Source organism: Streptomyces sp. NPDC037271, assembly GCF_055603605.1.
The window spans coordinates 320,875-378,545 of the sequence record NZ_JBVJVN010000005.1 but is presented as its reverse complement, the minus strand read 5'-3'; the positions used below and the strand labels follow the sequence as shown (position 1 = coordinate 378,545).

Annotated in this window: 46 protein-coding genes and 1 pseudogene (2 of these 47 only partly in view); 30 read left to right on the top strand and 17 right to left on the bottom strand. The window is 71.7% G+C overall.

Features of this window, described 5'->3' with window-relative positions; genetic code table 11:
• Positions 1–823 carry the 3' portion of a recombination regulator RecX gene (gene recX, locus ACZ7G3_RS13300; protein WP_470925389.1) on the top strand. 65 nt of this gene lie to the left of the window's left edge, so only the last 823 of its 888 coding nucleotides appear in the window; its start codon lies beyond the left edge, outside the window; the stop codon is at positions 821–823.
• A gap of 368 nt (positions 824–1,191) precedes the next feature.
• On the opposite strand, the gene ACZ7G3_RS13295 is transcribed toward recX, so the two are convergent.
• From ACZ7G3_RS13295 to ACZ7G3_RS13275, 5 genes are all read right to left on the bottom strand, one after another.
• Positions 1,192–2,832 carry an FAD-dependent monooxygenase gene (locus ACZ7G3_RS13295; protein ID WP_470925387.1) on the bottom strand — a complete coding sequence of 547 codons (1,641 nt, stop codon included), beginning with the start codon at positions 2,830–2,832 and terminating at the stop codon, positions 1,192–1,194.
• Positions 2,833–3,008: 176 nt separating this feature from the next.
• Complete coding sequence (locus ACZ7G3_RS13290) at positions 3,009–3,908, bottom strand: amino acid ABC transporter permease (RefSeq protein WP_470925385.1); 900 nt, start codon at positions 3,906–3,908, stop codon at positions 3,009–3,011.
• Entirely contained in the window at positions 3,905–4,573 is a 669-nt protein-coding gene (locus ACZ7G3_RS13285) for an amino acid ABC transporter permease (protein ID WP_470925384.1), read from the bottom strand. The genes ACZ7G3_RS13290 and ACZ7G3_RS13285 overlap by 4 nt, the downstream gene beginning before the upstream one ends.
• Before the next feature lie 84 nt (positions 4,574–4,657).
• Positions 4,658–5,497: a glutamate ABC transporter substrate-binding protein gene (locus ACZ7G3_RS13280; RefSeq protein ID WP_470925382.1), complete on the bottom strand. Its 840-nt coding sequence runs from the start codon at positions 5,495–5,497 to the stop codon at positions 4,658–4,660.
• Positions 5,498–5,635: 138 nt separating this feature from the next.
• Positions 5,636–6,412: an amino acid ABC transporter ATP-binding protein gene (locus ACZ7G3_RS13275; protein ID WP_426521782.1), complete on the bottom strand. Its 777-nt coding sequence runs from the start codon at positions 6,410–6,412 to the stop codon at positions 5,636–5,638.
• Between the two features lie 288 nt (positions 6,413–6,700).
• Between ACZ7G3_RS13275 and ACZ7G3_RS13270 the strand changes: the two genes are divergently transcribed.
• The gene (locus tag ACZ7G3_RS13270; protein WP_470925380.1) at positions 6,701–7,387 is read left to right on the top strand and encodes a response regulator transcription factor; all 687 of its coding nucleotides are present in this window, start codon (positions 6,701–6,703) and stop codon (positions 7,385–7,387) included.
• 9 nt (positions 7,388–7,396) lie between these two features.
• Positions 7,397–8,899: a HAMP domain-containing sensor histidine kinase gene (locus ACZ7G3_RS13265; protein WP_470925378.1), complete on the top strand. Its 1,503-nt coding sequence runs from the start codon at positions 7,397–7,399 to the stop codon at positions 8,897–8,899.
• Here ACZ7G3_RS13265 and ACZ7G3_RS13260 read toward each other — a convergent pair.
• A complete protein-coding gene (locus ACZ7G3_RS13260) occupies positions 8,878–9,873 on the bottom strand; it encodes a TAXI family TRAP transporter solute-binding subunit (protein WP_426597830.1) in 996 nt (331 codons plus the stop codon). The two genes, ACZ7G3_RS13265 and ACZ7G3_RS13260, sit on opposite strands and share 22 nt — an antisense overlap.
• 108 nt (positions 9,874–9,981) lie before the next feature.
• On the opposite strand from ACZ7G3_RS13260, the gene ACZ7G3_RS13255 reads away from it, so the two are divergent.
• Positions 9,982–10,410, top strand: a complete 429-nt coding sequence (locus ACZ7G3_RS13255) for a pyrophosphohydrolase domain-containing protein (protein WP_470925376.1) — start codon at positions 9,982–9,984, stop codon at positions 10,408–10,410.
• A 260-nt stretch (positions 10,411–10,670) separates the two neighbouring features.
• On the opposite strand, the gene ACZ7G3_RS13250 is transcribed toward ACZ7G3_RS13255, so the two are convergent.
• Positions 10,671–11,921: a cation:proton antiporter gene (locus tag ACZ7G3_RS13250; RefSeq protein ID WP_426597832.1), complete on the bottom strand. Its 1,251-nt coding sequence runs from the start codon at positions 11,919–11,921 to the stop codon at positions 10,671–10,673.
• 4 nt (positions 11,922–11,925) lie between these two features.
• Entirely contained in the window at positions 11,926–12,411 is a 486-nt protein-coding gene (locus ACZ7G3_RS13245; RefSeq protein WP_426521788.1) for a cation:proton antiporter regulatory subunit, read from the bottom strand.
• 102 nt (positions 12,412–12,513) lie between these two features.
• Between ACZ7G3_RS13245 and ACZ7G3_RS13240 the strand changes: the two are divergent.
• The 4 genes and pseudogenes from ACZ7G3_RS13240 to ACZ7G3_RS13225 form a co-directional block, all read left to right on the top strand.
• Positions 12,514–13,557 (top strand): annotated as a pseudogene (locus ACZ7G3_RS13240) (sensor histidine kinase); the annotation flags it as partial.
• A gap of 314 nt (positions 13,558–13,871) precedes the next feature.
• Positions 13,872–14,531 carry a response regulator gene (locus ACZ7G3_RS13235; protein WP_426597833.1) on the top strand — a complete coding sequence of 220 codons (660 nt, stop codon included), beginning with the start codon at positions 13,872–13,874 and terminating at the stop codon, positions 14,529–14,531.
• A gap of 103 nt (positions 14,532–14,634) precedes the next feature.
• Positions 14,635–16,152: a tRNA (N6-isopentenyl adenosine(37)-C2)-methylthiotransferase MiaB gene (gene miaB, locus ACZ7G3_RS13230; RefSeq protein WP_470925373.1), complete on the top strand. Its 1,518-nt coding sequence runs from the start codon at positions 14,635–14,637 to the stop codon at positions 16,150–16,152.
• Between the two features lie 49 nt (positions 16,153–16,201).
• Positions 16,202–16,927: a class III extradiol dioxygenase subunit B-like domain-containing protein gene (locus ACZ7G3_RS13225; protein ID WP_470925371.1), complete on the top strand. Its 726-nt coding sequence runs from the start codon at positions 16,202–16,204 to the stop codon at positions 16,925–16,927.
• 246 nt (positions 16,928–17,173) lie between these two features.
• On the opposite strand, the gene ACZ7G3_RS13220 is transcribed toward ACZ7G3_RS13225, so the two are convergent.
• Together ACZ7G3_RS13220 and ACZ7G3_RS13215 are read right to left on the bottom strand one after the other, a co-directional pair.
• The gene (locus tag ACZ7G3_RS13220) at positions 17,174–17,455 is read right to left on the bottom strand and encodes an antitoxin (protein WP_426597836.1); all 282 of its coding nucleotides are present in this window, start codon (positions 17,453–17,455) and stop codon (positions 17,174–17,176) included.
• 24 nt (positions 17,456–17,479) lie between these two features.
• The gene (locus ACZ7G3_RS13215) at positions 17,480–17,767 is read right to left on the bottom strand and encodes a hypothetical protein (protein WP_470925369.1); all 288 of its coding nucleotides are present in this window, start codon (positions 17,765–17,767) and stop codon (positions 17,480–17,482) included.
• A gap of 186 nt (positions 17,768–17,953) precedes the next feature.
• Here ACZ7G3_RS13215 and miaA point away from each other — a divergent pair, with 186 nt between their 5' ends.
• The 6 genes from miaA (at position 17,954) to hflX (ending at position 26,420) form a co-directional block, all read left to right on the top strand.
• Positions 17,954–18,892, top strand: coding sequence for a tRNA (adenosine(37)-N6)-dimethylallyltransferase MiaA (miaA, locus tag ACZ7G3_RS13210; RefSeq protein ID WP_470925367.1), 939 nt, complete (start codon positions 17,954–17,956; stop codon positions 18,890–18,892).
• 107 nt (positions 18,893–18,999) lie between these two features.
• The gene (locus tag ACZ7G3_RS13205; RefSeq protein WP_470925434.1) at positions 19,000–19,500 is read left to right on the top strand and encodes a hypothetical protein; all 501 of its coding nucleotides are present in this window, start codon (positions 19,000–19,002) and stop codon (positions 19,498–19,500) included.
• Between the two features lie 263 nt (positions 19,501–19,763).
• Positions 19,764–20,657, top strand: a complete 894-nt coding sequence (gene dapF, locus ACZ7G3_RS13200) for a diaminopimelate epimerase (RefSeq protein ID WP_470925365.1) — start codon at positions 19,764–19,766, stop codon at positions 20,655–20,657.
• Between the two features lie 244 nt (positions 20,658–20,901).
• Positions 20,902–23,070, top strand: a complete 2,169-nt coding sequence (locus tag ACZ7G3_RS13195; protein WP_470925363.1) for a RelA/SpoT family protein — start codon at positions 20,902–20,904, stop codon at positions 23,068–23,070.
• Positions 23,071–23,239: 169 nt separating this feature from the next.
• On the top strand, positions 23,240–24,766 hold the full coding sequence (locus ACZ7G3_RS13190; RefSeq protein WP_470925362.1) for a M1 family metallopeptidase: 1,527 nt from the start codon (positions 23,240–23,242) through the stop codon (positions 24,764–24,766).
• Between the two features lie 148 nt (positions 24,767–24,914).
• Positions 24,915–26,420, top strand: a complete 1,506-nt coding sequence (gene hflX / locus ACZ7G3_RS13185) for a GTPase HflX (RefSeq protein ID WP_470925360.1) — start codon at positions 24,915–24,917, stop codon at positions 26,418–26,420.
• A gap of 132 nt (positions 26,421–26,552) precedes the next feature.
• Here the strand turns inward: hflX and ACZ7G3_RS13180 are convergent, their stop codons facing one another.
• Complete coding sequence (locus ACZ7G3_RS13180) at positions 26,553–27,797, bottom strand: trypsin-like serine peptidase (protein WP_470925359.1); 1,245 nt, start codon at positions 27,795–27,797, stop codon at positions 26,553–26,555.
• Between the two features lie 127 nt (positions 27,798–27,924).
• Entirely contained in the window at positions 27,925–29,154 is a 1,230-nt protein-coding gene (locus tag ACZ7G3_RS13175; RefSeq protein ID WP_470925357.1) for a trypsin-like serine peptidase, read from the bottom strand.
• A 672-nt stretch (positions 29,155–29,826) separates the two neighbouring features.
• On the opposite strand from ACZ7G3_RS13175, the gene ACZ7G3_RS13170 reads away from it, so the two are divergent.
• The 4 genes from ACZ7G3_RS13170 (at position 29,827) to ACZ7G3_RS13155 (ending at position 36,274) form a co-directional block, all read left to right on the top strand.
• Entirely contained in the window at positions 29,827–31,251 is a 1,425-nt protein-coding gene (locus ACZ7G3_RS13170) for an aminotransferase class III-fold pyridoxal phosphate-dependent enzyme (RefSeq protein ID WP_470925432.1), read from the top strand.
• A gap of 177 nt (positions 31,252–31,428) precedes the next feature.
• Positions 31,429–33,210: an IucA/IucC family protein gene (locus ACZ7G3_RS13165; RefSeq protein ID WP_470925355.1), complete on the top strand. Its 1,782-nt coding sequence runs from the start codon at positions 31,429–31,431 to the stop codon at positions 33,208–33,210.
• A gap of 62 nt (positions 33,211–33,272) precedes the next feature.
• Positions 33,273–33,965 carry a GNAT family N-acetyltransferase gene (locus ACZ7G3_RS13160; protein WP_470925353.1) on the top strand — a complete coding sequence of 231 codons (693 nt, stop codon included), beginning with the start codon at positions 33,273–33,275 and terminating at the stop codon, positions 33,963–33,965.
• 314 nt (positions 33,966–34,279) lie between these two features.
• Complete coding sequence (locus ACZ7G3_RS13155; protein WP_470925351.1) at positions 34,280–36,274, top strand: ATP-dependent DNA helicase; 1,995 nt, start codon at positions 34,280–34,282, stop codon at positions 36,272–36,274.
• Positions 36,275–36,407: 133 nt separating this feature from the next.
• Here ACZ7G3_RS13155 and lexA read toward each other — a convergent pair whose 3' ends face one another.
• Positions 36,408–37,187, bottom strand: coding sequence for a transcriptional repressor LexA (gene lexA / locus ACZ7G3_RS13150; RefSeq protein WP_426597849.1), 780 nt, complete (start codon positions 37,185–37,187; stop codon positions 36,408–36,410).
• 643 nt (positions 37,188–37,830) lie between these two features.
• On the opposite strand from lexA, the gene nrdR reads away from it, so the two are divergent.
• Together nrdR and ACZ7G3_RS13140 are read left to right on the top strand one after the other, a co-directional pair.
• The gene (gene nrdR, locus ACZ7G3_RS13145) at positions 37,831–38,382 is read left to right on the top strand and encodes a transcriptional regulator NrdR (protein WP_426597850.1); all 552 of its coding nucleotides are present in this window, start codon (positions 37,831–37,833) and stop codon (positions 38,380–38,382) included.
• A gap of 167 nt (positions 38,383–38,549) precedes the next feature.
• Positions 38,550–41,447 (top strand): vitamin B12-dependent ribonucleotide reductase, encoded by a 2,898-nt coding sequence (locus tag ACZ7G3_RS13140; protein ID WP_426597851.1) that lies wholly within the window; start codon positions 38,550–38,552, stop codon positions 41,445–41,447.
• A gap of 96 nt (positions 41,448–41,543) precedes the next feature.
• On the opposite strand, the gene ACZ7G3_RS13135 is transcribed toward ACZ7G3_RS13140, so the two are convergent.
• Complete coding sequence (locus ACZ7G3_RS13135) at positions 41,544–42,077, bottom strand: TerD family protein (RefSeq protein WP_470925348.1); 534 nt, start codon at positions 42,075–42,077, stop codon at positions 41,544–41,546.
• A gap of 158 nt (positions 42,078–42,235) precedes the next feature.
• Between ACZ7G3_RS13135 and ACZ7G3_RS13130 the strand changes: the two genes are divergently transcribed.
• The 3 genes from ACZ7G3_RS13130 (at position 42,236) to ACZ7G3_RS13120 (ending at position 44,545) form a co-directional block, all read left to right on the top strand.
• Positions 42,236–42,853 (top strand): YdbC family protein, encoded by a 618-nt coding sequence (locus tag ACZ7G3_RS13130; RefSeq protein ID WP_470925347.1) that lies wholly within the window; start codon positions 42,236–42,238, stop codon positions 42,851–42,853.
• Positions 42,854–42,967: 114 nt separating this feature from the next.
• The gene (locus ACZ7G3_RS13125; protein ID WP_470925346.1) at positions 42,968–43,627 is read left to right on the top strand and encodes a histidine phosphatase family protein; all 660 of its coding nucleotides are present in this window, start codon (positions 42,968–42,970) and stop codon (positions 43,625–43,627) included.
• Positions 43,628–43,639: 12 nt separating this feature from the next.
• Positions 43,640–44,545 (top strand): ADP-ribosylglycohydrolase family protein, encoded by a 906-nt coding sequence (locus ACZ7G3_RS13120; RefSeq protein ID WP_426597855.1) that lies wholly within the window; start codon positions 43,640–43,642, stop codon positions 44,543–44,545.
• Positions 44,546–44,810: 265 nt separating this feature from the next.
• Here ACZ7G3_RS13120 and ACZ7G3_RS13115 read toward each other — a convergent pair whose 3' ends face one another.
• On the bottom strand, positions 44,811–46,358 hold the full coding sequence (locus ACZ7G3_RS13115) for an MFS transporter (RefSeq protein ID WP_426597856.1): 1,548 nt from the start codon (positions 46,356–46,358) through the stop codon (positions 44,811–44,813).
• A gap of 187 nt (positions 46,359–46,545) precedes the next feature.
• Between ACZ7G3_RS13115 and ACZ7G3_RS13110 the strand changes: the two genes are divergently transcribed.
• From ACZ7G3_RS13110 to ACZ7G3_RS13100, 3 genes are all read left to right on the top strand, one after another.
• Positions 46,546–47,166 (top strand): TetR/AcrR family transcriptional regulator, encoded by a 621-nt coding sequence (locus ACZ7G3_RS13110; protein WP_470925345.1) that lies wholly within the window; start codon positions 46,546–46,548, stop codon positions 47,164–47,166.
• Positions 47,167–47,247: 81 nt separating this feature from the next.
• On the top strand, positions 47,248–47,949 hold the full coding sequence (locus ACZ7G3_RS13105; RefSeq protein ID WP_426597858.1) for a ribonuclease HII: 702 nt from the start codon (positions 47,248–47,250) through the stop codon (positions 47,947–47,949).
• Between the two features lie 68 nt (positions 47,950–48,017).
• Positions 48,018–48,650 (top strand): hypothetical protein, encoded by a 633-nt coding sequence (locus ACZ7G3_RS13100; RefSeq protein ID WP_426597859.1) that lies wholly within the window; start codon positions 48,018–48,020, stop codon positions 48,648–48,650.
• 181 nt (positions 48,651–48,831) lie between these two features.
• Here ACZ7G3_RS13100 and ACZ7G3_RS13095 read toward each other — a convergent pair whose 3' ends face one another.
• Together ACZ7G3_RS13095 and ACZ7G3_RS13090 are read right to left on the bottom strand one after the other, a co-directional pair.
• Positions 48,832–49,446 (bottom strand): hypothetical protein, encoded by a 615-nt coding sequence (locus tag ACZ7G3_RS13095; protein ID WP_426597860.1) that lies wholly within the window; start codon positions 49,444–49,446, stop codon positions 48,832–48,834.
• 280 nt (positions 49,447–49,726) lie between these two features.
• Complete coding sequence (locus ACZ7G3_RS13090) at positions 49,727–51,892, bottom strand: RecQ family ATP-dependent DNA helicase (RefSeq protein WP_470925343.1); 2,166 nt, start codon at positions 51,890–51,892, stop codon at positions 49,727–49,729.
• Positions 51,893–52,068: 176 nt separating this feature from the next.
• On the opposite strand from ACZ7G3_RS13090, the gene ACZ7G3_RS13085 reads away from it, so the two are divergent.
• From ACZ7G3_RS13085 to ACZ7G3_RS13070, 4 genes are all read left to right on the top strand, one after another.
• Positions 52,069–53,640, top strand: a complete 1,572-nt coding sequence (locus ACZ7G3_RS13085) for a DUF4192 domain-containing protein (protein WP_470925342.1) — start codon at positions 52,069–52,071, stop codon at positions 53,638–53,640.
• A gap of 680 nt (positions 53,641–54,320) precedes the next feature.
• Positions 54,321–56,240: a glycogen debranching N-terminal domain-containing protein gene (locus ACZ7G3_RS13080; protein WP_470925340.1), complete on the top strand. Its 1,920-nt coding sequence runs from the start codon at positions 54,321–54,323 to the stop codon at positions 56,238–56,240.
• 131 nt (positions 56,241–56,371) lie between these two features.
• On the top strand, positions 56,372–57,130 hold the full coding sequence (locus tag ACZ7G3_RS13075) for an NUDIX hydrolase (protein ID WP_426521820.1): 759 nt from the start codon (positions 56,372–56,374) through the stop codon (positions 57,128–57,130).
• Between the two features lie 123 nt (positions 57,131–57,253).
• Positions 57,254–57,671: the 5' portion of an ABC transporter ATP-binding protein gene (locus ACZ7G3_RS13070; RefSeq protein WP_470925338.1), read on the top strand. The gene runs 1,820 nt beyond the window's last position; the window shows 418 of its 2,238 coding nt (coding positions 1–418); it begins with the start codon at positions 57,254–57,256; its stop codon lies beyond the right edge, outside the window.

The window sequence follows — 57,671 nt, the reverse complement described above, 5'->3', positions numbered from 1 at the left end:
GGGGAGACCGGGTGACGAAGGCTCCGCCGGCACGGACGACGGCGCGTACGGGGTGGCGGCGGCCCCGTACGAGACGGGCCTGCTCGCCGTCGCGTACGGAACCGCGGACCCCTTCGCGCCGGACGGCGCCGAGGACCCGTACGACGCGGGTCCGCCCGGTGACGGTGGGGCGCGCCACGGTGACGGCGGGGCGCGTCGAGCGGGTGGACGGGACCGTGGAACGGGCGGCGGGCGGGGACGCCCGCGGCGCGGGCGTGCGGAGTCGTCCGCCGAGGACGGAGGTGCCACTTCCTCGTCGAGGGCCGAGAAGGGGGAGCCTCCGCGGGACCCGGTCGAGCAGGCACGGGCGGTCTGCCTGCGCCTGCTCACCGGGACCCCGCGCACCCGCAAGCAACTCGCCGACGCCCTGCGCAAGCGGGAGATCCCCGACGAGGCCGCCGAGGAGGTGCTGTCCAGGTTCGAAGAGGTCGGTCTGATCAACGACAGCGCCTTCGCGGAGGCCTGGGTGGAGTCCAGGCACCACGGCCGCGGGCTGGCCCGACGAGCCCTCGCCAGGGAGCTGCGGACCAAGGGCGTCGACGCCACGCTCATCGACGAGGCGGTCTCGCAGCTGGACTCCGAGCAGGAGGAGGAGACCGCGCGCGAGCTGGTCGTCCGCAAGCTGCGCGCCACCCGTGGTCTCGACCGTGACAAGAGGCTGCGCCGCCTCGCGGGCATGCTGGCCCGCAAGGGCTACCCCGAGGGCATGGCCCTGCGGGTGGTCCGTCAGGCGTTGGAGGAGGAGGGCGAGGACACCGAGTTCCTCGGCGACGAGGGATTCTGACCCCGGCGCCAGGAAGGGAACGCGCACCGTTACCCTTCGCGCTCCCGGAGGGTGAACACCTTCTGTACGGCCGTACCGCCTGCGCTGCGCCGTCGCGCGGCTGTCCGAGCCGCGGTCACCGCGCGCGTACACCGCCCCTGGGACTCGGGCCGGTGGACGGACCCGCACGGTCCCGGACGGACCCGCACGGGCCTTCCGGAATGTCCGGAAGGGCGGCCCCGCCATGCCTCTGACCGCGCGCAACGAAGGACGACGCACGTGCGCGCCTCGGCGCGTGCGCGGGCCTGTTCCCGAGCGGCTGCGGTCGCTACGCGGCCGACTCCGGGTCCACGGACGACGGTCCGCCCACCCACGGGTTCGTCGGCCGGTCAGCGGGACCCGGCCGCGGCCCCCGCCCCTGCCCCCGCCTCCTTCTCCGTGGCCGTAGTGCCTTGCGTGGCCGCCACCGCCCCGCCCACCGCCACCTCCGCAGCCGCGTACAGGTCGGCCGGGCGCACCCCGTTCAGCGCCGTGACCAGGTGACCGTCGGGCCGTACCAGCAGCACCGTGTGGGCGGCGGCCCCCGGATAGGCCTCGGCGACCAGCAGCTCGGCGTGGTGGGGCAGCGCCGTCACCGCCGCCGCCAGCCGGGGCATGATCCCGGCGGTCACCCAGTGCTTGCGGTCCCAGACACCCGTACCCGGCGCGATCAGCAGCACCAGCAGTGCCCCGCGCCCGAGCCGGTCGCGCAGCCGTACGAACGTGCCGTCCTCCGCCGTGACCCGCACGTCGGTGACGGGCGCCCCGGGCGGTGTGCCGACGGGCACCTCCCCGGCGAGCTGCCCGGGCGCGAGCGGCGAGTCGGCGTACGCCCCGGGCGCACCCAGCGCTCCACGCCCCAGGTGACCGTCCGCGAGCAGCGCGTCGTTGCCGCGGGACGAGCCGGGAACGTAGGAACGCAGGCCCCCGCCGCCCCGCAGCAGCGGCAGTACCTGGTCGGCGGCGCGCAACCGTGCGGCGATCGCCGTGCGCCGCTCCTGCTCGTAGCTGTCGAGCAGGGCCTCGCGCGGCCCGTGATGCCAGGCCAGGGCGAGTTTCCAGGCGAGGTTGTCGGCGTCCAGCAGCCCCTCCTCGAGCCCCTGCGTGCCCAGCGCGCCCAGCAGATGGGCCGCGTCCCCGGCGAGGAGCACGCGGCCCACCCGCCAGCGGCGGGCCAGCCGGTGGTGGACGGTGTGGACTCCGGTGTCGAGGAGTTCGTACGACGGGGTCGACCCGCCGGCCCAGCCGGTGAGGGTCTCGCGGACCCGGTTGACCAGCAGTTCGGGCGTGACCAGGTCCTTGCCGGGGGGCAGCAGCCAGTCCAGGCGCCACACGCCGTCCGGCAGGGGGTGGCCGACGATCTCGCCCGCCGACGGGCCCGACGTACGCCACGGCGGCATCCGGTGGAGCAACGCCTCGTCGGTCCACGGGAGTTCCGTGCGCAGTGCGGCAACGGCGTATCGTTCCACCGCCGTACGGCCGGGGAAGCGGATGTCCTGGAGCTTGCGGACGGTCGAGCGGGGGCCGTCGCAGCCGACCAGGTAACTGCCGCGCCACCAGGTGCCGCTGGGGCCGCGGGTGTGGGCCGTGACGCCGGAGGTCTCCTGTTCGATGCCGTCCAGGCGGCTGCCGGCCGCGATCCTGACGAGCGGCTCGTGGGAGAGCGCCGTGCGCAGGACGCCGGTCAGCTCGTGCTGGGCGATGTGCAGCGGCGCCGGGTCGGTCTCGCCGAAACCGACCTCGCGCGTCACCTGCTTGCGCCGCATCGACCGCCATCCGGCCCAACGGACACCCGGTCCCGTCAGCGGTGTGCCGGTCAGCCGCTCGACGAGGGCGACGGCGTCCTCGCGCAGGACGACGGTGCGTGCCGGACGCGGTTCGTCCTTGCCGGGCCCCTCGTCGAGGACGACACAGGGCACCTCCTGCCGCGCCAGCGCCAGGGCGAGCGTGAGCCCGACGGGCCCCGCTCCGGCGATGATCACCGGATCCACGGTGCGGTGCCCCCTGCCCGTGGCGGTGTCCCGGGGGACGCAGGTGAACAGGACGTTGGAGCAGGGTGCACGGTCACAGAACGTATGCAACCTATTGCCGCCGCCTGCGTCAAGCGACGGAGGCAGTGGCGATCACGCCGCTGCCTCCGTCGATGGTCGTACGAGGTGACCGAGTGTCAGGCGAGGCCCCCGCCGCCACCCGCGACCGCTCCGGCGTTCGGCTGGTTGTCGTCCGCCCCCAGCACCGCACCGGTCGACTTCTTGGCCCGCCGCAGCCGGCGCTCCAGCCAGCTCGCGAAGCTCGTGAGGCCGAAGTTGAGAGCAATGAAGAGGACGGCGATGACGGTGAAGCTGGCGATGACGTTGGCGCCGTAGTAGGCGCTCATCGTGTTGGCGGAGGCGAGCAGCTCGGGGAAGGTGAGGACCGCGCCACCGAGAGCCGTGTCCTTCAGGATCACGACGAGCTGGCTGACGATGGCCGGCAGCATCGCGGTGACCGCCTGCGGCAGCAGGATCAGCCGCATGGACTGGCTCTTGCGCAGACCGATCGCCATCGCACCCTCGGCCTGCCCCTTGGGGAGGGCGAGGATGCCGGCCCGGACGATCTCCGCGAGTACGGCGGCGTTGTACAGGACCAGCCCCGTGACGACCGCGTACAGCGGACGGTCGTCCGAGCTGACACCGGTGTACTCGGCGAACAGCGCGTTGCCGAAGATCATCAGAACCAGCACCGGGATGGACCGGAAGAACTCCACCACGACCGTGACCGGGACCCGCACCCACGCGTGGTCCGACAGCCGGGCGATGCCCAGCACGGCACCGAGCGGCAGAGCGATGACCATCGCGAGAGCCGCGGCCTTCAGGGTGTTCTCCAGGCCCGGCCAGATGTACGTCGACCAGGGCTCACTGCTGGTGAAGAACATCTCCCACTTGGCCCACTCGAGCTGCCCCTTCTCGTCGAGGGCCGCGTACACCCACCACAGGAGGGCCGCGAGGGCGACCAGGAAGACGACCGTGAACAGGACGTTGCGCCGCTTGGCGCGTGGACCCTGTGCGTCGTAGAGAACGGAGCTCATCGCTTCACCGCCACCTTCTTGCCCACCCAGCCGAGAATCAGGCCGGTCGGCAGCGTCAGAACCACGAAGCCGAAGGCGATGATCCCGGAGATCAGCAGCAACTGCGCCTCGTTCTCGATCATGTCCTTCATCAGCGCCGCCGCCTCGGCGACACCGATCGCGGCGGCCACCGTGGTGTTCTTGATGAGCGCGATCAGCACGTTGGCCAAGGGGACGACCGAGGACCGGAACGCCTGCGGGAGCACGACCAGCCGGAGCACCTGGCTGAAGCTCAGGCCGAGGGCTCGGGCCGCCTCCGCCTGGCCGACCGGCACCGTGTTGATGCCGGAGCGCAGTGCCTCGCACACGAAGGACGACGTGTAGAGGACCAGCGATAGGACGGCGAGCCGGAAGTTGATCGTCTCGAAGTCGCCCTCGGCACCCAGGTAGACGCCAAGGGTCTGGTTCAGGCCCAGCGACGAGAACAGAATGATCACCGTCAGCGGGATGTTCCGAACGGTGTTCACGTACGCGGTCCCGAAGCCGCGCATCAACGGCACCGGGCTGACGCGCATGGCGGCCAGCAGGGTGCCCCAGATCAGGGAGCCGACGGCCGACAGCACAGCGAGCTGCACTGTCGTCCAGAAGGCTCCCAGCAGGTCGTAATCCTGAAGAAAGTCGAACACGATCTCCCGCGCTTCCGCGTGTAGGGATGCCCGCCCCGGTGCGCCGCCCCTTCCGGAGGGCGACGCACCCTGTCAGGCCCGGCCTCAGCTCTTGATGTCACCGATCTTCGGCGCGGGCTCGTTCTTGTAGTTGGCCGGACCGAAGTTGTCCTTCACGGCCGTCTCCCAGGCACCGTCGGTGAACATGGCCTCGAGCGCGTCGTTGATCTTGGCCTTGAGGTCGCTGCCCTTCTTGACGCCGATGCCGTAGTTCTCGTTGGTCATCTTGAAGCCGCCCAGCTTGAACTTGCCCTTGAACTGGTCCTGGGAGGCGTAACCGGCGAGGATCGAGTCGTCCGTGGTGAGCGCGTCGATGGCACCGGTCTGCAGGCCGTTCAGGCAGGCGGAGTACGTCGGGTAGTTCTGCAGCTGCGCCTTGGGCGCCAGCTTGTCCTTGACGTTCTGCGCCGACGTCGAGCCGGTGACCGAGCAGAGCTTCGCGTCGTTCAGGTCCTCCGGCGACTTGATCTCGTCGTCGTCGGCGCGGATCAGCACGTCCTGGTGGGCCAGCAGGTAGGGGCCGGCGAAGTCGACCTTCTCCTCGCGCTTGGGAGTGATCGAGTACGTCGCGGCGATGAAGTCGACGTCGCCGCGCTGCAGCATGGTCTCGCGGTCGGCGCTCTTCGACTCCTTCCACTCGATCTGGTCCTCGGTGTAGCCGAGCTTCTTGGCGACGTACGTGGCGACGTCCACGTCGAAGCCCTCGTAACCGTCCGGGGTCTTCTGGCCGAGGCCGGGCTGGTCGAACTTGATACCGATGGTGATCTTCTTGTCGCCGCCACCGGACGAGCCGCTGTCGTCTCCGTCGTCGGAGCCGCACGCGGTGGCGGTCAGGGCGAGGGCGAACACGGCGGCCGAGGCGGCGGTGACCTTGCGGAGCTTCATGGTGAACATCCTTTGGCTGTGATCGAGCTGTGATCGAACTGCGATCGGACGATCAGAGGGATCAAGTGATCGGATGCGGCCGACGGGGGTGGGCCGCCAGGGCGGGCGGCGCAGTACGCCGGGGCCGCGCCGGGAGCGTCAGTGGTGCAGGATCTTCGACAGGAAGTCCTTGGCGCGGTCACTGCGCGGGTTGCTGAAGAACTGGTCCGGCGTGGCCTCTTCGACGATGCGGCCGTCCGCCATGAACACCACGCGGTTGGCCGCCGACCGGGCGAAGCCCATCTCGTGCGTGACCACGATCATGGTCATGCCTTCGCGGGCGAGCTGCTGCATGACCTCCAGCACCTCGTTGATCATCTCGGGGTCGAGAGCCGACGTCGGCTCGTCGAACAGCATGACCTTCGGATCCATGGCCAGCGCCCGCGCGATGGCGACGCGCTGCTGCTGACCGCCGGAGAGCTGCGCGGGGTACTTGTCCGCCTGGGCGCTCACGCCGACGCGGTCGAGCAGGGCGCGGGCCTTCTCCTCGGCCGTCTTGGCGTCGGCCTTGCGGACCTTGATCTGGCCCAGGGTGACGTTCTCGAGCACGGTCTTGTGCGCGAAGAGATTGAAGGACTGGAAAACCATGCCGACGTCGGCCCGAAGCCTGGCGAGCTCCTTGCCCTCCGCGGGCAGCGGCATGCCGTCGATCGCGATCGATCCTGAGTCGATGGTCTCCAGGCGGTTGATGGTGCGGCACAGGGTGGACTTACCGGACCCGGAGGGCCCGATGACCACGACAACCTCGCCGCGGGTGATCGTCAGGTCGATGTCCTGGAGCACGTGCAACGCGCCGAAGTGCTTGTTGACACTCTTCAGGACGACCAGTTCGCCGGTCGCGGCCACATCTTCCTTGGCCACCGATACTTTGGTCATCGCTCTCGGGCTCCGTCCTCCTCGGTTTCGGAGGACAGTAGTAACGCCGAACGACCTGCGTCTCTACATCTGAGGGGAATCTGAGCATCACGATCCGATAGCAATCGGACACGAGTCGTAGCACTTGTGAGCAGGGTGCATATCGGCCGGATAACTTCGAGCGGCCGCAACCGGAACCCTCTTGACGCCGTCCCCCTCCATCGGCGTCACTGCACAAGGCGCACGCGTGCGTGCATGCGTCTTTCTACCCACGTCAGGCGTACGGCCGATGAACCGAAGGAGGCCCGGATGAGACTGCTGCTCGTCGAGGACGACAACCACGTAGCCGCCGCCCTGTCCGCGATCCTCGCGCGGCACGGCTTCGACGTCACCCACGCGCGCAACGGCGAGGAAGCGCTCCAGGCACTCGTCCCCGAAGGCGACTGCTTCGGCGTCGTCCTGCTCGACCTCGGCCTGCCCGACCAGGACGGCTACGAGGTCTGCGGCAAGATCCGCAAGCGTACGAGCACTCCGGTCATCATGGTCACCGCCCGCGCGGACGTCCGCTCCCGCATCCACGGCCTCAACCTCGGCGCCGACGACTACGTGGTCAAGCCGTACGACACCGGCGAACTGCTCGCCCGCATCCACGCCGTCAGCCGGCGCACCGCCCACGAGGACGCCTCCGGGAGCGCCGAGACCGTGGTCCGCCTCGGAGCGGTGCGCATCGAACTGTCGACGCGGCAGGTCAGCGTGGAGGGTTCGGTCGTCCAGCTCACCCGCAAGGAGTTCGACCTGCTCGCCCTGCTCGCGCAGCGCCCCGGAGTGGTCTTCCGCCGGGAGCAGATCATCAGCGAGGTCTGGCGCACCAGCTGGGAGGGGACCGGGCGCACGCTGGAGGTGCACGTCGCCTCCCTGCGCGCCAAGCTGCGCATGCCGGCGCTCATCGAGACCGTCCGCGGCGTCGGCTACCGCCTCGTCGCCCCCACCGGATAGCGGGGCCGGGTGAGCACACGTCTGCTGCCGCTGCTCATCGTCCTGATGGCCGCCGTACTGCTCGCGCTCGGCGTTCCGCTCGGCGTCAGCGTCGCCCGCGCGGAGCAGCAGAAGGTCGTCATCGACCGCATAGACGACACGGCGCGCTTCGCCGCGCTCGCCCAGTTCGTCACCGAGGACGTGCCGGGCGGCTCGCGCCGGACGACCACGGACGAACGCCTGGAGACCCTGCAGACCGAACTCATCAGCTACTACGAGGTCTACGGCATCAAGGCGGGCGTCTTCTACCGCAACCACATCCCGATGGCCAACGCGCCCACGACCTGGTTCCTGCCTCAGGCCGGCGAGGTGCGCGACTCCTTCGACGAGGCGCTGCTCAGCCGCCGCAGCCACGACCCGCAGCAGGTGTGGCCCTGGGAGGACGGCCGGCTCGTCGTCGCCTCGCCGGTCATCCGGGACGGGGACGTGGTCGCGGTCGTCGTCACCGACTCGCCCACCGACTCGATGCGGTCGCGGACCCTGCGCGGCTGGCTGGTCATCGGCGCCGGAGAGATCGCCGCGATGCTGCTCGCCGTCGGCGCCGCGCTCCGGCTGACGGGCTGGGTGCTCAGACCCGTACGCGTCCTGGACGCCACGACCCACGACATCGCCACCGGACGGCTCAAGTCCCGGGTCGCGCCGGCCGGGGGACCGCCGGAGCTCAGACGCCTGGCCCGGTCCTTCAACGAGATGGCGGACCACGTGGAGGACGTGCTGGAGCAACAGCGCGCCTTCGTCGCCGACGCCTCGCACCAGCTGCGCAACCCCCTCGCGGCACTGCTGCTGCGCATCGAACTGCTCGCCCTGGAGCTCCCCGAGGGCAACGAGGAGATCGCCTCCGTCCAGACCGAGGGCAAACGCCTGGCCCGGGTCCTGGACGACCTGCTCGACCTGGCGCTGGCCGAGCACAGCCAGGCCGACCTGAAGGTCACCGACATCGGCGCGCTGGCCGCCGAACGGCTGGCGGCCTGGTCCCCGACGGCCGACGCCAGGGGCGTACGGCTGGTGGGGGACTGCCCGCCGACCACGGGCTGGGCCGACCCCGTGACGCTGTCCAGCGCCCTGGACGCGGTCATCGACAACGCGCTGAAGTTCACGCCGGTCGACGAGACCGTCCGGGTCACGGTGGCGTCCACCGGCAACGCCGCGACCGTCGTCGTCACCGACAACGGCCCCGGGCTGACCGACGAGGAACTCGCGCGCGTGGGTGACCGCTTCTGGCGCAGCGGCCGGCACCAGAACATCAAGGGCTCCGGCCTCGGCCTGTCCATCTGCCGGGCACTGCTCGCGGCGGGCGACGGCTCGATCTCCTTCGGTCACCACGAGCCGCACGGCCTCGAGGTGACGGTCACGGTGCCGAGGTCGGGGCCGGGGTCGGAGCCGGGGCCGGGCGTGCCGAAGGAGCCGGGTGCGCGGAAGGGGCCGGGCATGCGGAAGGGGCCGGAGCAGCCCTACGGCTTCACCGACCGGTAGTAGCGCCGGGCGCCCTCGTGCAGCTCCAGCGGGGCGGTGTAGATCGCGGTACGCAGGTCCACCAGCTGCGCGGAGTGCACGGTCGCCCCGATGCCGTCGCGGCTGTCGAGCACCGTCCTGGTCAGCCACTCGGTGAGCCGCGGATCCATGTCCGCGCGCGTCACCAGCAGGTTGGACACCGCCATCGTGGGCACCACCGCACCGTTCTGCACGGTGGGGTAGGCCGACTCCGGCATGTTGGTGGTGCGGTAGTAGCGGGTCGCGCCGCCGGATTCGTGCAGTTCGGTGACGAGGTCCTCACCGATCGGTACGAACCGGAAGGCGGAGGTCTCCGCGATCTGCCTGAGTCCGTCCGTCGGCACCCCACCCGACCAGAAGAACGCGTCGAGCTCGTCGCCCAGCCGCCCGGGGCCGGTGTCGATCCCGTCCGCCCGGGGCGTGATGTCCTCCTCCGGGTCGATGCCCACGGCCTTCAGCAGCCGGGTGGCGATCAGCCGTACGCCCGAGTTCGGCAGCCCGATGGCCACTCGCTTGCCGCGCAGGTCGGCGACGGACTGGATGTCCGAGTCGCCCGGCACCACGAGCTGTACGTAGTCGTCGTAGAGACGGGTGACACCGCGCAGTTCCTCGGCGCCGGGACGGCCGTCGATCTTGTACGTCTCCACCGCGTCGGCCGCGGCGATCGTGAAGTCGGCCTCGCCGGACGCCACCCGCTCGACGTTCTCCTGCGAGCCCGCGCTGGTCGTCAGCCGCACCTTCAGACCCGGCATGTCCTTGCGCAGCTCGGTGCGCAGCAGCTCGCCGTACTTCTGGTAGACCCCCGCGCGGGTGCCCGTGCTGAAGGTGATCGTGCCGTCCGGCGGCTCCTCGCCCAGCGGCAGCAGCCACCACAGGAGCAGCCCGAGGGCGACGGCACCGGCGACGGCGCCCCGGACGGCCCGGCGCCTGCCGACACGGGAGAGCAGCGAGGACATGGACGCGATCCTGCCAGTCCGCAAACCCACTGACCAGGGCCGAGCTCACACGGCGACCGTTCGGGCGCGCGGGACCGGTTGTCGGTGGCGCTCGCTACAGTCGTCGACATGAGCTCCTCGCCCGCCGGCCTGGTCCGCGCCTTCCACCTCGCCTTCGGGCTGGACGTACGCACCACTCCGACCGAGGTCTCGCCCGGCCTGGCCGCCCACAGAGCCGAGCTGCTCGCCGAGGAGGCCGCGGAGGTCGCCGAGGTGTCGGTGGCCGGCCCGCTCGACCGGCTCGCGCACGAACTGGCCGACGTGGTCTACGTCGCGTACGGCACGGCTCTCGTCCACGGCATCGACCTCGACGCGGTGATCGCCGAGGTCCACCGTTCCAACATGACCAAGCTGGGCCCCGACGGTCGGGCCGGCCGCAGAGCCGACGGCAAGGTCCTCAAGGGCGAGCACTACGAGGCTCCGGACGTCCCGGGCGTACTGCGCCGGCAGGGGTGGGCACCGGGGACGGCTCAGACGCCGGAGACACCTGGCGTCTGACAGGGGCGCGCGGGGCGGTCCGGGGGCCGCGACGTCGTCCCGCGGCCTGCCATGTCGGTACGGCGTCACGTCGTACGGCGGGACAGGGGCGGCGCATCGACGTGGTGGCCGGCCCGCACCGCGCGCCTCCAGGTGCCCGCCGTGTCGACGTCGAAGTGCGACGACCCCGGCACCTGATGTACCGGGGTCGTGCGGGGTCCGGCGCCTGGGCACCGGGGTCGTGTCGGGTCCGCGGCGCCGAACGCCGGGCCGTGGCGGGGTCAGTCGCCCACCGACGCCTCCGCCCCCGCCGTGCGAGGCGCCCCGCCGGTCCCACCGACTCCGTCGGCAGGGCCGGCGGGGCGGTCGGGATTGTCGCGGCGGCGGAAGAGACGGCTCGCCAGTGGCTCGGTGAAGCGGGCGGTGAGGGGGCCGAGGATGACCAGGATGAGGACGTAGGCCGTGGCCAGCGGTCCCAGGGACGGTTCGATGCCGGCCGAGACAGCGAGGCCCGCGATGACGATCGAGAACTCGCCGCGGGCCACCAACGCACCGCCCGTGCGCCAGCGGCCCTTGACGGAGATCCCCGCCCGCCGCGCCGCCCAGTACCCGGTGGCGATCTTCGTCACGGCGGTGAGCAGCGCCAGCGCGAGCGCGGGCAGCAGGACCGGGGGAATGCTGGCCGGATCGGTGTGCAGTCCGAAGAAGACGAAGAAGACCGCGGCGAACAGGTCCCGCAGCGGGCTCAGCAACGTGTGCGCGCCCTCCGCGACCTCCCCGGACAGCGCGATTCCCACGAGGAACGCACCCACCGCGGCCGACACCTGGAGCTGCTGCGCGACACCGGCGACCAGGATCGTCAGACCCAGCACCACCAGCAGCAGTTTCTCCGGGTCGTCACTGGAGACGAACCTCGAGATCAGGCGGCCGTAGCGCACCGCCACGAACAGCACCAGACCCGCCGCGGCCAGCGCGACCGCCAGCGTGATGCTCCCGGTCATCAGCCCGGCACCGGCGACCAGGGCCGTGACGATCGGCAGGTACACCGCCATCGCCAGGTCTTCCAGGACCAGCACACTCAGGATCACCGGGGTCTCCCGGTTGCCGACGCGGCCGAGATCGCCGAGCACCTTGGCGATGACACCGGACGACGAGATCCACGTCACCCCGGCCAGTACGACGGCGGCCACCGGGCCCCAGCCCAGCAGCAGTGCGGCCACCGCGCCCGGCACCGCGTTGAACGCGCAGTCGACGAGGCCGGCCGGATAGTGGGACTTGAGGTTGGTGACCAGGTCACCGGCCGTGTACTCGAGGCCCAGCATCAGCAGCAGGAGGATGACGCCGATCTCGGCGCCGATGGCGACGAACTCCTCGCTCGCGCCCAGCGGCAGCAGCCCGCCCTCGCCGAACGCCAGACCGGCCAGCAGATACAGCGGGATCGGGGAAAGACGGTACCGGCCGGCGAACCGGCCGAGCAGCCCGAGCCCCAGGATGATGGAGCCGAACTCGATCAGCAGAACCGCGGAGTGCACCGGCTCACTCCTGCCCGAGTATCGTCGCGGCCGCGTCGACGCCCTCGCGGGTGCCGATGACGATCAGTGTGTCACCACCCACCAGACGGAAGTCCGGCGCCGGCGACGGGATGGCCTCGGCCCGCCGCAGCACCGCGACGATCGACGCGCCGGTCTCGGTCCGCATGCACGTCTCGCCCAGCAGCCGGCCGTTCCAGCGGGATGTGGCGGCCACCTCGATACGCTCGGCGACCAGCCCCAGATCCGTGGTGTAGAGCAGGTTCGCGCTGTGGTGGGACGGCTTCAGCGCGTCGATCAGCGCGCCTGCCTCCGATGCGGCCAGGCGGAGCGAGTGCGCGCAGGAATCGGGGTCGTCGGCCCGGTACACGTTCACCGTCCGGGCGCCGTCGCGGTGTGCCACCACCGACAGATGGCGGTGTTCGCGGGTCACCAGGTCGTACTGGACCCCGATACCCGGCAGCGGCGTCGCCCTCAGGCGTGGAGCTGACACGAGCTTTCCCCTCATTCGTCCTGCATCTCTTGCTTCGCTTCGTGCACGTACGTGACGTGCTCGCGACCTCGCCATGCTGTCATCCACACGTACCGTGGCGATATGGGTGTCGTGACGGATATACGCGGCCGGGTTCGAGCGGCGAAGGTGGTTGCGGCGGTGTCGTGCACGAAGGCCGGGAGGAGCGGGAAGAGGACCGTGTCGCTGTTCTGGCGGATCTTCCTGCTCAACGCCGCGGGCCTGGTCGTCGCCACCGCACTGCTGCTGGGACCGGTCACCGTGTCGACGCCCGTTCTGGCCGGCGAGGCGCTGGTACTGCTGGCCGGCCTCGCGGCGCTGCTGGCCGGCAACGCGGTCGTCCTGCGCATAGGACTCACGCCGCTGCACCGGCTCGGCCGGGCCATGGCCACCGCCGACCTGCTGGTGCCCGGGGCCCGCCCCGCGGTCGCCGGGCCCGCCGAGGCGGCCCAGCTGATCGCGACGTACAACACGATGCTGGACCGGCTCCAGGCAGAGCGTGCCGCGGGCGCCGGCCGCGCGCTGCAGGCCCAGGAACGCGAACGCCACCGCATCGCCCGTGAACTCCACGACGAGGTGGGCCAGACCCTCACCGCCGTCCTCCTCCAGCTCAAGCGCGTCGCCGACCGGGTGCCCGGGGAACTGCGCGAGGAGGTGTCCCTGGCGCAGGAGGCCACCCGGGCCGGTCTCGACGAGATCCGCCGCATCGCCCGCCGCCTGCGTCCCGGCGTCCTGGAGGAGCTCGGCCTCGCCAGTGCCCTGCGCTCGCTCGCCACCGAGTTCACCCACCATGGGCTGACCGTCCACCACCATGTCCCCGGCGACCTGCCCCCGCTCGGCCCGGAGGCGGAACTCGTGATCTACCGGGTCGCCCAGGAGGGCCTGACCAACACCGCCCGCCACGCCGCCGGCGACCGCGCGGAGCTCAGCCTCCGCCCACTGCCCGGCGGCGTCGAACTGCTCGTACGCGACAACGGCACCGGCCTCGGAGAGGCCCCCGAGGGCGCCGGTATCCGCGGGATGCGCGAACGGGCCCTGCTGATAGGAGCCGAAATCCACTTCGAACCCGCCCCCGGACGGGGCACCGACGTACGCCTGCGTGTCCCGGTCCCGCGGGGAGACCGAACCGGAAACCGAGCCGAGGGCGCGTTCGGGGAGCCGGCCGGAAACCGAGCCCGCGGCGGAAACGGGGAATCAACCGGAAACCGAGCCCGCGGCGGAGTCGGAAGGCCGGCCGGAAATCCAGCCGGGGACGAGGCGGGGGCGCAGTCCGTGGCTCGGGCCGGGGACGGGGTCGGTACCGAGTCCGTGGTCCGGGCCGGGGACGGGGTCGGTACCCCGTCCGTGGACCGAGCCGGGGACGCGGTCGGTACCGGGTCCGTGGACCGAACCAGGGACGCGGTCGGGGACCGGTCCCCAGACCGAACCGGAGACCGTCCCTGATGTCCGCCCGGCCCCCGATCCGCGTCCTGCTCGCCGACGACCACACCCTCGTGCGCCGCGGAGTGCGCCTCATCCTGGACGGCGAACCGGACCTGACCGTCGTCGCCGAGGCCGGGGACGGCGCCGAGGCCGTCGCGGCGGCGCGGGCCACCGAGGTCGACCTCGCCGTCCTGGACGTCGCCATGCCCCGCATGACCGGCCTCCAGGCGGCCCGCGAACTCTCCCGCCGCCTGCCCGGGCTGCGCATCCTCATCCTGACCATGTACGACAACGAGCAGTACTTCTTCGAGGCCCTCAAGGCCGGTGCCTGCGGCTACGTCCTCAAATCCGTCGCCGACCGCGACCTGGTCGAGGCGTGCAGGGCGGCGGTACGCGACGAGCCGTTCATCTACCCGGGCGCCGAGCGGGCCCTGGTCCGCTCCTACCTGGACCGCCTGCACAGTGGCGACGGCCTGCCCGAGCGGCCCATCACCGAACGCGAGGAGGAGATCCTCAAGCTCGTCGCCGAGGGCCACACCTCGAAGGAGATCGGTGAGCTGCTGTTCATCAGCGCCAAGACCGTCGAACGGCACCGCGCCAACCTTCTCCAGAAGCTCGGCGTCCGCGACCGCCTGGAACTCACCCGGTACGCGATTCGCGCGGGCCTCATAGAGCCCTGACCACCGGGGATGACCGTCAGCTCCGACCAGCCCCGACCGGCCTCGGTCCCGGTTGTCCACAGGCGGCCGGGGCCATCGCCGCCGACCGCCTACCCTTATGGCCATGAGCAGCATCGACCGGAGCCAGTCAGTGGGCGGCACACGCACCTATGAAGTACGCACCTACGGGTGCCAGATGAACGTCCACGACTCCGAGCGATTGTCCGGTCTGCTGGAGGACGCGGGCTACATCCGCGCCCCCGAGGGGGCCGACGGCGACGCGGACGTCGTCGTCTTCAACACCTGCGCCGTGCGGGAGAACGCCGACAACAAGCTGTACGGCAATCTCGGCCGCCTCGCCCCGAGGAAGGCGAGCCGGCCCGGCATGCAGATCGCGGTCGGCGGCTGCCTGGCGCAGAAGGACCGCGACACCATCGTGAAGCGGGCGCCCTGGGTGGACGTCGTCTTCGGCACGCACAACATCGGCAAGCTGCCCGTCCTGCTGGAGCGCGCCCGCGTGCAGGAGGAGGCGCAGGTCGAGATCGCCGAGTCCCTGGAGGCGTTCCCGTCCACGCTGCCGACCCGGCGCGAGAGCGCCTACGCGGCCTGGGTCTCCATCTCCGTCGGCTGCAACAACACCTGCACCTTCTGCATCGTCCCCGCGCTGCGCGGCAAGGAGAAGGACCGCCGGCCCGGCGACATCCTCGCCGAGGTCGAGGCCCTGGTCGCCGAGGGTGTCTCCGAGATCACCCTCCTCGGGCAGAACGTCAACGCCTACGGCTCCGACATCGGTGACCGCGAGGCCTTCAGCAAGCTGCTGCGCGCCTGCGGCACCATCGACGGCCTGGAGCGCGTCCGCTTCACCTCCCCGCACCCGCGCGACTTCACCGACGACGTCATCGCCGCCATGGCCGAGACGCCCAACGCGATGCCGCAGCTGCACATGCCGCTCCAGTCCGGCTCCGACCCGGTGCTGAAGGCGATGCGCCGCTCCTACCGGCAGGAGCGCTACCTGGGGATCATCGAGAAGGTGCGCGCCGCCATCCCGCACGCTGCGATCACCACCGACATCATCGTGGGCTTCCCCGGCGAGACCGAGGAGGACTTCGAGCAGACCCTGCACGTGGTGCGCGAGGCCCGCTTCGCCCAGGCCTTCACGTTCCAGTACTCCAAGCGGCCCGGAACGCCGGCCGCCGAGATGGACGGCCAGATCCCCAAGGCGGTCGTCCAGGAGCGCTACGAGCGTCTCGTCGCCCTTCAGGAGGAGATCTCCTGGGAGGAGAACAAGAAGCAGGTCGGCCGCACCCTGGAGCTGATGGTCGCCGAGGGCGAGGGCCGCAAGGACGGTGCCACCCACCGCCTCTCCGGCCGCGCCCCCGACAACCGCCTGGTGCACTTCACCAAGCCCGCCCAGGAGGTCCGGCCGGGCGACGTGGTGACGGTGGAGATCAGCTACGCCGCTCCGCACCACCTCCTCGCCGAGGGCGAGGTGCTCGGTGTGCGCCGCACGCGCGCGGGCGACGCCTGGCAGAAGCGCAACGAGGCCGAGCGGGCCAAGCCCGTCGGTGTGATGCTGGGCCTGCCGAAGATCGGCGTTCCCGAGCCCCAGCCCGCCGTGGCGAGCGGCTGCGGCTGCGACTGACCGCAGGCCGGGCGGCCGCGGAGGGCGGTGCGGGGTTACGCTGCCGATCATGCTTGTCGCCGCCGCTGTCTGCCCCTGTCCGCCGCTCCTCGTGCCGGAGGTCGCCGCGGGTGCCGCACCCGAAATGGACGCCGTGCGTGCCGCGTGCACGGACGCGCTGGGCGTGCTCGCCGCCGCCCGGCCCGACCGGCTCGTGGTCGTCGGCCCCGGGAGCGGTGCCGACGCCGGGCCCGAGGCCTACCCGCAGGGCGCGTGGGGCTCCTTCCGCGGCTTCGGCGTGGATCTGGCGGTGAGCCTGGGCCCGGACCGCGCGCAGGGGGAGCAGACCGGGCCGCAGCTGCCGTACGGGCTGGCCGTGGGCGCCTGGCTGCTCGGACACACCGGGTGGGCCGACGCCCCCGTCGAGGGCATCGGCGTGGGGGAGGCCCTCCCCGCCGGGCGCTGCGCCGCCGTAGGAGGGGACGTCGCCGCTCGGGCCGGGCGGGTGGCCCTGCTGGTGCTGGGCGACGCCAGCGCGTGCCGCACGCTCAAGGCCCCCGGATACCTCGATGAGCGGGCGGCGCCCTTCGACGCGGAGGTGGGGCGTGCGCTGGGAGCGGCGGACGTGGCCGCTCTCGCGGCGCTGGACGTCGCACTGGCCCGCGAGCTCAAGGTGTCCGGCCGGGCGCCCTGGCAGGTGCTGGCGGGCGCGGCCGAGGGCACGGACCTCGCCGGCGCGCTGCTGTACGAGGACGCGCCGTACGGGGTGGGGTACGTCACGGCCACCTGGTCGTAGCCGGCGCGGCCACCGGCCGTCGGCACGCCGGGCAGCGGTCGTCGGCACGCCGGGCAGCGGTCGTCGGCACGCCGGGCAGCGGTCGTCGGCAGGCCGGGCAGCGGCCGTCGGCAAGGCGTCGAAGGGTATCGGCGGGGCGGCCGTGGGACGCCGTTCCCGCGCGAGCCGGCGGACGGCCCGGAGCTGAGCCGCTCGTGACCGTCCGCCGATGTGCCGGTGACCCGCCGGCGCCCCGGGGTGCGCGGGTCAGGAAGCCGGAGGCGGCCCGGCCGGCGGGCTGGTGCCCGGTGTGCCGCCGCTTCCGTCCGTGCCGCCGGCGTCCTTGTGGGCGAGGCGGTCCATGGCGCCCTTGGCCTTGCCCGTACCCGTCTGGATCCGGTCGCTGTACTTGCCCTTGGTCCTCTCGTCGACGGTCCTCGCCACCTTGTCGAGACCGCGGTCGATCTTGTCCCCGTGCTGCTGCGCGAGGTCGGAGACCTTGCCCTTCGCCGGTCCCAGCTTGGCCTTCAAGTTGTCCAGGAGACCCATGGTTCGCCTTCCCTCACGGGACAGTCAGGTGCGGGCGCCCTTGTCGGCCTCGTTGTCGACGGCCTCCCCGGCGGACTGCTGCTTGGGGATGCCGACACTCTCCGCGTCGGCGGAGTCGGCGGCGTCGGTGGACTCGTCGGCCTCCGCGGGCTGAGCGGTGTTCCGGGGGCCGGCGTCGGCTGCGGACGTGGCTTCCGCCGCGTTCTCCTCCGCCGCGCGCTCGGGCTCCGGGGTGACGGCGGCCGGCGTGTCGGCGGCCGTAGCCTCCTCCGTGGTCTTCGACCTCCGAAAAAGCCGTGCAAAAACGCCCATATCAACAACTCCATAGGTTACTCGTGCGGGCGAAATCCCGCGGCTTCCGGTGCGTCCGTTTGCGTGGCCGGGGCCATGGCCCCGGTGGTCCGGGGCGCGGGAACCTCGCAACGGGCAACGATCCCGGCTCCGCGCCGTCACGTAACTCGTTCGAGGGCCGGGTGAGAGGTTTGCGAGACTGGTGCGGTGAGCAGCGCACCCCCCGCCCCCCGCGTCATCGCCGTAGTCGGACCCACCGCGGCCGGAAAGTCCGATCTGGGCGTCTTCCTGGCCCAGCGGCTCGGCGGTGAGGTCGTCAACGCCGACTCCATGCAGCTCTACCGTGGGATGGACATCGGTACCGCCAAGCTGACGCCCGAGGAGCGCGGTGGCGTCCCGCACCATCTTCTCGACATCTGGGACGTGACGGTCACGGCGTCCGTCGCCGAGTACCAGCGGCTGGCGCGGGAGCGCATCGACGCGCTGCTCGCCGAGGGCCGCTGGCCGATCCTCGTCGGCGGCTCCGGCCTCTACGTCCGCGGCGCCGTCGACAACCTGGAGTTCCCCGGCACCGACCCCGAGGTCAGGGCCCGGCTGGAGCAGGAGCTGGAACTGCGGGGCCCGGGAGCGCTGCACACTCGCCTGGCCGCCGCCGACCCGGAAGCCGGGCAGGCCATCCTGCCCAGCAACGGGCGCCGGATCGTGCGCGCCCTGGAGGTGATCGAGATCACCGGCAGGCCCTTCACCGCCAACCTTCCCGGCCACGACTCCGTCTACGACACCGTGCAGATCGGCGTCGACGTGGCACGCCCCGAGCTGGACGAGCGCATCGCCCGCCGGGTCGACCTGATGTGGGAGGCGGGTCTGGTCGACGAGGTGCGCTCCCTCGAGGCGCAGGGGTTGCGCGAGGGGCGTACGGCGTCGCGCGCGCTCGGCTACCAGCAGGTACTCGCGGCCCTCGCCGGCGAATGCACGCTCGACGAGGCGCGGGCCGAGACCGTCCGTGCCACCAAACGCTTCGCGCGCCGTCAGGATTCGTGGTTCAGGCGCGATCCGCGGGTGCACTGGTTGAGTGGGGCTGTGGCGGATCGCACGGAACTTCCGCGGCACGCCCTGTCGTTGGTCGAACGACCGGTTACAGCCTGATCACGTGATGGCATCGGGACGCCCCGGCCGTCATCCGGTCCTTCGGCGGCGTGCCATCATCGAGCTTCGATCGACCTAGTGAGTCCTAGTTGGGAGGGCGCGTGGCGATGGAGGCCGGCCCTCACAACACCGCACCGAGCACCGAGCACGGCACCGCCGACCACGGCGGGCCGGAGCCGGACGGAGGCGCTCTGAGCCCCGACGGGCCCGACGAGACGCAGGAGCGCGTGGCCACCGACGGCCCCGAGCCCGACGAGATGTACGGGGACGAGGTCGAGGTCGAACTGCGTCCGCAGCGACGACTGCGGATCTGGCAGCTCGCACCCATCGTGTGCCTGGCCGCGGTCGGCTCCCTGATGTTCGCCTTCCCGCTCGCCTTCGACTTCGGCGACAGCGGCGCCGTGATCGCGATGCTGGGGCTGCTGATCTGCTCCTGCGCGGCCGGCTGGGGCATGATGGCCGCGCGCAGGGTCGGCTACACCTGGCCGGGCCTGCCGCAGCGCGCCTCGGGGCGCCGTGCCGACTGGCGGATGATCCTCGCGTACGCCCTGGCGGTCGCCGCCGTCGTCGTCCTGGCCGTGTGGCGGGTGGCCCGGCTGCGCAGCTGACGCGCGCCCGCCGCCGCGGGCCGGCGGCTCATGCGCGCGTCTGCCGCCGCGGTCCGGCAGCCCGCGCGTACGCGACAGCGTCCCGCTCCGCTCCGTCCGCTCCAGGTGGGGCACGGCGGCCCGCACGCGCCCGCGACAGCAGCGCACCGGCATGGACGACGGCCCCTCCTGGCAGCCCGGCGCGCCCGCACACGGGCCGCGCCCCCTGTCCGCGCGCGCCCCGCTCCGCGTCGTCCGCCGGAGCCACGCCGTACGATCGAGGAATGAGCACGCGGATCGCCTTCCTCAAGGGTCACGGTACCGAGAACGACTTCGTGATCGTTCCGGATCCGGAGAACGCCATCGACCTGCCCCCCGCTGCCGCCGCCGCCCTCTGCGACCGCCGGGCGGGCATCGGTGGCGACGGGCTGCTGCACGTGGTGCGGTCCGCGGCGCACCCCGAGGCCAGGGGCATGGCGGCCGAGGCGGAGTGGTTCATGGACTACCGCAACGGCGACGGTTCCGTCGCCGAGATGTGCGGTAACGGCGTGCGGGTCTTCGCGCGCTACCTCCAGCACGCCGGGTACGCCACCGAGGGCGACCTCGCCGTCGCCACGCGCGGGGGCGTGAAGACCGTGCACATCGCCAAGACCGCGTCCGACGGCGGCTCCGCCGCGGGGGACATCACCGTCGGCATGGGCCGTGCGCTCCTCCCCGACGGCGACGTCGTGGTGAGCGTCGACGGGCGCAGCTGGCCCGCGCGGAACGTGAACATGGGCAACCCGCACGCGGTCGCCTTCGTCGCCGACCTCGCCCACGCGGGAGACCTGTACTCCCCGCCGCCCTACGAGCCCGCCACCGCCTACCCGGACGGCGTCAACGTCGAGTTCGTGGTCGACCGCGGCCCCCGCCACGTCGCGATGCGCGTGCACGAGCGCGGCTCCGGCGAGACCCGCTCCTGCGGCACGGGCGCGTGCGCCGTCGCCGTCGCCACCGCCCGCAGGGACGGCGCCGACCCGGCGGTCACCGGCACGCCTGTGACGTACACCGTCGACGTGCCCGGCGGCACCCTGGTGATCACCGAGCGCCCCGACGGCGGAATCGAGATGACGGGCCCCGCGGTGATCGTCGCCGAGGGCGAGTTCGACTCCGGATGGCTGGAAGGGGTACTCGCCTGAACCACAGGCCCGGCCCACGGCACTCGGCCCAGGGCATCAGGCCATGACACTCAGTGCGAAAACGTAAATCCTCGGACCATCGCTCGAATGGGTGATCCGTTTCACGCTCGGCGAGAGGCGGTCGGCCGCACGTGATCGGCTCGATAGCATCAAGCACCGGCCCGGACGGGGGACCGACACCATCCCCTGAGCCGTGTCCGCCCTGGGATACCCCGTCCGCCGGTCCGTGCAGCCGGAGGTGCCCATGAATGCGGAGGCCGTGAATCCAGCGAGCCCAGGCCCTGTGACGCCCACAGCCACCGGCGCCGTCGTGCCGACGTCGCCGCGCCGGAAGGCCCGCCCCCGGATCGACCTGCGCCGCCTGGGCCGCGCCGCACTGCTCGGCTCCGCCGCCCGCGGCCGGCTGCCCGACGCCATCGGCCACGTCGCCGAGGCGCACCGCGCCCACCATCCCGACGCCGACCTCGACCCGCTGCGCCGCGCCTACGTGCTGGCCGAGTCGTCGCACCGCGGCCAGATGCGCAAGAGCGGCGAGCCGTACATCACCCACCCCCTCGCCGTGACCCTGATCCTCGCCGAACTGGGCGCGGAGACCACCACGCTGACCGCCTCCCTCCTCCACGACACCGTCGAGGACACCGACGTCACCCTCGACCAGGTCGGCGAGCAGTTCGGCGCCGAGGTCCGCTACCTCGTCGACGGCGTCACCAAGCTGGAGAAGGTCGACTACGGCGCCGCCGCCGAGCCCGAGACCTTCCGCAAGATGCTCCTCGCCACCGGCAACGACGTCCGCGTGATGTCGATCAAACTGGCCGACCGGCTGCACAACATGCGCACCCTCGGCGTCATGCGCCGCGAGAAACAGGAGCGCATCGCCAAGGTGACCCGGGACGTGCTCATCCCGCTCGCCGAACGGCTCGGCGTGCAGGCACTCAAGTCCGAGCTGGAGGACCTCGTCTTCGCGGTCATGCACCCCGAGGAGTACGAGCGCACGCGGAAGCTGGTCGACGAGAACGCCGCCCGCGCGGACGATCCGCTCGCCGCGGTCGCCGACGAGGTACGCGGCGTGCTGCGCGAGGCCGACATCCCCGCAGAAGTCCTCATCCGGCCCCGCCACTTCGTCTCCGTGCACCGTGTCTCCCGTAAACGCGGACCGCTCGGCGGCGCGGACTTCGGCCGCCTCCTGGTGCTCGTACAGGAGGACGCCGACTGCTACGCCGTCCTGGGTGAGCTGCACACCTGCATGACGCCCGTCGTCTCGGAGTTCAAGGACTTCATCGCCGTACCCAAGTTCAACCTGTACCAGTCGCTGCACACCGCCGTGGCCCGCGCGAAGGACGGCCAGGTCGTCGAGGTCCTCATCCGGACCCACCAGATGCACAAGGTCGCCGAGGCCGGAGTCGTCGCGCTCGGCAATCCCTACGCACCCCCGTCGGAGGAGCAGACCGCGGGCGACGGCGAGCGCGCCGACCCGACGCGGCCCGGCTGGCTCTCCCGGCTGCTCGACTGGCAGCGGGGCGCCCCCGACCCCGATACCTTCTGGTCCACCCTTCGCGAGGACCTCGCCCAGGACCGGGAGATCACCGTCTTCCGGCCCGACGGCGGCGCCCTCGGCCTGCCCGAGGGCGCGACCTGCGTGGACGCCGCGTACGCCCAGTACGGCGAGGACGCGCACGCGACCCTGGGAGCCCGGGTCAACGGCCGCCTGGCGACCATGAGCACGGTGCTGAAGGACGGCGACACCGTGCACCTGCTGATGGGGCAGGACCCCGCCTCCGAGCCCTCCAGGGAGTGGCTGGAGCACGCCCACACGCCCGCCGCGCGGATCGCCATCCAGCGCCGGCTCGCCGCCCACCCGGAGCCGGCGCCCGCCGAAGCGGAGGAGGCACCCCGAGGTCCCGCCGCCGGCGACGCGCCCGCCTCGCGCCCGACGTCCGAGGGCCCGGCCGCCCGCCCCGCCTCCGCCGACGTCCTCGTCGACCCGCCGGGCGCGACCGTACGGCTGGCCGGCTGCTGCACCCCCGTACCGCCCGACGAGATCACCGGCTTCGCCGTGCGCGGAGGCGTGGTGACCGTGCACCGCTCGGAGTGCGCCGTGGTGGCGCGCATGCAGAGCGCGGGGCGCGCGGAGGTCGGCGTGCGCTGGGGGGAGAGCACCCAGTGCCGGGTCACCCTGCTCGCCGAATCGTTCGGCCGCCCGCATCTCCTGGCCGACCTCACGGAGGCCATGGCCGTCGAAGGCGCCGAGATCGTCTCCGCGACCGTCGAACCCCCCGACCGGCAGCGGGTCCGCCACACCTACACGGTCCTGCTCCCGGACGCGGCCCGGCTGCCCGCCCTCATGCGCGCGATGCGAGACGTGGCCGGGGTGTACGACGTGAGCAGATCACAACCGCAGACCACGGGCGCCTGAGGCGGACCGGCCGGAACCCAGGCGTCCGAGCCGGACCGATCGTCAGGCCACTGCGCCGAGCCGGACCGGTCGCTGGACGCAGCCGGACCGGTCGCCGGGACGTACCCGTTCGAGTGCCCCGGGCGCGCGCCGTCGCCGCGGCGCACGCGCGCGCTGATAGCCGTGGGGCATGCCGCACACCCCTCACACCCCCGCACCGCCGAACCGCGCGCGAGTCCGCCGCCGGCTCAGGGCCGCCGCGCTGCTCGCCTCGGCCGTCTCCGTCTGCCTGGTCGCCGCGAGCGCCCCGCCGGCCCCCCTGGGCGTCGGCGACCGGCTCTTCCCGCACCTGGGCAACCCCGGCTACGACGTGTCGGCGTACGACCTCTCCTTCACCTACTCCGGCAGCAACAGCGAGCCGCTGACGGCCGTCACCACCATCGACGCCCGCACGACGGCCGCCCTGGACCGGGTCAACCTCGACTTCGCCCACGGAAGGGTCGACTCCGTCGAGGTCGACGGCGAGCGCGCCGGCTTCGTCACGGCCGGCGAGGACCTCGTCGTCACGCCCGCGGGCGGGCTCGACGCGGGCGAGCGGATGCGGATCACCGTGCGGCACACCAGTGACCCCGTGTACCCGGAGGACCGCGAGGGCGGCTGGGTGCGCACCGCCGACGGCCTCGCCATGGCCAACCAGGCCGACGTCGCCCACCTGGTGTTCCCCTGCAACGACCACCCCTCCGACAAGGCCCGGTTCACCTTCCGGGTCACCGCCCCCGACGGGCTCACGGCCGTCGCGAACGGTCTGCCGGCAGGAGCGGACCGGTCCGGCGGATCGACCACCTGGACGTACCGGACCGGGCACCCCATGGCCACCGAGCTGGCCCAGGTCTCCATCGGCCGCTCCACGGTGCTGCACCGCACCGGCCCGCACGGACTGCCCGTCCGGGACGTCGTGCCGACGAAGCACCGCGCGGCGCTGGAACCGTGGCTGACGAAGACCGCCGGCCAGATCGCGTGGATGGAGGACAAGGTCGGGCGCTACCCCTTCGAGACGTACGGCCTGCTCATGGCCGACGCCACCACCGGTTTCGCACTCGAGACCCAGACGCTCTCCCTCTTCGAGCAGGATCTCTTCACCGAACCGGGCTACCCGAAGTGGTACGTCGAGTCGATCATGGTGCATGAGCTGGCCCACCAGTGGTTCGGCAACAGCGTCAGCCCGGCCGACTGGTCCGACCTGTGGCTGAACGAGGGACACGCCACCTGGTACGAGGCGCTGTACGCGGAGGAGACCGCAGACCAGTCCCTGGAAGCGCGCATGAAGGACGCCTACGGTGCCTCCGACCGCTGGCGCACGGCGGGCGGACCGCCTGCCGCCCCCGAGCCGCCCGCGCCCGGCGACAAGACCGGCATCTTCCGGCCCAACGTCTACGACGGCGCGGCCCTCGTGCTCTACGCCCTGCGCCAGGAGATCGGCCGCCCGGCCTTCGAGCGCGTCGAACGTGAATGGGTCACCCGGCACCGGGACGGCACGGCGACGACCGCCGACTTCGTCCGGCTCGCCTCCGAGATCTCCGGCCGCGGCCTGGACGACTTCTTCCAGGCCTGGCTCTACGGGGAGAAGACCCCGCCGATGCCCGGCCACCCGGACTGGAAGCCCACGGCGGCCGGCCAGGCGCCGAAGGCCGCCACCGAGAGGGCACACGGGAAATAAGCCGGTGACGAGACGGTCCGTGCCGTGCGACCATCATCGGGACGGCACGGCAGGGCGGCCGCGGGAATCTCCCCGGCGGCTCGTGCGTTGTGCTGAATGTCGCGGCACCAACGCCGCACGACTCGCTTCCCGGCTACGTAAGGATCCAATGACCTTCTCTTCTTCCCCCTCCCAGGACACCAAGCGTCTCGCGCAGACCCATCCCGAGGGCCTTCGGGCCGATGCCCTGATGGAAGAGGACGTCGCCTGGAGCCACGACACCGACCCGAAGTGGGACGGCGAGCAGTTCGACCGCTCCGACCGCGCGGCGCTGCGCCGCGTGGCGGGCCTGTCCACCGAGCTCGAGGACGTCACCGAGGTCGAGTACCGCCAGCTCCGCCTGGAGCGGGTCGTCCTCGTCGGCGTGTGGACCTCGGGCACCGTGCAGGACGCGGAGAACAGCCTCGCCGAGCTGGCCGCCCTCGCGGAGACCGCCGGTGCGCTCGTACTCGACGGCGTCGTCCAGCGCCGCGACAAGCCCGACGCCGCCACCTACATCGGCTCCGGCAAGGCCGAGGAGCTGCGGGACGTCGTTCACGACACGGGCGCGGACACCGTCATCTGCGACGGTGAGCTCAGCCCGGGCCAGCTGATCCACCTCGAGGACGTCGTCAAGGTCAAGGTCATCGACCGTACGGCCCTGATCCTGGACATCTTCGCCCAGCACGCCAAGTCCCGGGAGGGCAAGGCGCAGGTCGCGCTCGCGCAGATGCAGTACATGCTGCCGAGGCTGCGCGGCTGGGGCCAGTCGCTGTCCCGGCAGATGGGCGGCGGCAAGGGCGGCGGCCTGGCCACCCGTGGTCCCGGTGAGACCAAGATCGAAACGGACCGGCGCCGGATCCGCGAGAAGATGGCGAAGATGCGCCGGGAGATCGCGGAGATGAAGACCGGCCGCGAGATCAAGCGCCAGGAGCGCAAGCGTCACAAGGTTCCGTCCGTCGCCATCGCGGGCTACACCAACGCGGGCAAGTCCTCGCTGCTCAACCGCCTCACCGGCGCGGGCGTGCTGGTGGAGAACGCCCTGTTCGCCACCCTCGACCCGACCGTGCGCCGTGCGGAGACGCCCAGCGGGCGGCTGTACACCCTGGCCGACACCGTCGGCTTCGTCCGGCACCTGCCGCACCACCTGGTCGAGGCGTTCCGCTCCACGATGGAGGAGGTCGGCGAATCCGACCTGATCCTGCACGTGGTGGACGGTTCGCACCCGGCTCCGGAGGAGCAGCTGGCCGCCGTGCGCGAGGTGATCAGGGACGTCGGCGCCACCGACCTGCCCGAGATCGTCGTGATCAACAAGGCCGACATGGCCGACCCGCTGGTGCTCCAGCGGCTGATGCGGGTCGAGAAGCGGTCCATCGCCGTCTCGGCACGCACCGGCCAGGGCATCGACGAACTGCTCGCCCTGATCGACAACGAGCTGCCGCACCCGTCGGTCGAGATCGAGGCGCTCGTGCCGTACACCCACGGCAAGCTGGTCGCCCGTGCCCACGACGAGGGCGAGGTGATCTCCGAGGAGCACACCCCGGAGGGCACCCTGCTCAAGGTCCGGGTGCACGAGGAACTGGCGGCGGAGCTCACGCCGTACGTTCCGGCGCCCGTGCTGCGTCCCGTGGGCTGACGTACACGCGGGAAGGCCCGCCTCCGCACATCGCGGAGGCGGGCCTTCGGCGTGCGGGGGGCCCGAGCCCCGCCGGGCCGGGGCGGCGGACCCCGCCTGCCCGGGGTCCGAGCCCCGTACAGTCCCGTGCGGTCACTGACCGCCGTACGTCCTGCTCATGTTCTGGTACATCGCCTCGGCCTCCGGGCCCAGCTGCGGGCCCGCCAGCCACGTGTTGTCCAGCGGGCCGATCGAGGTGTTCGACACCAGCTTGGTCTCGCCGTCCACCACCCTGAACCAGCCGCCGCCGGACGAACCACCGGTCATGGTGCAGCCGATGCGGTACATCGTCGGCAGGGACGGGCTCAGCGACAGCCGGCCGGGCCGGTCGACGCACTTGAACATCGTCAGACCGTTGTACGGCGGCGCGGCCGGGTAGCCCCAGGCGCCCATGTCGGCGACCTCGGCCGCGGAGGGAGCGGAGAAGTCCACCTCCAGCGCGGCGCCGACCGTCTCCTCCAGGGACTTGCTGCCCTGCTCCGGCTTCACATGCAGCACGGAGTAGTCGTACGCGGCCCCGTCACCGCCGTTCTCCGCACCGCCCTCGATCCACTGATTCGAGGTCGCAGCCCAGTCGGCCCACCAGGTCCCGTAGGGCGCCATCTCGGTGGTCGTCGCGCCCGCCAGTTCCGCCTCGGACTTGCCGAGGTCGTTGTACGACGGCACGAACGCGATGTTGCGGTACCAGCCGCCGCTGCCTCCGGCGTGCACGCAGTGGCCGGCCGTCCACACCAGGTTGGACCTGCCCGGGTGGTTCGTGTCTTTGATGACGGTGCCGGAGCAGACCATCGACCCCTCGGGGCCGTCGAAGAAGACCTTGCCGACCGGGGCGGCGTTGTCGTGGTACGGGGTCTTCTCGGCCACGGCCTCGACGGGAGCCGGCTCCGGGTCGGTGGCGCCCCGGTCGGCGGCGGTGTCCTTGGTCGTGACGGTCTTGTCGGCCTCCTTCGCGGCCCGCATACGGTCCGGCTTCCACAGACCCTCGATCACCGGGTTGACGAAGTCCAGGGCCTCACTGAGCCACTTGTCCTTGTCCCAGTCCTTCCAGCCGCCGTCCTTCCACTGGTCGACGTCGATGCCGTGCTCCTTGAGGCGGTCCGCGAGGTCGGCCGGGAGCTGGACCTTGCCGTCGCCGGTGTCGCCGGTGTCGCCGGTACCGGCGGCCTGGGAGGTGGCCCCGCTGGGCTTGGCATCGGTCTCGTCCTTCTCCGCACCGCCGCAGGCGGTCGCGGTGAGCGCCAGGGCGGCGACGAGACCGGTTGCGGCGAGTGCGGTGCGGCGCCGGTGCCGCGGTGCGGAGGGGTGCCGCGGTGCGGCGGGCGCAGGTGCGGAACGCATGATGGAACGACCCCCGTCGGAATGAGTGAATGTCAACGTACGCATGTCATGGGACGTGCGGTGGAGTGCCGGGCCCGCCCGACGCACTCCACCGCCCTCCGAGTTGAGCGCCGTGTCCGGCGCCCGGTCACTGACCGGCGAACTTGCCGCTCACCGCGTCGAACACACCCTTGGCCTCCTTGCCCAGCCGCGGACCGGCCAGCCAGCCGGCCGTCACCGGGCCGATCGAGGTGTTGGACACCAGCGCCGGCTCGCCGTCGGACCCGGCCGCGACCCAGCCGCCGCCGGACGAACCGCCGGTCATGGTGCAGCCGATGCGGTACATCGTCGGGTCCGAAGCGCTGAGCGAAAGCCGCCCGGGCTTGTCCTCGCACTGGAACAGCTTCTGACCGTCGTACGGCGGCGCGGCCGGGTAGCCGATCGCCTTCATGTTCTCGACCTGCGGCACGGCGGGCGCGTCGAAGTCCACCGGAAGCGCCGCGCCGACCGTCTCCTCCAGCGACTTGCCGTCGCTGCCCTTCTCCGGCGTCACATGGATGACGGCGAAGTCGTACGAGGCGCCGTCACCGCCCGTCGCGCCGCCCTGCTCGATCCACTGGTCCGAGGTCTGGGCCCAGTCGCCCCACCAGACGCCGTAGGGAGCGACCTCCTCCTTGGTGGCGTTCTGCAGTTCCTCGGTCGACTTGCCGGCGTCGTTGTACGACGGCACGAAGGCGATGTTGCGGTACCAGCCGCCCTTCTTGCCCGCGTGCACACAGTGGCCGGCCGTCCACACCAGGTTGGACTTGCCGGGGTTGGCCGGGTCCTCCACGACGGTCGCCGAGCAGACCATCGAGCCCTGGGGGGAGTCGAAGAGCAGCTTGCCCGCGGTGGCGGCGCTGTCGTGGTACTTGGGCGGCACGGCCTTCGCCTGCACCGGCTGCGGCTCCGGGTCGGTGACGCCCTGGTCACCGGAGAGGTCGCTGTCGTCGACCTCCTGCTCGGGCTGCTCGGCCTCCCGCATGCGGTCCGGGTCCCACAGGTCCTCGATGATCGGGTTGACGAAGTCCTGCGCCTCGCGCAGCCAGTCGTCCTTGTTCCAGTTCTTCCAGGCGCCGTTCTTCCACTCGTCTACGTCGATCCCGTGTTCCTTGAGCTTGTCCTTGATGTGGTCCGGGATCCGGATCTCACCGTTGCCGCCGTCCGCGGTGGACGCGGAGGCCGAGGCGTCGCCGCCCGCCTCGGGGTCGCCGGACTCGCAGGCGGTGGCGGTGAGCGCGAGCGCCGAGACAAGCGCCACGGCGACCGGCACAGGAGACGTGCTGCGCCGCCCGCGCCTGTGCCCGCGCGTGGTGAACGACGGCCGTATGGATCGCATGGTGTTGACTTCCCCCTACTTACTGTGAACTGCACTGGAACGGCACCACACACTATTGGTTCGCTGTGGGGGAAGCCCGGTGGAACGGCAACGGTTTCGCTACGAGCAGGCCGCGGTTCGAGGAGCGGCCGAACGATGTGTGCCGAAGTGTTCCGTACGGCGCCGGTGGTGGCGAACGAGTCGGTGAAGTGCCGGACACCGGGGCACAAGGGGCGGTGGTCGCCTGCGCGGAGGCGGATGTGAGCGTGGCTGGGGAGTGCCTGCCCGTCCCACGCCGATGTCCTGTTGCGGGTGACGGGTGACGGGTGACGGGTGACGGGTGACGGGTGACGGCGGTGCAGTCCGGCAACCGGGGTCGCCGGGGCCCGGGTTGCGGCACGCGGAGCGAGGGCGGGCTGAGGGGAGAGCCGCCGTGTCCCGGCAGGTGGCCGGCACGGTGACCTCATGTCCGGGGCCGTCGTCCCGCCGCGGCGAGGAACTCCGGGCAACCCGTAACCCGTAACCCGGAGGACGGTCCACGGTTGGTAGCGGTGGGGGCCTGCTGTCCGGGTGCGGTCCCCGTGCCGAGGGCGACCCGGCGCATCGGGTCGCGTCTGGACAGCGGGAGGTCGGAGAGCCGTGGCGGAAACCGCGTACAGGAGGTTTGCGTCCGGAAGCGGGAACGCCGGGCCGATCGCGGGCGAGGGCTTGGCCGATGAGGCGTCCGCGCGGGCGCGCACCGCACGGGAGAAGGCTGCGAAGCCCCGGCCGTCGCGTGAGCGGGCGGCACGTACCTGCGTACGGACTCTGCCGGTCGTGCCGGTCCGGGCCCGTGGTCTCACCATCGAGGGCGCGGACGGTCGCCGCTACCTGGACTGCGTCTCGGGAGCGGGGGCACTGGCTCTGGGCCACCATCACCCGGTGGTCCTCGAGGCGATCCGCAAGGTGCTCGACTCGGGCGCCCCCTTGCAGGTCATGAACCTCACGACCCCTGTCGAGGACGCCTTCGTCACCGAACTGCTGCGCACCCTGCCGCCAGGCCTCGCCGATCACGCACGCGTCCGGTTCTGCGGACCAGCCGTCACCGACCCGCTCGTCACCGCGGTCGGACTGGTCCGCGCCGCCACCGGGCGGAGTCGGGTGGTCACCTTCACCCACCAGGTCGACGGGCCGGTTCCAGAGGCCTGGACGGGGCCCGGCGACGCCTGCGGCACCCGCTCCACCCGGCTTCCGTACCCGGGTGACGAACTCGACTTCCGTGACCCGGGTGACGCACACCGCGCGGGCGCCGTCGCAGGCCAACGCGGGGACGAACTCGCCGCTGACGGGGCCGAGTCCGCCCTCGGCGACCGCCGGCCGGGGCGGAAACTGCCCGCAGGGGTGATCCTGGAACCGGTCCGCAGCGAGGACGGCGTGTTTCCCGCGTCGGACACCTGGATGCGGCGCATGCGGCGTATCACGGCCGAACGTTCCGTCCCGCTGATCGCCGACGAGACCGCGACGGGCGTCGGGCGGACCGGCGCCTTCTGGGCGGTCGAACACAGTGGAGTCCTCCCCGACGTCCTGATCCTCTCCGAGGCGGTCGGCGGCAGCCTGCCGCTGGCCGCGGTGGTGCACCACACCGACCTGTACGCGGGCGAACCCGGGAGCGGCACCTTCCGCGGCAACCAACTCGCCCTGGCCGCAGGAGCGGCGACCCTTGCCCACGTCCGCGAACACCGCCTCGCCGAGCACGCCGCAGCGCTGGGTGCACGGATACTGACCCGACTGCGCGGACTGGCCGAGGTGTTTCCGTTCGTCGGTGACGTGCGGGGACGGGGCCTCATGATCGGCATCGAGCTGGTCGCGCCGGACGGTGCGCCCGACACCCCCGCCGACGGCGTCCGCCCCGGTCCCGCCGCCGAACTCGCGGCCTCCGTCCAACGGGAGTGTCTGCGCCGTGGATTGATCGTGGACGTCACCGGCCCGGCCGCCAACGTCGTACGCCTGCTGCCGCCGCTGATCGTCACCGAGGAGCAGACGACGGCGGTCCTGGAGCGACTGGCCGACGCGGTCGAGGCGGTGGACCGAGGCCTTGGCGGCCACGCCCCGCCGGGCGGGGTGCGCGCTCCGCGTTGAGATCCGCCGCCCGGACACAGCACGTCAAGAGGACCCACGTTGCCCACGTCGCACACCGATCCCGCACCACATTCGGCACCCGCCGCCGTCACCGCACACACGCCCCCGCCCACACCGGTGTCTGCCGCCGCTCCCGGGCCCGCACCGGACCTCACGCACCACGGCGACACCTACCCCGTGGCCCAGGCAGCGGCCGTGGAGAACCTCCTCCGCTGCTGGGCCCGCGAGAGCGACGTGCCCGCTCCCGGCAACGGTGTTCTCCAGGTGCCGCTCCCCGCGAGCGGCACCGCCCTGACCGTTCCCGTCCACTACTGGTCCCGGACGGGCCGGCACGTCTTCGGCCCGCCGCGCCTGGCCGGCGCCCCCGCCTCGGCTCCGTCCGTGGACGCGGTCACGGTCGCCGCTCTGCTCGCACGGGAGACGTCCCGCGACCCGGGGCCCGGCGAGGCCGAACTCGTCGTGGGAGTCGCCGACTCCGTCCGTCGTACCGCCGCGTTCCTGCGAGACCGCCGGGAACGCGCCTCCGACGGCTCCGGTCCCCTCGACGGCTCCCGTCCCTTCGACGGTTCCGGTCCCTCCGGCGGCCCCGACCTCTTCCTCGCCGCCGAGCAGGCACTGCTTCTCGGGCATCCGCTGCATCCCACACCGAAGAGCCGCGAGGGCCTCACCGAGGCGGAGTCGCGGCTGTACTCACCCGAACTGCGCGGCTCCTTCCCGCTGCACTGGCTGGCCGTCGCACCCTCCGTACTCGCCACCGACTCGGCCTGGACGGAGCGCGGCCGGCCGGTCGCCGCGCCCGAGCTGACCGCACGCCTCGCCGGGGACGGGCCGGCGCCGCCGGACGGATACGCGGTCCTCCCCCTGCACCCCTGGCAGTTCCGCGCGGTACGGCACCGGCCCGGGACCGCGGCCCTGCTGGACGCGGGCCTGCTCAGGGACCTCGGTGTCCAGGGTGCGCCCTGGCATCCCACCTCCTCCCTGCGGACGGTCCACCGGACCGGCGCCCCGGCCATGCTCAAGCTCTCGCTGGCCCTGAACATCACCAACTCCCGCCGGGAAAACCTTCGCAAGGAACTCCACCGCGGAGTGGAGGTGCACCGTCTGCTGCGACGCGGCCTGTCCCGGCAGTGGCAGGCGGCCCACCCGGACTTCGACATCGTCCGCGACCCGGCCTGGATCGCCGTCGACGGACCGGACGGCAGACCCGTGCGCGGGCTCGACGTCATCATCCGGCACAACCCGTTCCGGCCCTCGGACGACGTCTCCTGCGTCGCCGGTCTCGTCGCGCCGTGGCCGCACGGCCAGGCGGACGGTTCCGACCGGCGTTCCTCCCGCGCCCCGCGCTCCCGGCTGGCCGAGGTCGTCACCCGGCTCGCCGGGCGGACCGGCCGCCCCCGCACGGCCGTCGCCGCCGAGTGGTTCCTGCGCTACCTCCACCACGTCGTACGTCCCGTGCTGTGGCTGGACGCCCACGCCGGCGTCGCCCTGGAGGCGCACCAGCAGAACACCCTCGTCCTGCTGGACGCCGACGGCTGGCCCGCAGGCGGCCGCTACCGCGACAACCAGGGCTACTACTTCCGCGAGTCCCGGCGGGCCGAACTCGACGCCCGGCTGCCCGGCGTCGGCGCGTACAGCGACACGTTCGTCGCCGACGAGGTCGTCAACGAGCGCTTCACCTACTACCTGGCCATCAACAACGTGTTCGGTCTCATCGGCGACTTCGGTTCCCAGAGCCTCGCCGACGAGCGACTGCTGCTCGCGGCCTTCCGCCGCCTCCTCCGCCGGGCCGCCTCGGGCCCCGAGCCGCTGCGCAGTCCGCTGCCGGCCCACCTCCTCGACTCGCCCGTCCTCCGCTGCAAGGCCAACCTGCTCACCCGGCTGCACGGCCTCGACGAACTCGTCGGCCCGGTGGACACCCAGTCCGTCTACATCACCCTCACCAACCCGCTGCACTCCTGAGCAGGCCCACGACCCTTCCTCCGACTCTCTTCCCCCCTCTCCTCTCCCGAAAGAGCGACACCGTGGCTTCCACCGACGCCGGCGCCGACGACACCCTGGACCTGCACCTTCCCGAGGAGTTCGTCGCCCTCTTCGGGAAGGAGGGGAACGACCTCACCGGAGCGGAGACGCCACGGGCCGGTGACGACCTGCTCGACCGTGTCGCCGACTGGGGGCCGGTCCTCACCCCCGTGGGGGTGTTCCACCTGGCACCCGTGCGTGTCGGACAGCACGTGCCGCTCATCAGCCGCTGGATGAACGACCCCGCCGTCGCCGCGTTCTGGGAGCTGACCGGACCCGAGAGCGTGACCGAGGAGCACGTACGGGCGCAGCTCGCCGGCGACGGGCGCAGTGTCCCGTGCGTCGGCGTGCTGGACGGCGTGCCGATGAGCTACTGGGAGATCTACCGGGCCGACCTCGACCCGCTGGCCCGGCACTGCCCCGTCCGGCCGCACGACACCGGCCTCCATCTCCTGATCGGCGATGTCGCCGACCGCGGGCAGGGCGTCGGGACCACGCTGATCGGTGCCGCCGCCGACCTGGTCCTCGCGAGGCGGCCCGCCTGCACGCGTGTGCTCGCCGAACCCGACGTCCGCAACACGGCCTCCGTCGCCGCGTTCCTCGGCGCCGGGTTCCGGTTCTCAGCCGAGGTCGACCTGCCCGCCAAGCGGGCCGCCCTCGTGATCCGCGACCGGACGCCGTGCGAACTGCCGTAGCGTCGTGCGGCCCGGTTCGACGGCTTGATCAGTGCCGCCCCCACGCGCGGACCGGCCCCTCACCCGCCAAGGAGCCCACCCTTGCCCCCGCCCTCCCCGCAGCCCGTCAGTCCTTCCTGTCCCTCCGGTCCCTGTCACTCCTCCGGTTTCTCCGGTCTCTCCTGCCCCTCGGGTTCCCTCTTGCTGCTCTGGCCCCTCCCGCCGCTCCAGCTTCTCCGGCCGCTCCAGCTTCTCCGGCCCCTCCGGCCCCTCCAGGCCACCCCTTCGGCCTCACCCGCACGATTGTCAGTCCCGGGCCGTAGGGTGGTCGCGCTATGACGAAGCCCTCACTCCCCGAACTCCTGCACGCCGCCGTCACCGCCGTCGGCGGCACGGAGCGTCCCGGCCAGGTAGCCATGGCCGAAGCCGTCGAGGAAGCCATCGACGGCGGCTCCCATCTGCTGGTCCAGGCCGGCACCGGCACCGGCAAGTCGCTGGGCTATCTGGTGCCCGCGCTGGCACACGGGGAGCGGGTCGTCGTGGCCACCGCGACCCTGGCCCTGCAGCGCCAGCTGGTCGAGCGGGACCTGCCCCGCACGGTCGACGCACTCCATCCCCAGCTGCGCCGCCGCCCGGAGTTCGCGATGCTCAAGGGCCGGTCGAACTACCTGTGCCTGCACCGACTCCACGAGGGAGTCCCGCAGGACGAGGAGGAGGGCCTCTTCGACCAGTTCGAGGCCGCCGCCCCCACCAGCAAGCTGGGCCAGGACCTGCTGCGGATGCGCGACTGGGCGGACGAGACCGAGAGCGGTGACCGCGACGACCTGACGCCCGGTGTCTCCGACCGGGCCTGGTCGCAGGTGTCGGTGTCCTCCCGGGAGTGTCTGGGCGCCTCGAAGTGCGCCTACGGCGCCGAGTGCTTCGCCGAGATGGCTCGCGAGCGCGCCAAACTCTCCGACGTCGTCGTCACCAACCACGCGCTGCTCGCCATCGACGCCATCGAGGGCGCCCCGGTCCTGCCGCAGCACGAGGTGCTGATCGTCGACGAGGCGCACGAGCTGGTCTCCCGGGTCACCGGGGTGGCCACCGGTGAGCTCACGCCCGGCCAGGTCAACCGCGCGGCGCGGCGGGCCGCGAAACTCGTCAACGAGAAGGCCGCCGACCAGCTCCAGACCGCGGCCGAGGGGTTCGAGCGGCTGATGGAGCTGGCGCTGCCGGGCCGGCTGGAGGAGATCCCGGAGGACCTCGGCTACGCGCTGATGGCGCTGCGCGACGCCTGCCGTACGGTCATCTCGGCGATCGGCGCGACCCGCGACAAGTCCGTGCAGGACGAGGACGCCGTCCGCAAGCAGGCGCTGGCCTCCGTGGAGTCCGTGCACGACGTGGCGGAGCGGATCACGAACGGCTCCGAGTGGGACGTCGTCTGGTACGAGCGGCACGACCGCTTCGGTGCCTCCCTGCGGGTCGCCCCCATGTCCGTCGCCGGCCTGCTGCGCGAGAAGCTCTTCGCGGACCGCTCGGTCGTCCTGACCTCCGCGACCCTGAAGCTGGGCGGCGACTTCAACGGCGTCGGAGCATCCCTCGGCCTCGCTCCGGAGGGCACCGAGGGCGACGACGTCCCCCAGTGGAGGGGCTTCGACGTGGGGTCGCCCTTCGACTACCGCAAGCAGGGCATCCTGTACGTCGCCAAGCACCTGGCCCGCCCCGCCCGCGACGGCGACCGCGGCGACATGCTCGACGAGCTGACGGAGCTGATCCAGGCCGCGGGCGGTCGCACGCTGGGGCTGTTCTCCTCGATGCGGGCGGCCCAGCTGGCCGCCGAGGAACTGCGCTCCCGCATCCCGGAGTACCCGATCCTTCTCCAGGGCGAGGAGACACTCGGTGAGCTGATCAAGAACTTCGCCGCCGACCCGAAGACCTGTCTCTTCGGCACGCTGTCGCTCTGGCAGGGCGTGGACGTCCCCGGGCCGAGCTGTCAACTGGTCGTCATGGACAAGATTCCGTTCCCGCGCCCGGACGACCCCTTGATGTCCGCCCGCCAGAAGGCGGTGGAGGAGGCCGGCGGTAACGGTTTCATGGCGGTCGCCGCCACGCATGCCGCGTTGCTGATGGCCCAGGGAGCGGGCCGCCTGGTCCGGGCGTCGGGCGACCGCGGCGTGGTCGCCGTACTGGACCAGCGACTGGCGACGGCCCGGTACGGGAGCTATCTGAAGGCGTCGCTGCCCGATTTCTGGTTCACCACGGACCGCAACCAGGTCCGCAAGTCACTCGCCGCGATCGATGCGACGGCACGGCAGACGGAAGCGGAGACGGCGGCGGAGGGCGGCTGAACGCGGTCTCCTGCACGGCGGTCACCGGGGCCTGGCCCTCCACACAGCGCAGGGCCCCGGAACCGGCGCAGAGGTTCCGGGGCCCGGTCGGGTCGGCGGGTCGCTGTCGTGGCGTACCCGCCCGCCGTGGCGCTCAGACGCGGCGCAGTACGGCCACCACCTTGCCGAGGATGGTCGCGTCGTCACCGGGGATCGGCTCGTACGCCGAGTTGTGCGGGAGGAGCCAGACGTGGCCGTCCTCACGCTTGAAGCGCTTGACGGTGGCTTCGCCGTCGAGCATCGCGGCCACGATGTCGCCGTTCTCGGCGACCGGCTGGCGGCGGACGGTGACCCAGTCGCCGTCGCAGATGGCGGCCTCGATCATCGAGTCGCCGACGACCTTCAGGACGAACAGCTCGCCGTCACCGACCAGCTGCCGGGGCAGCGGGAAGACGTCCTCGACGGATTCCTCGGCGAGGATCGGTCCGCCGGCGGCGATGCGCCCGACGAGCGGGACGTACGACGCGGCCGGCTTGCCGGCGGTGTCCGTGGGCTGCACGGAGGAGGCCTGGTCGGAGCCGCGCACCTCGTAGGCGCGCGGGCGGTGCGGGTCGCGGCGCAGGAAGCCCTTGCGCTCCAGCGCCATCAGCTGGTGTGCGACGGAGGAGGTGCTGGAGAGGCCGACGGCCTGGCCGATCTCCCGCATGGACGGCGGGTACCCGCGCCGCTGCACGGAGTCGCGGATGACCTCGATCACCCGGCGCTGGCGGTCGGTGAGTCCTGAACTGTCCGCCCGGATGCCAGGAGGTCGGCCTGGCAGGGAGCGCTTGTGCCCCTCTGGATTCACGGCGTCGCTCATCGCGTGCACCGGCTCAGGTCGGCCCTGGGGGCGGTCCTGGGCAGTGATGGCGGCACTGTCGGCGGTGGTGGTCACGTCGGCCCCTCTCGATGGTCTCCCTGCTGCACAACGGTAGTAGCTTTCGAAAGGTTGCGCCAAACACACGTTCGAGTGAAAAATCGCGAATCGGTCGCCCGGTTGGCGTGTCGGGGTGTATGGCTTGCGCGATGCCACGCGTTGCCTGGCGGACGAAAGGGTCCATTGCGGTACTCTTCACCGCCGTGGTGGCAACCTCGGGGGTGTCGCTCCAGTCTGCCATCCGGCGTTCCGTTCGACGGCGTGGGTCCCTCATCCTTGCGGTAGCCCCACGCCCCCTTCTCGCGGTGCTCACGGTATCTCCGCATGCCCCGGCCGGCCCGGTCGCGCGTGCCCGCGCCCGCCCAGCCTCCGGGCCGTACCGCGCCTGCCGCGTGCCCGTGCGGTGCCCGTGCGCGCCGCGTCGTTCGGGCCCTTCGGCGCCTCCGCGTCTGGCGCCTGTACGTACGGGAGCGATACGGGTGCAGGGCGTGTATGTGTGAGTCAATCCCCACATCTAGTGGTTGGATTGCATCAGCAGCCCACAAGTTGTGGTCCCCCGGGTCTTCGGCCCTGCCGCGATCGCCTATGCTGGGGGCTGCTTCGAGGGGCCTGAAGGGCCTCCCGAGGCCATTGAGTCTGCTGTGAGGAGGGTTCGGAGATCATGCACTGCCCCTTCTGCAGGCACCCCGACAGCCGTGTCGTCGACAGTCGTACGACCGACGACGGCACGTCGATCCGCCGGCGCCGCCAGTGTCCTGACTGCTCCCGTCGTTTCACGACCGTGGAGACGTGCTCGCTCATGGTGGTGAAGCGGTCCGGGGTCACCGAACCGTTCAGCCGGACCAAGATCATCAACGGTGTGCGCAAGGCCTGCCAGGGCCGGCCCGTCACCGAGGACGCGCTCGCCCAGCTCGGCCAGCGGGTCGAGGAGGCGGTGCGGGCCACCGGAAGTGCCGAGCTGACCACCCACGACGTGGGGCTGGCCATACTCGGTCCCTTGCAGGAACTCGACCTCGTCGCCTATCTGCGATTCGCCTCCGTCTACCGGGCGTTCGACTCGCTCGAGGACTTCGAGGCCGCGATCGCGGAGCTCAGGGAGGCGACGGGGCGCCCCGGCGGAGACGGCGACGACGCCGGTGCGGGGAGCCAGGAGAACGACCGCGGGTCCGCGGGGGCGGCACAGGTCCCCGAGCCCGCGGGCGCCGCCGACTGACCGGCGGGCCGGACCCGGACTTCGGCGCCCGGGCCCGGCCGGACGGCGGCGAATGACAAAGACCTGTTGCGGGCGGAGCGAGAGATGCCCGCAATACAAGACAGAACACGTGCCACGGGAACAATCGGGGCACTTCAGGGCGTTTTCGCCCGTACATGGGAGGCGGCATGACAGAGACGGCGAGCGGTCCGGCACGGAGTTCCCGCGCCAAGGGCACCAAGGCGGGCAAGGGACTCCGCGTCGAGCGCGTCCACACCACTCCCGGAGTCCACCCCTACGACGAGGTGGCCTGGGAGCGTCGTGACGTCGTCATGACCAACTGGCGCGACGGCTCGGTCAACTTCGAGCAGCGTGGCGTCGAGTTCCCCGAGTTCTGGTCGGTGAACGCGGTCAACATCGTCACCAGCAAGTACTTCCGGGGCGCCGTCGGCACCCCGCAGCGCGAGGTGAGCCTGAAGCAGCTCATCGACCGCATCGTGAAGACGTACCGGAAGGCCGGTGAGGACCACAAGTACTTCGCCTCGCCCGCCGACGCCGAGATCTTCGAGCACGAGCTGGCCTACGCCCTCCTGCACCAGATCTTCAGCTTCAACAGCCCCGTCTGGTTCAACGTCGGCACGCCCCAGCCGCAGCAGGTCTCCGCCTGCTTCATCCTGTCCGTCGACGACTCCATGGAGTCGATCCTCGACTGGTACAAGGAAGAGGGCATGATCTTCAAGGGCGGCTCGGGCGCCGGTCTGAACCTCTCCCGGATCCGCTCCTCCAAGGAGCTGCTCTCCTCCGGCGGCAACGCCTCAGGACCGGTCTCCTTCATGCGCGGCGCCGACGCCTCCGCCGGCACGATCAAGTCCGGTGGCGCCACCCGCCGCGCCGCCAAGATGGTCATCCTCGACGTCGACCACCCCGACATCGAGGACTTCATCGAGACCAAGGTCAAGGAAGAGGAGAAGATCCGCGCCCTGCGCGACGCGGGCTTCGACATGGACCTGGGCGGCGACGACATCACGTCCGTCCAGTACCAGAACGCCAACAACTCGGTCCGCGTGAACGACACGTTCATGAAGGCCGTCCAGGACGGCGGCAAGTTCGGTCTGACGTCCCGCATGACCGGCGAGGTCATCGAGGAGGTCGAGGCCAAGGCACTCTTCCGCAAGATGGCCGAGGCCGCCTGGGCCTGCGCCGACCCGGGCATCCAGTACGACGACACCATCAACCACTGGCACACCTGCCCGGAGTCCGGCCGCATCAACGGCTCGAACCCCTGCAGCGAGTACATGCACCTGGACAACACGTCCTGCAACCTCGCCTCGCTGAACCTGATGAAGTTCCTGAAGGACGACGGCAAGGGCAACCAGTCCTTCGACGCGGAGCGCTTCGCGAAGGTCGTCGAGCTCGTCATCACCGCGATGGACATCTCCATCTGCTTCGCGGACTTCCCGACCCAGAAGATCGGCGAGAACACCCGCGCCTACCGCCAGCTCGGCATCGGCTACGCCAACCTCGGCGCCCTGCTGATGGCGACCGGCCACGCGTACGACTCCGACGGCGGCCGCGCCCTGGCCGGCGCCATCACCTCGCTGATGACCGGCACGTCGTACCGGCGCTCCGCCGAGCTCGCCGCGATCGTCGGCCCGTACGACGGCTACGCCCGCAACGCGCAGCCGCACCTGCGGGTCATGAAGCAGCACTCCGACGAGAACGCCAAGGCCGTCCGCATGGACGACCTGGACACGCCGATCTGGGCCGCCGCCACCGAGGCCTGGCAGGACGTGCTGCGCCTCGGCGAGAAGAACGGTTTCCGTAACGCCCAGGCGTCCGTCATCGCCCCGACCGGCACCATCGGTCTGGCGATGTCCTGCGACACCACCGGCCTCGAGCCCGACCTCGCCCTGGTCAAGTTCAAGAAGCTGGTCGGCGGCGGCTCGATGCAGATCGTCAACGGCACCGTCCCGCAGGCCCTGCGCCGCCTGGGCTACCAGGAGGAGCAGATCGAGGCGATCGTCGCCCACATCGCCGAGCACGGCAACGTGATCGACGCCCCCGGCCTCAAGCACGAGCACTACGAGGTCTTCGACTGCGCCATGGGCGAGCGCTCCATCTCCGCGATGGGCCACGTCCGCATGATGGCCGCCATCCAGCCGTGGATCTCCGGCGCCCTCTCCAAGACGGTCAACCTGCCGGAGTCGGCGACCGTCGAGGACGTCGAGGAGGTCTACTTCGAGGCCTGGAAGATGGGCGTCAAGGCGCTCGCCATCTACCGCGACAACTGCAAGGTCGGCCAGCCCCTCTCCGCCAAGACCAAGGAGAAGTCCGCGACGGACGCCGTCGCGGAGAAGGCCGAGGCGACCATCCGCGAGACGGTCGAGAAGGTCGTCGAGTACCGTCCGGTACGCAAGCGCCTCCCGAAGGGTCGTCCTGGCATCACCACGTCCTTCACGGTCGGCGGCGCCGAGGGCTACATGACCGCCAACTCCTACCCGGACGACGGTCTCGGCGAGGTCTTCCTGAAGATGTCCAAGCAGGGTTCGACCCTCGCGGGAATGATGGACGCCTTCTCCATCGCGGTATCCGTCGGCCTCCAGTACGGCGTGCCGCTGGAGACGTACGTCTCGAAGTTCACCAACATGCGCTTCGAGCCGGCCGGTATGACGGACGACCCGGACGTGCGGATGGCGCAGTCGATCGTCGACTACATCTTCCGCCGCCTGGCGCTGGACTTCCTGCCCTTCGAGACGCGCTCCGCGCTCGGCATCCACTCCGCCGAAGAGCGTCAGCGTCACCTGGAGACGGGCTCGTACGAGCCGTCCGACGACGAGCTCGACGTCGAGGGCCTGGCCCAGTCGGCGCCGCGCGCCCAGGAGCTGAAGGCCGTCGCCACGCCGAAGGCCGAGGTCGAGGCGGCCAAGCCCGCTCCGCAGCAGGCGCACACCAGCGCCGAGCTGGTGGAGATGCAGCTGGGCATCCAGGCCGACGCTCCGCTGTGCTTCTCCTGCGGCACGAAGATGCAGCGCGCCGGTTCCTGCTACATCTGCGAGGGCTGCGGCTCGACCAGCGGTTGCAGCTGACCCGTAGGTCCACATGAGTAAGGGGCGTCCGCCAAGGCGGACGCCCCTTACTCATACGCGGCTGCTCATACGCGACTGCTCATGCGCCGGGCGCCGTCAGGGGCGGCGTGTCGCACCCATCGTGGCGGCGAACGCCGCGCGATCCCCCTCGAAACCGTGCACGCCGGCCCGGAACTCCCATGCCCCCGTCTCGTCCCGGACGAACTCGGCGACCGTCGCCGCCGACGCGCCCAGGACACCGCTGAAGTCGTCCGTCGCAAGGTCGGTGTGGCCCTCACGGATGCGCAGGCCCGGGTTGCCCACGTCCCCGAAGGCCCGGTCCTCGGTGCGCTGCTGGATCGCGACGCCCACCACCACGCGCGCGTACCGCGCGTCGAGCCGCTCCAGCTCCAGCGTCATGACCTCGTCGAAGCCGAAGCCCTTGCCGTCCCGGCTGTCCCGGTTCAGATAGATGGTGCCGTCGGGGGAGCGGCTGTCGAAGTGCACCACATAAGAGGGGTCGCCGTACGGATCACCCACCGGATAGGTCCCGGCGACGAGGTCCAGGTCGGCGGCTGGCTGCCCCGCCGGACTGGGGTCCCACCGCAGTGCGACCTCGACCTTGCGAATGCCCTTGTTGAGGCCGTTCACGAACATCCCCTTCCCTGGTCCCGCGCCCCTGCCCGGCCACTTCAACTGCCGAGTGGTGACGGTCGGTTGCCCATCCTGCCACGCGCAGCGAGCCTGCTGCGGGCAAGCGGTCCCGCGGAGAGTGACCGGTACCACGTTCCCTGGCCTACCATGGCGCGGTGCTGGTCAAGTGGATTCGCTGCACCGTGGTGGACCGCCGCGGTTTCGAGCGGGGGCAGCGGAAGTGGGCGGGGCTTCCGGGGGAGCCGGGTTTTCGGGGACAGGGGGGTGGCTGGAGCCGGGGGCGGCAGGACGTGGCGCATGTCTTCGCCTTCTGGGAGAGCCGTGCCTTCTACGACTCGTTCATGGCCCGTTCCCACGACCGGCTCGCCTCGGCCCAGGCAGGCACCTTCAAGGATGCCCAGGTAAGGCTCTTCGACTACCGGTTCGACGTGAAGACCGGGTTCGAACCGCGCTTCACCGACGCCGACCTGCTGCGGGTGGCGCTCTGTCGCGTCCACGAGGAGCGGGCCGAGCACTACGTCCTCATGCAGGAGAAGGTCTGGAACCCCGCGATGGCCGGTTCGCCCGGTATGGTCCGCGGGCTGTTCGGCGAGGCACCGGGGAACGAGTACCTGGTGCTGTCCATGTGGCGGTCGGCCGCCGAGCACGGCAAGTACCGCACCGAGAGGGTGGAGCGGCTCGCCCTGCGCGCTCAGACGGAGGCCGACATCGCGGCACTGACCGGGGACATCGTGCGACTGGAACCCTCGTGGACCGTTGAGATCGGATCCTGACCGAGTGCCCCTGCGCCCGACGGGTGCCGACCCGGATGTGGAAACTGTGTGACGTACGCCGTACGGGGCCCGTTCGAGTGCTTGGTTCCGTCCCTTTCGATCTAGGGTTCTGACATGGCACGACCACGGCGCATCGTTCTTGTCCGGCACGGCGAGTCGACGGGAAATGTCGATGACTCCGTGTACGAGCGCGAGCCCGACCACGCGCTGGCCCTCACGGAACGGGGCCGGACGCAGGCAGAGGAGACGGGCAAGAGGCTGCGCGAGGTGTTCGGCCACGAGCGGGTCAGCGTGTACGTCTCCCCGTACCGCCGGACCCACGAGACACTGCGCTCTTTTCGCCTCGATCCCGGACTCATACGGATACGGGAGGAGCCCCGGCTGCGTGAGCAGGACTGGGGCAACTGGCAGGACTGCGACGACGTGCGCCGGCAGAAGGCCTACCGGGACGCCTACGGCCACTTCTTCTACCGCTTCGCCCAGGGCGAGTCCGGTGCCGACGTGTACGACCGGGTCGGCGGTTTCCTGGAGAGCCTGTTCCGCAGTTTCGAGGACTCCGACCATCCGCCGAACGTCCTCCTGGTGACCCACGGCCTGGCGATGCGACTGTTCTGCATGCGGTGGTTCCACTGGACGGTCGCGGAATTCGAGTCGCTGTCGAACCCCGGGAACGGCGAGATGCGCATGCTCGTTCTCGGTGACGACGGCAAGTACACCCTTGACCGTCCCTTCGATCGCTGGCGAGATCCGGAACCGTACGGGATCACCGGATAGAGTGGCAGGGCGATGACCGCTCATTCATCTCCCGACGGGCGCCTGGACCGGGCCCTGTCCAGCCTGCGCGGACTGTCGGTGGGCGACGCGCTGGGCTCACAGTTCTTCGTGCCGGCGAACTACCCGCTGCTGAAATGCCGCGAGCTGCCCCCTGGTACCTGGCAGTGGACGGACGACACGGAAATGGCGTGCTCCGTGGTCTCCGTCCTGGCCACCCACCACCGCATCGACCAGGACGCGCTGGCGCTCTCCTTCGCCCGGCACCACGACTTCGACCGCGGCTACGGCCCCGCCGTCAACCGGCTGCTGCGACTGGTCCGGGAAGGCGGTGACTGGCGGGAGCTCGCCGCCGCGCTGTTCAACGGCCAGGGCTCCTGGGGCAACGGCGCCGCGATGCGCATCGCGCCGCTGGGCGCCTGGTACGCGGACGACCCGGAGCAGGCGACCCATCAGGCGGAGATCTCGGCCTACCCCACGCATCAGCACCGCGAGGCGGTGGTCGGCGCCATGGCGGTCGCCGCGGCCGCCGCACTGGCCGCGGACCCCGGCGGCCCTCCCACCCCCCACGCGCTCCTGGACGGGGTGATCGCCCTGGTGCCGAAGAGCGCGGTCGGCGCCGGACTGCGACGAGCCCGGGACATGCTCGACTACGGCGACGCGACCACGGTCGCGGCGGTGCTGGGCTGCGGCAGGCGTACCACCGCACACGACACGGTTCCCTTCGCCCTCTGGTCCGCGGCGCGCTCCCTCGGAGCCTACGAGCGCGCCTTCTGGACGACCGCCCAGGTCGGCGGGGATGTGGACACGACCTGTGCCATCGTGGGCGGGGTGGTTGCCGCGGGCGAGACCGGAGCGCCGCCGCCCGAGTGGGCGGGGCGGGTCGAGGCGCTGCCCGAGTGGATGTCGGCGCAGGCTTAGCGGACTCTCCGTATGCGGCGGGAACTCTGTGTGACCGCTCGTCCGTTGTCTCGTGACAACCGTTGTGCGAGGCGTGAGCCTGGCCGGGAGTGTCACGAGGGGGTAGCGCATGGGGTGGTTGCCGCTGGTGTCGGTCGTCGCGCGGCTGTTCTTCGTCCTGCTTTCCCGGCCCGGCACCCTGTCGACCGGGAGCCGACGGCGCGGGTACCGGCGAGCGCCCATGACGCCCGCCGGTGGACACCGCCCGGCCCGGAGTACCGCGCGGTCAGCCCATTCCCGGCCCGGCCGAGCCGGACAGCGCCTCCAGGTCGCTCTTGCGTACCCGGATCACCAGCCATGCCGTGGCCAGGGCGAGTACGGCCATCGCGGCAGCCGGCATGAAGGCCGCCGATATACCCTGCGCCAGCACTTCGTGTCCCCAGGGCGCCGGCAGCTGGTGCGTCTGGGCGAATTCCGCCTTCTGCTCTGCCGAGCCGTTGGTGAGGAAGTCCGCCCCCTGCTTCTCCGCCTCCTCCTTGGTGGCCGTACCGAACATCGTCGTCAGGATGGCGAGGCCGATCGAGCCGCCCACCTGCTGCATCGCGTTGAGCAGGCCGGACGCCGCGCCCGCCTCGTGCTGGGCGACCCCGGAAACGGCGGTCAGCGTCAGCGTCACGAAGTTCAGTCCCATGCCGAACCCGAAGATCAGCATCGGCCCGAGGACGCCGCCGACGTAGGTGCTGTCGGAGCTGATGAGGGCCTGCCAGCCGAGCCCGATCGCGGCGAGCGCCGAGCCCACGAGCATGAACGGCTTAGGGCCGAACACCGGCAGGAACCGCTGCGACAGGCCCGCGCCGAGCGCGATCACGACCGTGACCGGCAGGAAGGCCAGACCAGCCTGGATGGGGGTGTAACCCAGCACGTTCTGGACGAACAGCACGATGTAGAAGAACATGCCGAACATCGCCGCGGCCAGGCTCAGCATGATCACGTAGGTGCCGGAGCGATTGCGGTCGGCGAACATCCGCAGCGGGGTGATCGGCTCCTTGGCCCGCGACTCGATGAACACGAAGGAGAGCAGCAGGACCACCGCGGCCGCGAAAGAACCGATGGTCAGGCCGTCCCGCCAGCCCTCGTCCGCGGCGCGGATGAAGCCATAGACGAGGGACGCCATACCCGCTGTCGAGGTCACCGCCCCGGCGATGTCGAAGCGTCCGGAGTGCCGCTCGGACTCGCTGATGTACAGCGGGGTGAGCACGGCGATCAGTACGCCGATCGGCACGTTGACGAAGAGCACCCAGCGCCAGTCGAGCCACTCGGTGAGCATGCCGCCCGCCAGCAGGCCTATGGCGCCGCCGCCTGCGGAGACGGCGGCGAAGACACCGAAGGCCCGGTTGCGTTCCGGCCCTTCGGGGAAGGTGGTGGTAATGAGGGCGAGCGACGTGGGCGACGCGATCGCGCCTCCCACACCTTGCAGGACGCGCGCCGCCAGGAGCTGCCAGGGCTCCTGGGCGAAGCCGCCGAGCAGCGAGGCGAAGGTGAACAGCAGGATGCCGGTCATGAAGACCCGGCGACGGCCGAGGATGTCACCGGCACGGCCACCGAGCAGCAGCAGACCGCCGAAGGTGAGTGTGTAGGCGCTGACGACCCAGGTGAGGTCGGTGGTGCTGAAGCTGAGTGCCTCTTGAATGTGCGGGAGGGCGATGTTCACAATCGTCGCGTCGAGTACCACCATGAGTTGGCAGGCCGCGATGACGGTGAGCGCGATGCCGGGACGCCCCTCCCGGCGGGCCGCTCCCGGCTTCTGGTCTCGGATCAGGGAAGAGGTTGCCACTATGTGTCCCCCACGAATGACTTAGTGAACGACCGCGTTCACTGTTGCTTCAACGTTAGTGACTCCCGGACAGTGAACGCAAGCGTTCACTTGATGTGCTGTCGTGCGGCCCGTCCCCCGTTGTGGCCGTGCGCCGCCTTCCCTCTCCCCGAACGTCTGATTTCCCCGCACCCTGGAGACCTTCGACATGGTTGCTTCGCACTGGGCGGCCGCCTCCGCCCGGACGCCCTCCCGCCGGCGTGGGGCGGTCCTCGAACGCGCCATCCTCGACGCCGCGCTGGAACAGCTCGGCACCGTCGGCTGGAACGGCCTGACGATGGAGGGCGTGGCCGCCGGAGCCCAGACCGGCAAGGCGGCGGTCTACCGCCGCTGGCCGTCCAAGGAGGACCTCGTCGCGGACGCGCTGCGGTCCGGGCTGCCGCGCTTCGACGCGGTGCCCGACTTCGGGAGTGTGCGCGAGGATCTCCTGGTGCTGTGCCGGAGGGCCCGCGACGCGATGTACTCCCGCCCTGGATTCGCGTTGCGATCAGTGCTTCACGAATGCGACAGCGTGCAGGCGGAACGCTTCCATGCGGTGATCGTCGCAGGGGTGATCGAGCCGACCCTCACGATGCTCCGCGAGGTCGTCAACCGTGGAATAGAGCGGGGAGAGGTCCGGCGGGAAGCGTCCAACGGATACGTCTTCGACGCCATCCCGGCGATGATGATGTACCGGTCAAAGGTTTGTGGAAGTGAATGGACGGACCGCGAGATTGAGGAGATGATCGACCAGCTGATGGTTCCGCTGCTGCGGCCGGACGCTGTCTGATCCCGGGCTTCGCGGGCCCGGGTCCCGTTTGGGGAGCCGGGGTGTCGCCGGAGGTTCGGGGCGGCGTAGGCTAAGGACGCCATGCCGTACGAACCACCTACTCACACCGTCGAGCGCTCTCTCCGCGCTACGACCGGAGCAAAGATCATTGCCGGTGTCGATGAGGTGGGGCGCGGTGCGTGGGCCGGTCCGGTGACCGTCTGCGCCGCGATCACCGGACTGCGTCGGCCCCCGGCCGGCCTCACCGACTCCAAGCTGCTCACCATCAAGCGACGCACCGAACTCGCCGTGGAACTGCAGACCTGGGTGACGTCCTACGCGCTGGGGCACGCCTCTCCGGAGGAGATCGACGCCCTGGGAATGACCGCGGCGCTGCGACTGGCGGCGGTCCGTGCCCTGGAGGCCCTGCCGATCCGCCCCGATGCCGTCATCCTCGACGGCAAGCACGACTATCTCGGGGCGCCTTGGAAGGTCCGCACGGTGATCAAGGGCGACCAGTCCTGCGTGGCCGTCGCGGCTGCTTCCGTGCTCGCCAAGGTCCAGCGCGACAAAATGATGGCCGAACTGGGTATCGACCATGCAGACTTCGGTTTTGCGGACAACGCCGGGTATCCGTCGCCCGTGCACAAGTCCGCGCTGGAGGAGCGGGGGCCCACCCCGCACCACCGGTTGTCGTGGGCGTATCTTGATGCGCTGCCCCAGTGGCGGCACCTCAAGAAGGTCCGAAGCGGGGTGGACGGAAGCGTTCCGGAAATCGAGGGTCAGCTCGGATTCGATTTCTGAAAGTTTCGCTCGCAGGCATGTGCCACCCGCCGACGCGAGCCGCACCAACGTTTGATAAAAATCAGCTCATGCCTCTCAGTCCCGAGGAGCCTCAGATTCACGAGAAGGCCCAGGGTCCCCGCGCCACTCCGGCCAGCGGCCGCACCGCGTCGACCCCCCGCCCCGTACCCGGCCCCCGTCCCGCGGCACCGCCGCGCCCCGGCCGTCCCGGCCCCGCGCGGCCGGCGCCTCCGACGCAACGCGCGTCGCGCGACGCCACCGCGGCCAAACCCGGCCCGTCCGGCCCGGCTGCTCCGGCAGCCACCCCGGCTGCCCCGCAGATCCAGCTGGTCCCGGCCTCTCCCGAAGGCGCGCTCGACGCCGCCGAAGAGGCTGTGGACCTTCTGCTGGACTCAGGTCGCACCCCCGGTGACGTGCTGGTGATCACCACCGGCGAACCACACCCGTGGGCCGCCCACGAACTGTCCTTCGGCGATGCCGCCTACTGGGCGCAGCACGACGCGGGCGACGACGTCTTCTACGCGGACGCCGCCGTCGCGGACCGTGCCACGTCGCGGGCCGTGGTCGTGGTCGTGATCAACGGAGGCCCCGAAGCCGCCGCTGTCACCGCCCTGTCCGTGGCCCACTCCCGGGCCGGTGCCCTGCTGATCGTCTGCGGTGACCCGCAGCGGATCAACTCGGTGCTGGGCGCGGGCGTCTGAGTCCGTACCGTCGCGTGCGGGGGCGCCGGTGTGACGCATGGGCCGCCGGACCGGCCCCCGCACAGGGTGCCCTCGCGTGCCGGCGCGATGGGCGTCCGCCGGGCGGCGTACAAGCGTAGCCAGGTGTTTCCTCTGCCTGGACGTCGCGGCGCGGTGCCGGAGCACCCCGTGTCCGTGCTGCTCAGCGAGCGGCCGCCCGGCGCAGCACGTCCGATGGAACACCGCCGGTCCGCGGTGACGGGGGAGGTGTCTCCGACGTGGCGAACGGCTCCGGCGTGGACGCCGTGTTCGGCCGGCGCCCGCCGCGGCCCTCGCCGAGGACCTGCCAGCCGTCACGGGTCAGCGTGATGTACGCGCCGCAGCGCAGCCCGTGCAACGTGCACGCGTCCCGCAGTCCCCACATCCACGCGCCGTCCTCTTCGGTCCAACGCGCGTCGCCCTCGCGGCAGTAGAGCAGTACGGCGGTGCGCACCGGAGTGCGGCGGCGCAGGTCGTGCGGGATCACCCGGCGCAACTGGGAGAGCAGCGCGTTGCGGAACATCCATCCGTCGGCCGGGGTCCGGTGGCTGGTGAACGAGGCGCTCGCACGCAGTCGTTCGTCCGGATCGAGTACGGCCACGACCGCGGTCGCCGGCTTGGGGCGGTGCCGCGAGTGCAGCCCGCTGACGACCTCCCGCGGATTCCGCAGCAGCGGAATTCCGGCAGCTGCCCACTCCGCCGGTTCGAGCATGCGAGTGGCGGAAGCGGCGGACGACGACAACGACGCCGCCGAGGACGGAGCGAATCCGAAGGTCACGTTCCTCCCTTCGGCTACGCGCCCGCACTGCGGGCGGGGGTCGGATGTGAGGGAGCCCGCACCGCAGTGAAGCCCTGCCGGATGACGGACGAGCCGTGCGGGGAGCGGACTTCAATTCTTCCTGTCGAACTTGGATGCGGCAACGAGCAATTGGGACCGACGGTCGTTATCGGATGATGTGCGTCCTATATCCCTACCCAGAGCGCCGCCGGGGGACGCACGGAACGCGCCACCCGGGGTCGCGCGGAACTCCGGTCCCGCCTGCGCCCGCGGCGGGCGATCACCCCTGCACGGCCAGGACCATGGGCAACACTGCCTGGGCGCCGGCGCGGCGGAGCAGCCGGGCCGCCACCGCGAGGGTCCAGCCGGTCTCGGTGTAGTCGTCCACGAGCAGGACCGGGCCTTCGAGGCCGGCGAGCGCGGCGGCGAGGGCGGGCGGCACCGTCAGCGCGCCGTCGAGTGCCTTGAGCCGCTGCGCGCTGTTGCTGCGCGACGCTCTGGCAGCCGCACCCGTGTACTCGACCGAACCGAGCAGTGGCAGCCGACCGACCTCGGCGATGCGGGATCCGAGGGAGTGGACCAGTTGCGGCCGGGTGCGCGAGGCGACGGTCACCACTCCGACGGGACGTGGCCGGCCGTCGACCGCCCCCGAGGCCCAGCCGCCGGGTCCCTTCGCCCAGTCGGACAGTACTGTCACGACGGCCTTCGCGACATCGTCGGGCACCGGGCCGTCGGGCGTCTGGGCCGAGAGCATCGGTCGCAGCCGGTTGCCCCAGCCGATGTCGGACAGACGGCCCAACGCCCGGCCCGGCCCGGCCTGTTCCCCGGCCGGGATGCGCCCCTTCAGATCGACGCCGATCGCGGGGAGCCCGGTCGGCCACATGCGGCGCGGCTCCACCTCGACGCCGGCCCGGCCGAGGTCGACCCGCGCGGCGTCGAGAGCGTCGGTGGAGGTGTCCGCGGTGAAGCGCGGACCCGCGCAGTTGTCGCAGTGGCCGCAGGGTTTGGCCCCCTCGTCGTCCAGTTGGCGTTGCAGGAACTCCATCCGGCAGTCCGTCGTCGAGGCGTAGTCGCGCATCGCCTGCTGTTCGGCTCTCCGCTGCCGCGCCACCCAGTCGTAACGCTCCGCGTCGTACGTCCACGGTCGCCCGGTCGCGATCCAGCCGCCCTTGACCCGCTTGACCGCTCCGTCCACGTCGAGGACCTTGAGCATGGTCTCCAGGCGGGAACGGCGCAGCTCCACCAGGGGCTCCAGAGCGGGCAGCGACAAGGGGCGTTCCGCGTGGGCGAGAATGTCGAGCGTGCGGCGCACCAGGTCCTCCGACGGGAAGGCCAGCGAAGCGAAGTACTCCCAGATCGCTTCGTCCTCCTTCCCCGGCAGCAGGAGCACCTCCGCGTGCTCGACACCACGCCCGGCCCGGCCGACCTGCTGGTAGTACGCGATGGGGGAGGAAGGCGAGCCCAGGTGCACCACGAAACCCAGGTCGGGCTTGTCGAATCCCATGCCCAGCGCCGAAGTGGCGACCAGTGCCTTGACCCGGTTGGCGAGCAGGTCGTCCTCGGCCTGCTGCCGGTCGGCGTTCTCGGTCTTGCCGGTGTAGGAGGCGACGGTGTGGCCGCGCTGCCGCAGGAAGGCGGTGACCTCCTCGGCGGCGGCCACGGTGAGCGTGTAGATGATTCCGGATCCCGGCAGCTCGTCGAGGTGGTCGGCGAGCCAGGCCATCCGGTGCGCGGCGTCGGACAGCCGCAGCACGGCCAGGCTGAGGCTCTCCCGGTCCAGCGGCCCGCGCAGCACCAGCGCGTCCGACGTGCCGCCGGTGCCGAGTTGCTCCGCCACGTCGGCGGTCACGCGTGCGTTGGCGGTGGCGGTGGTAGCCAGGACGGGCACGCCGGCCGGGAGGTCGGTGAGCATGGTGCGCAGCCGCCGGTAGTCCGGGCGGAAGTCGTGGCCCCAGTCGGAGATGCAGTGGGCCTCGTCGACCACGAGCAGACCGGTCGCGGCGGAGAGCTTGGGCAGCACCTGATCGCGGAAGTCCGGATTGTTGAGCCGCTCGGGACTCACCAGCAGTACGTCGACCTCGCCCGCGGCGATCTCGTCCTGGACGGCGTCCCACTCCTCGGTGTTGGAGGAGTTGATGGTCCGGGCGCGGATGCCGGCCCGGGCCGCGGCCTCCACCTGGTTGCGCATCAGCGCGAGCAGCGGGGAGACGATCACCGTGGGCCCGGCACCGCGGTCACGCAGCAGCGCGGTCGCCACGAAGTAGACCGCGGACTTGCCCCACCCCGTCCGCTGGACGACCAGGGCCCGGCGCCGGTCGGCGACCAGCGCCTCGATCGCCCGCCACTGGTCCTCCCGCAGCCGGGCGGCGCCGGAGGCGTCCCCGACGAGGCGGGCGAGGACCGTGTCGGCCGCTGTCCGGAGATCCGCGTTGCTCGTGTGCTCCATGCGTTCCATACAACAGGACAGGACTGACAGCCGGGCGATGGGGCGTGCGGGGCGGGCGCGGCCGTCGGGCGGAGCGAGGTGGACGCGGCCGTCGCGGGGAACGCGTATGACGTGTCCCTGATTGCAGTTATCCACAGGGCAAAGCGGAACTTCCTGATCCGCGAGATCGTCGGCCCATGACGAACCACAGCGAAACGACCGGGTCCTCCGGGAACGGCGACGCCTCGAAGCCCGTGAAGCCGGGCCGTGCCGCCCGCACCCCGTACGACGGCCCCGGCGACGAGCACCAGGTCACTCTGCGTACCCCCGCCGAACTGGCCGACGCCCTGCCGTACCTCCTCGGATACCGCCCCGAGGACAGCATCGTCCTGGTCGCCCTGCGCGACAGGGACGGGCGGGGCCGTTTCGGCGGCCGGGCCCGGCTCGGCATTCCGGCGGACGTGGACGACTGGGCGGGCGCGGCCGGACAACTGGTCCACGGCCTGGTGACCGGCAGCGAGCGACGAGGAGTGCGGCCCGAGCAGATGGTCGCCTACCTCTGTCAGGAACCGGCGCGGGGTGAGACCGGCCGAGAGGTGATGGAGCGACTGCGGCCGCTGGCCCAGCGGCTGCGCGTCGCATGCGGCACCCTCGACGTACCCGTGGTCGAGGCGCTGTGCATCTCGGCCGGGCGCTTCTGGTCGTACTGCTGCGACGACGCCGTCTGCTGCCCGGCCGAGGGGACCCCCATGGGACTGCCGGGCACGTCCGTGCTGGCCGCGGCGGCCACCTACGCCGGTATCCAGGTGCGTGGCTCACTGAGCGAGCTGCGGGCAAGGCTGCTCCCCCGGGAGGGCGCCGCGGCACTCGAACAGGAGGCGGCACTGGACGCGGCCGCCATGGTGCTGGTCTCCCGGATTTTCGACGACACCGGCCGTTCGCACGTGGCCGAGGAGACGCTGGACCTGGCGCAGCGGGTCATGCGACGCCTCGCCGAGGCACCGCCCGTCTCCGGCGTTCCGGCCGAGGATCTGCGCGACGACCAACTGCTCGGTCATGACGAGACGGCGGCGCTGATCCTCGGCCTCCAGGACCGCACGACACGTGACCGCGCGGCTGAGTGGATGGAGGGTGACGAGGCGGGCCCCGCGCTGCGCCTGTGGCGGGCCTTGGCCCGCCGCTGCGTCGGACCGTACGGCGAACACGCGGCCGCGCCCCTCACCCTCGCGGGATGGGTCGCCTGGTCCACCGGCGACGAACTGGAGGCCCGAGAGGCTCTGGCCATGGCACTCGGCGCAGATCCGGACTATCTCTTCGCCCGGCTCCTGCACCAGGCGTGCAACGAGGGCCTCGATCCCGAGTCGGTCCGCCGCTGTCTGCGTGCGGAGCGTGGGGGCCGTGCGGGCCAGGGAGGCGGCGTATCGGGTGGTGAAGAGCAGGCCCGCGGGTCCTCGGACAGCGAGCTGACCGAGGCCTCGTCCGCTCCGCAGACGCACGGTGGCCGTCGGCGCCGCACGCGCTCCGTCGCCCCGGTCGGCGGAATCCGTCGCCGTGCGAGGACGCAGGCTCGTGAGCCGGGCGCGGAAAGCGGGCGTCCCCGCATGTCGGTGGGCGGCGACCGCAGGGGCAGCGCGCGGACTGGCCGTACGCGGTCGCGCCCCTCGGGAGCGGGAGCGGGGGCGGGGGCCACGGGCCGGAAGGACGCGTGCGCGGAGGGGGCGGGCAGGGGAGAACCAGGCACCGAAGGGGGCGGCGAGCGACACCGATGAGACGGTCGGGTGCGTCAGGTCGATGGCGCTGCGCCGGGCAGGAGGCAGGCTCCGGTCAGTGAGGGAAGACGGCAAGCCGCGACGCGGTGGCCGACTGGGTGCCATGTCGACCAGGAATCCTCCTGCTGTCCTGCTGTCTTCCTGTCCTGCTGTTTTGCCTTGCCCCGCTGTCGCCCTCCGGTCGTGGCCGTTCAGCACGTACCGGCGTTCCAGGTGGGAGACGGCTCGCGGCTCACGCCCCCGCCGCCCGGGCGACCACCTCGGGCGTGACCCGGGGGACACCCCCTCCGTTCACCTGAGTGGCGTAACGCGCGGACCGTCCGGGACGCCGCGTCGCACCGCACCTGTCAGGCCGAACCATCACATACGGCGCCGTTCCCCCTGAGGCGCAGAGAGAACTGAGAGGGAGCCTTCCCGTGCACGAGCCGACTCCACCGTCCGCCGCCACGGACAGCGTTGCCGCCGGCCGAAGGGCGACGCTGCCGTCCTTCGCCGCGTCCATGGCGCCTGTCAGCGAACGCGGCTCGGGGCAGGGCAGGAACCTTGGCCCGCCGATGGTCCGACCCCGGTCGGCGCCGCCCCTCCCCCCGACACGGTCGAGTGCGGAGCCGGTCGCTCCTCGGAGCGCGCCGCCTGCGATGCCGCACAGGGCCGGGGACCTGCCGCCCATCCACCGAACCATGATCGGAGTGGCCCTCCCCGCTCTCGTGGTCTCCACGGAACAGGGGCAGCTGACCGGCCTCGGCTTGGAAGGCTTCTACCGTGCCGGTCGGCGCCTGCTCTCCCGGTGCCGTCTTCGCGTGGCCGGGCGGGAGCCGGTTCCGTCGCAGGCCCGGATGACAGGCGCCGACCGCGCCCTCTTCGTGGGAACGCTGCGGACGACGTCCGCGCCGGGGCCGGACCCGGACGTCGTGGTCGAGCGGACCCGGGACGCCGATGGAACGGAGCGGATAACGCTGCGCAGTTGGGCACACCGCCCGCTGCGGCTGCCGGTAGAGGTGGCCCTCGGTACGGACTTGGCGGACCTGGGATCGATCGCCGCGGGCAGTGCGGGCCCCGACCTGCCGGCCAGCGTCCACGCTTCCGGTCTGCGGTGGTCCTGTGCCGCGGGCAGTGTGTCGGTCACAGCAGTCCCGCCGCCCGCCGACGCGCTGGCCGCCGCGGGACTGCTGCGGTGGGAGTTCGTACTGCCTCCGGGCGGCAGCACGAGCGTCGAGCTGCGCGTACGACCGGACGGTGCGGGCCCGCTCCGGGCGGTGGGCCGCACGGCGGCCGACCCGCTGGCCTCCGCACACGCCACCGGTGACGACCCGGCAGTCACGGCCCTCCTGCGGACCAGCATCGAGGATCTCCGAGCCCTGATGCTGCGCGATCCCGCGCACCCCGCCGACGTCCATCTCGCGGCCGGCGTCCCCTGGCGCTGCGGCCCGGCCCCCGCCGAGGCACTCGCCGCCGCCCGGATGGCGCTTCCCCTCGGCACCCGGCTGGCCGCGGGTACGCTGCGCGCCCTCGCCCGCACCCAGCATCGCGGCCCCGGCCCGCGGGCCGGCATGATTCCCGGACCCAGACGTGACGCCGGCCCGCACCTGCCACCGGGCTGCACCGGCACCGAGGCGACCCTCCTCTTCCCCGTGCTCCTCGCGGAGGCCCGCCGCTGGGGGCTCGGCGAGCACGAGACGCAGGAGCTGATGCCGGCGGCCGAGCGCTGTCTGAACTGGCTGCGCACCACCGCCGGGGACGGCACGTACGTACCCGATCCGCACCTCGACGGCCCCGTCCGCTGCGAAACCCAGGCCCACGCCCACCGCGCCGCCCTGCTCGGGGCCGAACTGCTCGACGCATTCGGCAGACCGGGCGGTGACGGACTGCGGCAGTGGGCCCGGAGGCTGCGGACGGCGTTCCGGCGGGATTTCTGGATCGACAACCCGGCGGGCGGACGGCCGGCGGCGGCCCGGGCCCCGGACGGACGCCTCGTGCCGCACCTGAGCGCGGCCGCGGCTCACCTCCTCGACACCGGACTGCTCGGCGGGGGCATCGTGGCCCCGGGCCTGCTCGACGCGGTGCAGACCGGCCAACTCGCCCGCCTGCTGGGCAACCCGGCCATGGACTCGGGCTGGGGTCTGCGCGGACTGGCCTCGAAGGAAACGGGATACAACCCCTTCGGGCACCGCGCGGGGGCAGTGCGCGTCCAGGAGACGGCGGTTGCGGTGGCGGGTCTGGCCACCGCCGGTCACGAGAAGGAGGCGGGCTCACTGCTGCGCGGCCTACTGGCCGCGGCGGGCACCTTCGGCCACCGCCTGCCGGAGATGTACGCGGGGGAGCAGCACACCGGTGCGAGCGCTCCCCTGCCGCATCCTGCGGCCTGCCGTCCCGCCGCCACCGCTGCCGCCGCCGGGGTGCTGCTGCTGACGACGCTCGTCGGCATTCGTCCCGACGCCCCGGCCAGGACCGTCACCCTGCGCCCCGTACGCAGCGCACCGCTGGGGGAGCTCGGGCTGACGGGGCTGCGGGTCGCCGGCGCACCTTTCTCCGTGCGGGTCGGCCGGCTCGGCCTGGCCATGGTCGAAGAGGCCGCCGACGAACTGCAGCTAGGAGCCTGACCTGGAATGACGTGGCCTCGCACGGGGACCGGGAGCGAGCGGTGAGATGCACGCCGGAGCGAAGTGGGACAGCCACCGCAGCGGACGGCGAAGGGAGTGTTTATCGTCAGGCAGACGACTATGATCGCCGCATGCCCTACGACCCGTCAGCCTTTCCGCCCTTCGCCGTCACCGTGGACCTGGTCGTGCTGACCGTGCGCCGCCACTCCCTGTGCGCGCTGGCGGTGCGCAGGGGCGAGCCGCCGTTCCAGGGCCGCTGGGCTCTGCCCGGTGGTTTCGTACGGGCCGACGAGGATCTGGCGCAGGCGGCGGCGCGGGAGCTGGCAGAGGAGACGGGCCTGTGCGTCCACGACCCCGTCGCACCCACCCAGGACAACGGTGCCCACCTGGAGCAGCTCGCGACGTACGGCGACCCCGAGCGGGACCCCCGGATGCGCGTGGTCAGTGTCGCCCACCTCGCGCTCGCTCCCGACCTGCCCGCGCCACGGGCGGGCGGTGACGCCAGCAACGCGCGCTGGGCGCCGGTCGAGGAACTGCTGGAACAGGCTGGTCACGGCCGTGACAGCGAGCCTGTGGCGCCGCTCGCCTTCGACCACGCCCAGATCCTGGCGGACGGGGTGGAGCGAGCTCGCTCCAAGATCGAGTACTCGTCGCTGGCCACCGCGTTCTGCCCGCCCGAGTTCACCGTCGGTGAATTGCGTCGCGTCTACGAGGCGGTGTGGAGCGTGGCACTCGACCCGCGCAACTTTCACCGCAAGGTGACGGGCACCCCGGGCTTCCTCGTCCCTACCGGCGGCACGACCACGCGCCAGGGCGGGCGTCCCGCCCAGCTCTTCCGGGCCGGCGGCGCGACTCTCCTCAACCCCCCGATGCTGCGCCCCGAGGTGTGACGGCGAGCCCGGCCGGGTCCTGGGAGCGAACGGCGGACAAGAGATCGAAGAGACCTGTCACCCCGTGTCCGGCCCGCCGTGCGATGTCCGAAAAAACGGATATGACACGCTATCTTGCTACGGGTGATCCAGGCCTTCGGACTTACCAGCAACCCCCGCAAGGAGCTTCCCCCCGCCGTCGACGACGTCTCGTTCGAGGCACGCGCGGGCCACGTCACCGCGCTGCTCGGTGCATCGGGCGCCGGCAAGACGACGGCACTCAGACTCATGCTCGAACTGGAGCACGGCCGTGGTCTCGCCTACTTCAGAGGCCGTCCCCTGCACCGCATCGCCCACCCCTCGCGTGAGGTCGGCGTACTGCTGGGAGATGTGCCGGGGCATCCGGCCCGCACGGTCCGCGGCCATCTCCGCATGCTGTGCGCGGCGGCCGGCGTTCCCGTCCGGCGGGCCGACGAAGTCCTGGAGTCGGTCGGCCTCGTGAGCCTGCGGGACGAACGCCTCGGCACGCTCTCCCGCGGCATGGACCGACGCCTCGGAATGG

Bases quoted from the DNA above. Each gene is read 5' to 3' on its own strand.
- ACZ7G3_RS13290 (WP_470925385.1), bottom strand. From the start codon at position 3,908: ATGAGCTCCGTTCTCTACGACGCACAGGGTCCACGCGCCAAGCGGCGC.
- ACZ7G3_RS13280 (WP_470925382.1), bottom strand. From the start codon at position 5,497: ATGAAGCTCCGCAAGGTCACCGCCGCCTCGGCCGCCGTGTTCGCCCTC.
- ACZ7G3_RS13275 (WP_426521782.1), bottom strand. From the start codon at position 6,412: ATGACCAAAGTATCGGTGGCCAAGGAAGATGTGGCCGCGACCGGCGAA.
- ACZ7G3_RS13270 (WP_470925380.1), top strand. From the start codon at position 6,701: ATGAGACTGCTGCTCGTCGAGGACGACAACCACGTAGCCGCCGCCCTG.
- ACZ7G3_RS13260 (WP_426597830.1), bottom strand. From the start codon at position 9,873: ATGTCCTCGCTGCTCTCCCGTGTCGGCAGGCGCCGGGCCGTCCGGGGC.
- ACZ7G3_RS13255 (WP_470925376.1), top strand. From the start codon at position 9,982: ATGAGCTCCTCGCCCGCCGGCCTGGTCCGCGCCTTCCACCTCGCCTTC.
- ACZ7G3_RS13235 (WP_426597833.1), top strand. From the start codon at position 13,872: ATGTCCGCCCGGCCCCCGATCCGCGTCCTGCTCGCCGACGACCACACC.
- miaB (WP_470925373.1), top strand. From the start codon at position 14,635: ATGAGCAGCATCGACCGGAGCCAGTCAGTGGGCGGCACACGCACCTAT.
- ACZ7G3_RS13225 (WP_470925371.1), top strand. From the start codon at position 16,202: ATGCTTGTCGCCGCCGCTGTCTGCCCCTGTCCGCCGCTCCTCGTGCCG.
- ACZ7G3_RS13220 (WP_426597836.1), bottom strand. From the start codon at position 17,455: ATGGGTCTCCTGGACAACTTGAAGGCCAAGCTGGGACCGGCGAAGGGC.
- ACZ7G3_RS13215 (WP_470925369.1), bottom strand. From the start codon at position 17,767: ATGGGCGTTTTTGCACGGCTTTTTCGGAGGTCGAAGACCACGGAGGAG.
- ACZ7G3_RS13205 (WP_470925434.1), top strand. From the start codon at position 19,000: ATGGAGGCCGGCCCTCACAACACCGCACCGAGCACCGAGCACGGCACC.
- dapF (WP_470925365.1), top strand. From the start codon at position 19,764: ATGAGCACGCGGATCGCCTTCCTCAAGGGTCACGGTACCGAGAACGAC.
- ACZ7G3_RS13195 (WP_470925363.1), top strand. From the start codon at position 20,902: ATGAATGCGGAGGCCGTGAATCCAGCGAGCCCAGGCCCTGTGACGCCC.
- ACZ7G3_RS13190 (WP_470925362.1), top strand. From the start codon at position 23,240: ATGCCGCACACCCCTCACACCCCCGCACCGCCGAACCGCGCGCGAGTC.
- hflX (WP_470925360.1), top strand. From the start codon at position 24,915: ATGACCTTCTCTTCTTCCCCCTCCCAGGACACCAAGCGTCTCGCGCAG.
- ACZ7G3_RS13180 (WP_470925359.1), bottom strand. From the start codon at position 27,797: ATGCGTTCCGCACCTGCGCCCGCCGCACCGCGGCACCCCTCCGCACCG.
- ACZ7G3_RS13175 (WP_470925357.1), bottom strand. From the start codon at position 29,154: ATGCGATCCATACGGCCGTCGTTCACCACGCGCGGGCACAGGCGCGGG.
- ACZ7G3_RS13155 (WP_470925351.1), top strand. From the start codon at position 34,280: ATGACGAAGCCCTCACTCCCCGAACTCCTGCACGCCGCCGTCACCGCC.
- nrdR (WP_426597850.1), top strand. From the start codon at position 37,831: ATGCACTGCCCCTTCTGCAGGCACCCCGACAGCCGTGTCGTCGACAGT.
- ACZ7G3_RS13140 (WP_426597851.1), top strand. From the start codon at position 38,550: ATGACAGAGACGGCGAGCGGTCCGGCACGGAGTTCCCGCGCCAAGGGC.
- ACZ7G3_RS13125 (WP_470925346.1), top strand. From the start codon at position 42,968: ATGGCACGACCACGGCGCATCGTTCTTGTCCGGCACGGCGAGTCGACG.
- ACZ7G3_RS13120 (WP_426597855.1), top strand. From the start codon at position 43,640: ATGACCGCTCATTCATCTCCCGACGGGCGCCTGGACCGGGCCCTGTCC.
- ACZ7G3_RS13110 (WP_470925345.1), top strand. From the start codon at position 46,546: ATGGTTGCTTCGCACTGGGCGGCCGCCTCCGCCCGGACGCCCTCCCGC.
- ACZ7G3_RS13105 (WP_426597858.1), top strand. From the start codon at position 47,248: ATGCCGTACGAACCACCTACTCACACCGTCGAGCGCTCTCTCCGCGCT.
- ACZ7G3_RS13100 (WP_426597859.1), top strand. From the start codon at position 48,018: ATGCCTCTCAGTCCCGAGGAGCCTCAGATTCACGAGAAGGCCCAGGGT.
- ACZ7G3_RS13090 (WP_470925343.1), bottom strand. From the start codon at position 51,892: ATGGAGCACACGAGCAACGCGGATCTCCGGACAGCGGCCGACACGGTC.
- ACZ7G3_RS13085 (WP_470925342.1), top strand. From the start codon at position 52,069: ATGACGAACCACAGCGAAACGACCGGGTCCTCCGGGAACGGCGACGCC.
- ACZ7G3_RS13080 (WP_470925340.1), top strand. From the start codon at position 54,321: ATGATCGGAGTGGCCCTCCCCGCTCTCGTGGTCTCCACGGAACAGGGG.
- ACZ7G3_RS13075 (WP_426521820.1), top strand. From the start codon at position 56,372: ATGCCCTACGACCCGTCAGCCTTTCCGCCCTTCGCCGTCACCGTGGAC.